This window comes from Heyndrickxia sp. FSL K6-6286 (assembly GCF_038630395.1).
GTDB classification, from domain to species: Bacteria; Bacillota; Bacilli; order Bacillales; family Bacillaceae_C; genus Heyndrickxia; species Heyndrickxia oleronia.
The window spans coordinates 3,404,603-3,461,699 of sequence record NZ_CP152029.1 but is presented as its reverse complement, the minus strand read 5'-3'; the positions used below and the strand labels follow the sequence as shown (position 1 = coordinate 3,461,699).

Annotated in this window: 62 protein-coding genes, 1 tRNA gene, 1 pseudogene and 1 riboswitch (1 of these 65 only partly in view); of the genes and pseudogenes, 39 read left to right on the top strand and 25 right to left on the bottom strand. The window is 33.1% G+C overall.

What is annotated here, in order from left to right; translation table 11 throughout:
- Positions 1–48: 48 nt before the first annotated feature.
- Both MHI39_RS17415 and csaA read left to right on the top strand, forming a co-directional pair.
- A complete protein-coding gene (locus MHI39_RS17415) occupies positions 49–282 on the top strand; it encodes a hypothetical protein (protein ID WP_251345004.1) in 234 nt (77 codons plus the stop codon).
- A 31-nt stretch (positions 283–313) separates the two neighbouring features.
- Positions 314–646, top strand: coding sequence for a chaperone CsaA (gene csaA / locus MHI39_RS17410; RefSeq protein WP_251345005.1), 333 nt, complete (start codon positions 314–316; stop codon positions 644–646).
- Between the two features lie 59 nt (positions 647–705).
- Here csaA and MHI39_RS17405 read toward each other — a convergent pair whose 3' ends face one another.
- The 3 genes from MHI39_RS17405 to MHI39_RS17395 form a co-directional block, all read right to left on the bottom strand.
- Positions 706–1,128 carry a GNAT family N-acetyltransferase gene (locus MHI39_RS17405; RefSeq protein ID WP_251345006.1) on the bottom strand — a complete coding sequence of 141 codons (423 nt, stop codon included), beginning with the start codon at positions 1,126–1,128 and terminating at the stop codon, positions 706–708.
- Positions 1,129–1,135: 7 nt separating this feature from the next.
- The gene (locus MHI39_RS17400; protein WP_251345007.1) at positions 1,136–1,648 is read right to left on the bottom strand and encodes a YjcG family protein; all 513 of its coding nucleotides are present in this window, start codon (positions 1,646–1,648) and stop codon (positions 1,136–1,138) included.
- Positions 1,649–1,736: 88 nt separating this feature from the next.
- Positions 1,737–2,459 (bottom strand): esterase family protein, encoded by a 723-nt coding sequence (locus MHI39_RS17395; RefSeq protein ID WP_259545972.1) that lies wholly within the window; start codon positions 2,457–2,459, stop codon positions 1,737–1,739.
- 137 nt (positions 2,460–2,596) lie between these two features.
- Between MHI39_RS17395 and MHI39_RS17390 the strand changes: the two genes are divergently transcribed.
- Positions 2,597–2,669: transfer RNA gene (locus MHI39_RS17390), tRNA-Val, on the top strand.
- Between the two features lie 128 nt (positions 2,670–2,797).
- On the opposite strand, the gene MHI39_RS17385 is transcribed toward MHI39_RS17390, so the two are convergent.
- From MHI39_RS17385 to MHI39_RS17335, 11 genes are all read right to left on the bottom strand, one after another.
- Positions 2,798–3,301 carry a GNAT family N-acetyltransferase gene (locus tag MHI39_RS17385; RefSeq protein WP_078110055.1) on the bottom strand — a complete coding sequence of 168 codons (504 nt, stop codon included), beginning with the start codon at positions 3,299–3,301 and terminating at the stop codon, positions 2,798–2,800.
- Positions 3,302–4,090: 789 nt separating this feature from the next.
- Positions 4,091–4,555 carry a hypothetical protein gene (locus tag MHI39_RS17380; protein WP_342539846.1) on the bottom strand — a complete coding sequence of 155 codons (465 nt, stop codon included), beginning with the start codon at positions 4,553–4,555 and terminating at the stop codon, positions 4,091–4,093.
- A gap of 5 nt (positions 4,556–4,560) precedes the next feature.
- Positions 4,561–5,349 carry a hypothetical protein gene (locus tag MHI39_RS17375; protein WP_342539845.1) on the bottom strand — a complete coding sequence of 263 codons (789 nt, stop codon included), beginning with the start codon at positions 5,347–5,349 and terminating at the stop codon, positions 4,561–4,563.
- Between the two features lie 392 nt (positions 5,350–5,741).
- A complete protein-coding gene (locus MHI39_RS17370) occupies positions 5,742–6,368 on the bottom strand; it encodes a DUF1796 family putative cysteine peptidase (protein ID WP_342539844.1) in 627 nt (208 codons plus the stop codon).
- 61 nt (positions 6,369–6,429) lie between these two features.
- Entirely contained in the window at positions 6,430–7,401 is a 972-nt protein-coding gene (locus MHI39_RS17365) for a Gfo/Idh/MocA family oxidoreductase (RefSeq protein ID WP_280616392.1), read from the bottom strand.
- Positions 7,402–7,508: 107 nt separating this feature from the next.
- Positions 7,509–8,495 carry a glycosyltransferase gene (locus MHI39_RS17360; protein ID WP_342539843.1) on the bottom strand — a complete coding sequence of 329 codons (987 nt, stop codon included), beginning with the start codon at positions 8,493–8,495 and terminating at the stop codon, positions 7,509–7,511.
- Between the two features lie 69 nt (positions 8,496–8,564).
- The gene (locus MHI39_RS17355) at positions 8,565–9,551 is read right to left on the bottom strand and encodes a glycosyltransferase (protein WP_169846897.1); all 987 of its coding nucleotides are present in this window, start codon (positions 9,549–9,551) and stop codon (positions 8,565–8,567) included.
- 1,398 nt (positions 9,552–10,949) lie between these two features.
- Positions 10,950–11,120: a hypothetical protein gene (locus MHI39_RS17350; protein ID WP_169793004.1), complete on the bottom strand. Its 171-nt coding sequence runs from the start codon at positions 11,118–11,120 to the stop codon at positions 10,950–10,952.
- A gap of 106 nt (positions 11,121–11,226) precedes the next feature.
- Entirely contained in the window at positions 11,227–11,379 is a 153-nt protein-coding gene (locus tag MHI39_RS17345) for a hypothetical protein (RefSeq protein WP_158022218.1), read from the bottom strand.
- 82 nt (positions 11,380–11,461) lie between these two features.
- Complete coding sequence (locus tag MHI39_RS17340) at positions 11,462–12,436, bottom strand: Gfo/Idh/MocA family oxidoreductase (RefSeq protein ID WP_251345009.1); 975 nt, start codon at positions 12,434–12,436, stop codon at positions 11,462–11,464.
- 140 nt (positions 12,437–12,576) lie between these two features.
- Positions 12,577–12,732: a hypothetical protein gene (locus MHI39_RS17335; protein WP_169846899.1), complete on the bottom strand. Its 156-nt coding sequence runs from the start codon at positions 12,730–12,732 to the stop codon at positions 12,577–12,579.
- Positions 12,733–12,940: 208 nt separating this feature from the next.
- On the opposite strand from MHI39_RS17335, the gene MHI39_RS17330 reads away from it, so the two are divergent.
- On the top strand, positions 12,941–13,984 hold the full coding sequence (locus tag MHI39_RS17330) for an ATP-binding protein (RefSeq protein ID WP_342539842.1): 1,044 nt from the start codon (positions 12,941–12,943) through the stop codon (positions 13,982–13,984).
- A 58-nt stretch (positions 13,985–14,042) separates the two neighbouring features.
- On the opposite strand, the gene MHI39_RS17325 is transcribed toward MHI39_RS17330, so the two are convergent.
- Positions 14,043–14,492 (bottom strand): OsmC family protein, encoded by a 450-nt coding sequence (locus tag MHI39_RS17325; protein WP_071976552.1) that lies wholly within the window; start codon positions 14,490–14,492, stop codon positions 14,043–14,045.
- Positions 14,493–14,620: 128 nt separating this feature from the next.
- On the opposite strand from MHI39_RS17325, the gene MHI39_RS17320 reads away from it, so the two are divergent.
- The 6 genes from MHI39_RS17320 (at position 14,621) to MHI39_RS17295 (ending at position 20,504) form a co-directional block, all read left to right on the top strand.
- Complete coding sequence (locus tag MHI39_RS17320; RefSeq protein ID WP_342539841.1) at positions 14,621–15,676, top strand: M42 family metallopeptidase; 1,056 nt, start codon at positions 14,621–14,623, stop codon at positions 15,674–15,676.
- Between the two features lie 156 nt (positions 15,677–15,832).
- Positions 15,833–16,354, top strand: a complete 522-nt coding sequence (locus MHI39_RS17315) for a type I restriction-modification system subunit M N-terminal domain-containing protein (RefSeq protein WP_071976554.1) — start codon at positions 15,833–15,835, stop codon at positions 16,352–16,354.
- A 329-nt stretch (positions 16,355–16,683) separates the two neighbouring features.
- Entirely contained in the window at positions 16,684–17,187 is a 504-nt protein-coding gene (locus MHI39_RS17310) for a S4 domain-containing protein (RefSeq protein ID WP_342539840.1), read from the top strand.
- A 13-nt stretch (positions 17,188–17,200) separates the two neighbouring features.
- Positions 17,201–18,229, top strand: a complete 1,029-nt coding sequence (locus MHI39_RS17305; protein ID WP_342539839.1) for a P1 family peptidase — start codon at positions 17,201–17,203, stop codon at positions 18,227–18,229.
- A 360-nt stretch (positions 18,230–18,589) separates the two neighbouring features.
- Positions 18,590–18,829 (top strand): YueH family protein, encoded by a 240-nt coding sequence (locus MHI39_RS17300; protein ID WP_058006498.1) that lies wholly within the window; start codon positions 18,590–18,592, stop codon positions 18,827–18,829.
- Between the two features lie 91 nt (positions 18,830–18,920).
- Positions 18,921–20,504 carry a peptide chain release factor 3 gene (locus MHI39_RS17295; protein ID WP_342539838.1) on the top strand — a complete coding sequence of 528 codons (1,584 nt, stop codon included), beginning with the start codon at positions 18,921–18,923 and terminating at the stop codon, positions 20,502–20,504.
- 807 nt (positions 20,505–21,311) lie between these two features.
- Here MHI39_RS17295 and MHI39_RS17290 read toward each other — a convergent pair.
- A pseudogene (locus tag MHI39_RS17290) lies at positions 21,312–21,482 on the bottom strand (twin-arginine translocase TatA/TatE family subunit); the annotation flags it as partial.
- Positions 21,483–21,645: 163 nt separating this feature from the next.
- Between MHI39_RS17290 and MHI39_RS17285 the strand changes: the two are divergent.
- From MHI39_RS17285 to MHI39_RS17255, 7 genes are all read left to right on the top strand, one after another.
- Complete coding sequence (locus tag MHI39_RS17285) at positions 21,646–21,879, top strand: hypothetical protein (RefSeq protein ID WP_251345011.1); 234 nt, start codon at positions 21,646–21,648, stop codon at positions 21,877–21,879.
- 427 nt (positions 21,880–22,306) lie between these two features.
- Positions 22,307–23,692: a Na+/H+ antiporter NhaC gene (gene nhaC, locus MHI39_RS17280; protein WP_342539837.1), complete on the top strand. Its 1,386-nt coding sequence runs from the start codon at positions 22,307–22,309 to the stop codon at positions 23,690–23,692.
- Positions 23,693–23,785: 93 nt separating this feature from the next.
- On the top strand, positions 23,786–23,941 hold the full coding sequence (locus MHI39_RS17275; protein ID WP_280616410.1) for a hypothetical protein: 156 nt from the start codon (positions 23,786–23,788) through the stop codon (positions 23,939–23,941).
- 7 nt (positions 23,942–23,948) lie between these two features.
- Positions 23,949–24,419, top strand: a complete 471-nt coding sequence (locus MHI39_RS17270; RefSeq protein WP_342539836.1) for a hypothetical protein — start codon at positions 23,949–23,951, stop codon at positions 24,417–24,419.
- A gap of 57 nt (positions 24,420–24,476) precedes the next feature.
- Positions 24,477–24,577, top strand: a riboswitch (yybP-ykoY riboswitch).
- Between the two features lie 90 nt (positions 24,578–24,667).
- Positions 24,668–25,438 (top strand): TerC family protein, encoded by a 771-nt coding sequence (locus tag MHI39_RS17265; protein WP_058006493.1) that lies wholly within the window; start codon positions 24,668–24,670, stop codon positions 25,436–25,438.
- Positions 25,439–25,572: 134 nt separating this feature from the next.
- Positions 25,573–26,301 carry an RNA polymerase sigma factor SigI gene (sigI, locus tag MHI39_RS17260; RefSeq protein WP_342539835.1) on the top strand — a complete coding sequence of 243 codons (729 nt, stop codon included), beginning with the start codon at positions 25,573–25,575 and terminating at the stop codon, positions 26,299–26,301.
- On the top strand, positions 26,301–27,425 hold the full coding sequence (locus MHI39_RS17255; RefSeq protein ID WP_342539834.1) for an anti-sigma factor domain-containing protein: 1,125 nt from the start codon (positions 26,301–26,303) through the stop codon (positions 27,423–27,425). The genes sigI and MHI39_RS17255 overlap by 1 nt, the downstream gene beginning before the upstream one ends.
- Positions 27,426–27,815: 390 nt before the next feature.
- Here MHI39_RS17255 and MHI39_RS17250 read toward each other — a convergent pair whose 3' ends face one another.
- Positions 27,816–28,016 carry an alpha/beta-type small acid-soluble spore protein gene (locus MHI39_RS17250; RefSeq protein WP_058002432.1) on the bottom strand — a complete coding sequence of 67 codons (201 nt, stop codon included), beginning with the start codon at positions 28,014–28,016 and terminating at the stop codon, positions 27,816–27,818.
- Positions 28,017–28,210: 194 nt separating this feature from the next.
- Between MHI39_RS17250 and MHI39_RS17245 the strand changes: the two genes are divergently transcribed.
- From MHI39_RS17245 to MHI39_RS17235, 3 genes are all read left to right on the top strand, one after another.
- Entirely contained in the window at positions 28,211–29,566 is a 1,356-nt protein-coding gene (locus tag MHI39_RS17245; RefSeq protein ID WP_259545897.1) for a TrkH family potassium uptake protein, read from the top strand.
- A gap of 120 nt (positions 29,567–29,686) precedes the next feature.
- On the top strand, positions 29,687–29,848 hold the full coding sequence (locus tag MHI39_RS17240; protein ID WP_058002733.1) for a hypothetical protein: 162 nt from the start codon (positions 29,687–29,689) through the stop codon (positions 29,846–29,848).
- Positions 29,848–29,997, top strand: coding sequence for a hypothetical protein (locus MHI39_RS17235; RefSeq protein WP_212942182.1), 150 nt, complete (start codon positions 29,848–29,850; stop codon positions 29,995–29,997). Before MHI39_RS17240 ends, MHI39_RS17235 begins: the two co-directional genes overlap by 1 nt.
- Before the next feature lie 24 nt (positions 29,998–30,021).
- Here MHI39_RS17235 and MHI39_RS17230 read toward each other — a convergent pair whose 3' ends face one another.
- Entirely contained in the window at positions 30,022–31,773 is a 1,752-nt protein-coding gene (locus tag MHI39_RS17230; protein ID WP_342539833.1) for a B12-binding domain-containing radical SAM protein, read from the bottom strand.
- Positions 31,774–32,118: 345 nt separating this feature from the next.
- Here MHI39_RS17230 and MHI39_RS17225 point away from each other — a divergent pair, with 345 nt between their 5' ends.
- Together MHI39_RS17225 and MHI39_RS17220 are read left to right on the top strand one after the other, a co-directional pair.
- Entirely contained in the window at positions 32,119–33,582 is a 1,464-nt protein-coding gene (locus MHI39_RS17225; protein WP_342539832.1) for an ATP-binding protein, read from the top strand.
- Between the two features lie 251 nt (positions 33,583–33,833).
- Positions 33,834–34,112, top strand: coding sequence for an aspartyl-phosphate phosphatase Spo0E family protein (locus tag MHI39_RS17220; protein WP_212942178.1), 279 nt, complete (start codon positions 33,834–33,836; stop codon positions 34,110–34,112).
- A 97-nt stretch (positions 34,113–34,209) separates the two neighbouring features.
- On the opposite strand, the gene MHI39_RS17215 is transcribed toward MHI39_RS17220, so the two are convergent.
- Both MHI39_RS17215 and MHI39_RS17210 read right to left on the bottom strand, forming a co-directional pair.
- Entirely contained in the window at positions 34,210–34,890 is a 681-nt protein-coding gene (locus MHI39_RS17215; RefSeq protein ID WP_259545892.1) for an ATP-binding protein, read from the bottom strand.
- Positions 34,891–35,063: 173 nt separating this feature from the next.
- A complete protein-coding gene (locus MHI39_RS17210) occupies positions 35,064–35,708 on the bottom strand; it encodes a PDC sensor domain-containing protein (protein ID WP_259545889.1) in 645 nt (214 codons plus the stop codon).
- Between the two features lie 201 nt (positions 35,709–35,909).
- Here MHI39_RS17210 and MHI39_RS17205 point away from each other — a divergent pair, with 201 nt between their 5' ends.
- Together MHI39_RS17205 and MHI39_RS17200 are read left to right on the top strand one after the other, a co-directional pair.
- Positions 35,910–36,341 carry a MarR family transcriptional regulator gene (locus tag MHI39_RS17205; protein ID WP_058002438.1) on the top strand — a complete coding sequence of 144 codons (432 nt, stop codon included), beginning with the start codon at positions 35,910–35,912 and terminating at the stop codon, positions 36,339–36,341.
- A gap of 86 nt (positions 36,342–36,427) precedes the next feature.
- Positions 36,428–38,128 carry a M3 family oligoendopeptidase gene (locus MHI39_RS17200; RefSeq protein WP_342539831.1) on the top strand — a complete coding sequence of 567 codons (1,701 nt, stop codon included), beginning with the start codon at positions 36,428–36,430 and terminating at the stop codon, positions 38,126–38,128.
- A 321-nt stretch (positions 38,129–38,449) separates the two neighbouring features.
- Here the strand turns inward: MHI39_RS17200 and MHI39_RS17195 are convergent, their stop codons facing one another.
- Complete coding sequence (locus tag MHI39_RS17195) at positions 38,450–40,591, bottom strand: ATP-dependent Clp protease ATP-binding subunit (RefSeq protein WP_342539830.1); 2,142 nt, start codon at positions 40,589–40,591, stop codon at positions 38,450–38,452.
- A 293-nt stretch (positions 40,592–40,884) separates the two neighbouring features.
- On the opposite strand from MHI39_RS17195, the gene MHI39_RS17190 reads away from it, so the two are divergent.
- Entirely contained in the window at positions 40,885–41,931 is a 1,047-nt protein-coding gene (locus MHI39_RS17190; RefSeq protein WP_259545881.1) for a hypothetical protein, read from the top strand.
- 102 nt (positions 41,932–42,033) lie between these two features.
- Here the strand turns inward: MHI39_RS17190 and MHI39_RS17185 are convergent, their stop codons facing one another.
- Both MHI39_RS17185 and MHI39_RS17180 read right to left on the bottom strand, forming a co-directional pair.
- Complete coding sequence (locus MHI39_RS17185) at positions 42,034–42,645, bottom strand: CPBP family intramembrane metalloprotease (protein ID WP_280616419.1); 612 nt, start codon at positions 42,643–42,645, stop codon at positions 42,034–42,036.
- Between the two features lie 308 nt (positions 42,646–42,953).
- Positions 42,954–43,145 carry a DUF2187 family protein gene (locus tag MHI39_RS17180; protein ID WP_058002443.1) on the bottom strand — a complete coding sequence of 64 codons (192 nt, stop codon included), beginning with the start codon at positions 43,143–43,145 and terminating at the stop codon, positions 42,954–42,956.
- Positions 43,146–43,413: 268 nt separating this feature from the next.
- Between MHI39_RS17180 and MHI39_RS17175 the strand changes: the two genes are divergently transcribed.
- The 10 genes from MHI39_RS17175 to MHI39_RS17130 all read left to right on the top strand — a co-directional run bounded on the left by MHI39_RS17175 (position 43,414) and on the right by MHI39_RS17130 (position 52,062).
- Positions 43,414–43,971 (top strand): hypothetical protein, encoded by a 558-nt coding sequence (locus MHI39_RS17175; RefSeq protein ID WP_078111414.1) that lies wholly within the window; start codon positions 43,414–43,416, stop codon positions 43,969–43,971.
- Between the two features lie 47 nt (positions 43,972–44,018).
- Positions 44,019–44,213 (top strand): hypothetical protein, encoded by a 195-nt coding sequence (locus MHI39_RS17170; protein ID WP_058002445.1) that lies wholly within the window; start codon positions 44,019–44,021, stop codon positions 44,211–44,213.
- A 146-nt stretch (positions 44,214–44,359) separates the two neighbouring features.
- Positions 44,360–45,256, top strand: a complete 897-nt coding sequence (locus tag MHI39_RS17165; protein ID WP_342541457.1) for a MoxR family ATPase — start codon at positions 44,360–44,362, stop codon at positions 45,254–45,256.
- Positions 45,256–46,449: a DUF58 domain-containing protein gene (locus MHI39_RS17160; protein ID WP_078111413.1), complete on the top strand. Its 1,194-nt coding sequence runs from the start codon at positions 45,256–45,258 to the stop codon at positions 46,447–46,449. Before MHI39_RS17165 ends, MHI39_RS17160 begins: the two co-directional genes overlap by 1 nt.
- A complete protein-coding gene (locus MHI39_RS17155; RefSeq protein WP_078111412.1) occupies positions 46,416–47,717 on the top strand; it encodes a hypothetical protein in 1,302 nt (433 codons plus the stop codon). Before MHI39_RS17160 ends, MHI39_RS17155 begins: the two co-directional genes overlap by 34 nt.
- A 170-nt stretch (positions 47,718–47,887) precedes the next feature.
- Entirely contained in the window at positions 47,888–48,154 is a 267-nt protein-coding gene (locus MHI39_RS17150) for a phosphocarrier protein HPr (RefSeq protein ID WP_058002448.1), read from the top strand.
- Positions 48,154–49,872 carry a phosphoenolpyruvate--protein phosphotransferase gene (gene ptsP / locus MHI39_RS17145; protein ID WP_071976569.1) on the top strand — a complete coding sequence of 573 codons (1,719 nt, stop codon included), beginning with the start codon at positions 48,154–48,156 and terminating at the stop codon, positions 49,870–49,872. Before MHI39_RS17150 ends, ptsP begins: the two co-directional genes overlap by 1 nt.
- 262 nt (positions 49,873–50,134) lie before the next feature.
- Positions 50,135–50,920, top strand: coding sequence for an SDR family oxidoreductase (locus MHI39_RS17140; protein ID WP_259545869.1), 786 nt, complete (start codon positions 50,135–50,137; stop codon positions 50,918–50,920).
- Positions 50,921–50,956: 36 nt separating this feature from the next.
- Positions 50,957–51,820: an NAD(P)-dependent oxidoreductase gene (locus MHI39_RS17135; protein WP_259549558.1), complete on the top strand. Its 864-nt coding sequence runs from the start codon at positions 50,957–50,959 to the stop codon at positions 51,818–51,820.
- Between the two features lie 62 nt (positions 51,821–51,882).
- Positions 51,883–52,062, top strand: a complete 180-nt coding sequence (locus tag MHI39_RS17130) for a hypothetical protein (RefSeq protein ID WP_058002451.1) — start codon at positions 51,883–51,885, stop codon at positions 52,060–52,062.
- A 54-nt stretch (positions 52,063–52,116) separates the two neighbouring features.
- Here the strand turns inward: MHI39_RS17130 and MHI39_RS17125 are convergent, their stop codons facing one another.
- The gene (locus MHI39_RS17125) at positions 52,117–53,271 is read right to left on the bottom strand and encodes an aminotransferase A (protein WP_259545868.1); all 1,155 of its coding nucleotides are present in this window, start codon (positions 53,269–53,271) and stop codon (positions 52,117–52,119) included.
- 281 nt (positions 53,272–53,552) lie between these two features.
- Here MHI39_RS17125 and MHI39_RS17120 point away from each other — a divergent pair, with 281 nt between their 5' ends.
- Together MHI39_RS17120 and MHI39_RS17115 are read left to right on the top strand one after the other, a co-directional pair.
- Complete coding sequence (locus MHI39_RS17120) at positions 53,553–54,056, top strand: RDD family protein (protein WP_259545867.1); 504 nt, start codon at positions 53,553–53,555, stop codon at positions 54,054–54,056.
- A 379-nt stretch (positions 54,057–54,435) separates the two neighbouring features.
- A complete protein-coding gene (locus MHI39_RS17115) occupies positions 54,436–55,341 on the top strand; it encodes a chemotaxis protein (protein ID WP_259545866.1) in 906 nt (301 codons plus the stop codon).
- 285 nt (positions 55,342–55,626) lie between these two features.
- Here MHI39_RS17115 and MHI39_RS17110 read toward each other — a convergent pair whose 3' ends face one another.
- On the bottom strand, positions 55,627–56,091 hold the full coding sequence (locus MHI39_RS17110; RefSeq protein WP_251338029.1) for a YkyB family protein: 465 nt from the start codon (positions 56,089–56,091) through the stop codon (positions 55,627–55,629).
- Between the two features lie 274 nt (positions 56,092–56,365).
- Between MHI39_RS17110 and MHI39_RS17105 the strand changes: the two genes are divergently transcribed.
- Together MHI39_RS17105 and MHI39_RS17100 are read left to right on the top strand one after the other, a co-directional pair.
- Positions 56,366–56,824, top strand: a complete 459-nt coding sequence (locus tag MHI39_RS17105; RefSeq protein ID WP_259545865.1) for a MarR family transcriptional regulator — start codon at positions 56,366–56,368, stop codon at positions 56,822–56,824.
- On the top strand, positions 56,821–57,097 hold the start of the coding sequence (locus MHI39_RS17100; RefSeq protein WP_342539829.1) for an MMPL family transporter. It continues 2,852 nt past the right edge of the window; the window shows 277 of its 3,129 coding nt (coding positions 1–277); its start codon is at positions 56,821–56,823; the stop codon falls past the right edge of the window. The genes MHI39_RS17105 and MHI39_RS17100 overlap by 4 nt, the downstream gene beginning before the upstream one ends.

Here is a 57,097-nt window from a genome sequence, read left to right as displayed (position 1 = left end):
TTAAATGGGTATGATTAAAGGAAAAAGTGGAAAAAAGGAGGGAACGATATGGGTTATCGTTTAAATGTTGAAAATCCGCAATATTACCAATACCATCTGCGAATGATTAAACAAAATGAGCCATACAAGCTGATGAAAACCTCTAAGATTATGAATCCACCTTACTATAATGATGAAATAATATTGAATAAAAAAAAATATGTGTATGAAATTCCAACCATTAAGAAAAAATCGTATCCAGAACTAACAGGAAAAGGACGATTTATTAACGTATATATATAGATGAAGGATGATTGAATATAGGAGTGAACATATGGCAACAATTGATGACTTTCTGAAGTTGGATTTACGAATTGGTACAGTAATCAAAGCAGAACATTTCCCAGAAGCAAAAATTCCTGCTATTAAAATGGAAATTGATTTCGGAGAAGAAATTGGAATTAAACGATCGAGTGCTCAGATTACCAAACGTTATACACCAGAAGCATTGATCGGAAATCAGGTGGTGGCAGTTGTAAATTTTCCACCCCGTAAAATCGCGGGTTATAAATCTGAAGTCCTTGTTCTTGGAGGTGTTCCTGAAAAAGGAGATGTAATTTTACTTCAGCCCACTTTAGATGTGCCCAATGGAACGCCAATCGCATAAAATAGGAGACGAGAATATACATAGATAATGTACAAACTAGTCTCCAATTATAAGAATACTTATACTTCTTTTTCCATAGTTTTATGTGGAATTCCAGCATCTAAGAATTCAGAAGAAACCACCTGGTAACCTAATTTTTCATAGAAAGGGATGGCATGGGTTTGAGCATTCAGCTTTAGCACCTTGATATCCATGCCAGATGCATAACTATGTATGGCATCCATGATCATTTTCCCTGCACCTTTTCCACGGTAGGAAGAGAGAACACAAATGCGTTCTACTTTCCCTTTTCCTTCGATAACTCGGAAGCGACCTGCAGCAACCGCCTTTTGATCATCATATAGCACAAAATGTATTGAGTCATTCTCGTACTCATCAATTTCTTCTGCAACATCAACATGTTGTTCGTCCACAAAAACTTTTTTACGAATTTTAAAAGCATCATTTAATTGTTCTTCAGTAGTTGCTTGAATAGCTTTCACGATATAGTTATTCCTCTCCTAAGCGATATGTTTCATAAACGGTCCAGGATCCGTTCTCGAGCTGATATAATAAGTGGATTCGATCAATAATTTCTTCATGATTGATCCCAAGCATCCGAAGCTGACCATATACATCTGAGTGTTCATCATTGGATAGCTTTTGACCAATTGTAATATGAGGAACAAAAGCATACTCAGGTTCTCCACCAGGTAGTTCAGAATATAATGTCTTGTGTAATTGCTCTAATTCTTCAGTAGGTTCAACTTTGAAATAAATCGTATTATTAACAGGTTGGAATGAGCTTACCTTTGTAATATTCACTTTCATTGGTTCGAACTGTTTAGTAAGCTTAGTAAGTTTTTCCGTAATATCTTTTATTTCATCATTAGAAGATTCAAAGATATGTTTAAGAGTAAGGTGTGGAGGAATCAACGCATAATGGGGATCGTATCTTTTCCTGTAGGAATTTGCAAGATCTTGTAGCTGTTTAGATGGAAACATGACAATACCGTATTTCATATTTTATTACCTCCTTAAAATTTGTTGGATAGAATACTACCATTATAACAATTTTTCGGAAAATTTAACATAATAAACACTTTTCGTGCTAAAAAGTCATTTTTAATGCTCTTTTTAAATCTGGTTGCCAAAACTTCCATGTATGGTTTCCATCGAATTCCTCATAAAAATTAGGATACCCTTTTTCTCCAAAAAGCCGATGTAGCTCGCGATTTGGTGTCAGAAAATCCTCTATATTTCCATTTGTGGTTTTAACCTCTGTTTCTCCTAAACCTATAATATGATACACATCCAGTAATTGCGGATTAGGATGGTTTCGAACTGCTTCTAATACTTTTTCATCAACAAGTGGTGATTGTAAGATGGCTTTCCCAAATATATTTGGGTATTTCAAAGCAGTCATTAATGATACTGTTGCTCCTAAAGAATCTCCGATTAGAACTCGTCCATTCCCAACATGTAATGTAGGATAGTGCTGATCTAAAAATGGAACAAGCTCATGTGCTAAAAATCGAATGTAAGCAGCATTATGTTCACCATCCGGATGATATTTTTTTCTGCGATCATGAACATTTCGATAAGGAATGCCAACAATAATAACGTTTTCAATTTCTCCGTTTTCCAATAATTCATCTGCAACGCGTGCAATTCTCCCAAGCTGGAAGTAATCTTTCCCATCTTGTGCAATTAATAAATTATATTTATATAATGGTGAAAAATTAGCTGGCAAATAGACCAAGATATTTAATGATTCCCCTAATTCCTTACTATCAAACATAAAATCTTTAATGGTGCTTTTTGATGTAGTCAATATTCATCCTCCTATCTCATATAACTAATATTACTTCGAAAAAATAAAAAAGGAAATACTTTCTATGTTTATTCAAAAAAATATTGACATATAAATCGAATTCACTTATATTTATTATTGTCCTAGCATATTATTATGATTCTGTAGCTCAGCTGGGAGAGCACCACCTTGACAGGGTGGGGGTCGCTGGTTCGAGCCCAGTCAGAATCATAAACCAAACCCTAGAGCCTAACGGTTCTAGGGTTTTTGCGTTTTTCCTTCAATTGGAAATTCAACTCTTAATGAGTTAGATTCAATATTTTCCTTGATTTATCAAATCAATCACTAATTTTATAAAGCTAAGAAATCTTTTTTCCCATAATAATTAAATCCCTCTTAAGCCCATCTAATATAGCAACTTCCGGTAGATGAGCCCATTTCTCAAAACCGAAACTTGAAAATAGGCCAATACTGGGCTCGTTGTGTCCAAAGATGAATCCAAGTAAGGTATCAATACTAAGGTTAGGACATTCCTCTATAACTTTTTTTAGAATCTTCTTCCCAAGTCCTTTACCTCTAAAACTTTCATGAAGATAAATACTTACTTCGGCAGTAGCATTATAAGCTGGTCTTCCGTAAAAAGAGTGAAGACTTACCCAACCACAAATTTGGCCATCATATTCTACAACCCACAAAGGTCTTTTGTTAGGATTATGTTCATTAAACCAATCTAATCTATCGTTTATTGATACAGGTTCAGTATCAGCAGTTACCATTCGACTTGGAACGGTTGAGTTATAAATATCAACAATAATCGGTAAATCTTCAATACTTGCATTTTTAAATGCTATGTTTTCTGACATAATAGGCTCCCTTGGAGATATTCGTTTATACTCTAATTTTATGTTATATTACGTAACAAGATTATTGCAATAAAAAGTAGAATTTCTTATTCCAATTAAATTAGTTTCTTTTTTTAAAAAGTATATTTAAAGAAAATTGGTAATGACTCCTACATGATCTAATAGGGAGTGTTTAACTATTTAGTGATGTAACCAAAAAAATATCAGCTGTAAATGATAAAATGCTTAAGTATTAAATTTACGGTTATTACTTTGATGTAAAATGATTAATTTTGACCGTCAGCGTATAGGTTACCCCAGCCTTTTTAAGGCCTTGACTATAAAGTTATTGGTTAATCCTTTTAACGAATTTCATATTGAGAACAAGTGATGAAAATATGAGTGGATATAATAAACCTGAATACCAGATTTTCCATTCAGTATAGTAAAAAAATCCAGTTTTTAAAGTAAACCATTCAAAAATAATAGAGAATATAGACCATCCTAGAACATAATATATTTTGCGTAACAACCGCTTTTTAAAAGGAAAAAAATTAAGAAATAAGTAGCTTATTGAAGGAAAGTATAAAAAAGTACTTAGTAATCCTCCCCAGTCAAACCCTTTATGGATATATCCATAAAGATGATAGTGTAAATCCAATATTATATCGGTTATTAAACCATAGGAAAAAGCAAAAAAGCATGTTGCATATATTTCTATTTTGTTAATATTTTTAGGAATAACAAAGGCTATTATGTTAAAAATGATAAATATAATAATGATTAATTTCCACAAATCAAATGTCCTTTCTACGTATGCATTATTTTAGCTACTCCTAAAGCAAAATGACCCCAAAGTATGTTTTCGATAAACTCTGCCTGATTTTCTTCACAATTGATAATTAGAATGACTTCAGAATGCTTTCCCTTTAAAATTCTTTTTCTCTTTTTAATTACACATTCAATAAAAAGTCTAATAATAAATCCCAAAACAAATCCAATACATGCACTAATTAACCCCCAATAAATAGGGCCCCAAGAGAGTTTAAAACCAATACTAGCACCAATCACAGAAAATCCCGTCGCAAGTGCCATTCCGATATCAACAAGTGATGTTCCATCTGAACGATGAATAGAATCAAACATTTTTCTTTCTTCTGTCCGATTGTCCAAGGGAACAGCAAAAATATTCTCCTTATTTATCCCTTTTTTTTCTAAAGTAGCAATGGCCATTTCTAAAAAAATACTATTTTCAAATGTTGAATATAATTGCATACTGATCACTTCGCTTTTTGCCCTTTTATAATTCGAAAGCTTGAAGCTTGATAATGTTCTTGTAAATATTTTCTTTGTTCCTTTTCATAAAGCTTATTATTTTCAACTGTATTCATATAAGAATCGAAAATGGAAAACCCATAGATTGATGGAATAAATAAAAGCCATTGTGGATCCAGAACTGATATACTCTTCTGAACTTTTCCTAAAAATAATAAGGAGATTGCTTCTAACGCATGTGAAAAATAAAAAAATATAACTAACCAAATGATGACGAAAAAGGCGGTTAATATCCTGTGTATATAAAGTTGTCCCAGTCCTGGAATATAAAGCGACCAAATTACTGATAGAAAGGGACTCCTTTTGTCTAGATAATTGATTTCTATCGCACCTAAACTAAAAGAATTAATTCGATGCTTTTCGTGTTCTGCTAATAAAAAAACCTTATTCAGATCAACCGTAGTACGATAACTATCCCAGATAGCAAAGAGATAAACAGGAATATACATAAGAAGCCATCTTGTATCCAAAACATCCTTTGCTAAGTCAATTTTACCTTGAAAGGAATAAATCATAGCAAGATTAAGATGCGATTTTAAATTTACAATAACTTCCCACATAAATAGCATATAGCCTCTAATATATTTTGATAAAAGAAGGTGACCAAAACCTGGGAAGGCAGCGGACCACCAACCGATTATATAAGGGTTTCTTAAATGTACTTGAGTAGTTCCAACAACACTTACATTTGCTACATAGCGTCTTGCGGTATTGTCATTCGAGTAATTGTTCATTTAATGTCACCTTTAGTCAATTTTAATTAAAACTAGTTTTCCACAAATTAGATTCTTTATCCGATTTCTTTATGACTCAATTTTAGTGGAGGATCTTATTTCTTGCAGGGAAAATATAAAGAGAGAATGACAATTTTTAAAGCAGTAGGTGGGGATTATTGAGCATATCAAGAGAGTATTATGCTTAAATATTACTTTCTTGAAGAGAGATATTAAAAGAGAGGGGGGATAGGATAACTACATAGATGATAATGAAACTTTTTATTGCTCAGTGCTACAAAAGATTATAATCATTACTCTCTTATAAATAATGAAAATGCCCTTTAGCTTTAAACAATATAAGTTTATTGTCTAAACTAAAGGGCAAGCCTTAGAAATCATTATTTCCTAAATCAATTTCCAGTCAAAGTGATTCCATTAAACAACGCACTCCATGCACCATCATTCCCTTCCCAGCGATTTGGGTCATTAGGAATGAGGACAGAGCAAATATTCTCGTCGATCAAGTTAAGATCCAGCACTTCATTATTGTCATGATAATTAATGAGAAGAATAGAAAAGTTTCCATTTACAATTCCTGATAAGACAGATTTTAATCGTACAGCTTCTTCAGAGGTACCCATTAATCGAACGAGTAGAATCGATTGACAGTTTTCTATTTGATGCAAAAAGCGTTGGGCTCTTCTATCAAATTTAGCTTTTGCTTCCGTATACGATGCTGTCCAATCATTGGTTATAGGAAAATCATGCATTGAGTAGAGGTTATATAATGTTTCTCTGACATTATAGTAGTGACTACCAGGATCTTGGCCATCGATGACAAGGTAATTATTATCCATAAAATTTGCAAATCTATTACTTATAAGTAAACTAATAACATCTAATGAACGTGTTGCAATCCAATCAAATGGTCCGGAAGACTTTCGCAATTGTAATCGGTCTAATTGATGGGCAGGCTGGCAGTTATCACCAATGCTTGCGATGTAATCATATGAACCCTTAATATCTTCTATTTTCATAAAATCATTCCTCTAGAATAATATGTTTACTTTTTTGGTACCATGTCATATCATTTGATTCTTAATCGAAGTAGATGGTTTTGCCATTTTTAATTGACTCTTTTATTTTCATAGCAACAGATAGTGCCTTTGTTGCCTCACTAGTACTAACAATAGGTGTTTGTTGGTTTTGAATCGATTGTATGAAATGCTGGATTTCTGCCTGCAAAGGTTCAATAGGAGGTACTTTGATTTTTTCAATTGAGTTATCAATCGTTGTTGAAAGGTATTGATTGAAAATCGGTCTATTATAAACAAGAAGCTCCTTCGTCAAGTAATCCGCTGTGAGCACACGTTCTTGTTCAGTAACCGAAATTGTTCTTAGTGATTTTTGGGAAGTACGATTGGCAATAAGACTTGCAATAATTCCATTTTCAAACCTTAATAATGCATTAACGATATTTGGCTGTGCATCCTTTTGTGATGAATAGGCAGCTATGGCTGTTACACTTACTAAGGGACTGTTCGCAAGGTTTAAGATAATATCAATATCATGGATCATTAGGTCGAGAACGACATCTACATCAAGATTTCGTTCCGTTGCACATAACCGACTTGCTTCCAAACTAATAATTTTTGAGGAATCCATTATGTCATTCAACCTTTGAATGACTGGATTAAATCTTTCAATATGTCCTACTTGAATGACACAGTTTTGAATGGTATTGCTGAATTCAATTAATTTTTCAGCATCCTTTAATGAACTAACAAACGGTTTTTCTACAAATACATGTTTTCCATTTTGAATAGCTTCGTAGGTATAACTATAATGGAATGTTGTTGGTACAGAAATTATGACTGCATCCACTTCAGAAAGCATATCTTCAAAAGAAGAAAAAGCCGTCACATGATAAGTATTAGCCATGTCTTCACAAACACTTTGATTTTTATCATAAATACCTATAAAATCTACATTTTTTAAAATACTCAAAATTCTGCAATGGTTTTTACCCATTACTCCAACTCCAGCAATACCGAATTTTATTGCTTTCAAATATATTCACCACTCATTCATATACACTTATTAACAAAAGTCTAATTTCCTTATTGGAGTTTGGAAGAAATATCTTTTTTCCTTGGCCAAAAGATATTCATTGTATTTTATATTGCTGGTAAGATACCCTCTGCTTTTAATACATTTAAAATATATTCAGCTCTAGCTTTATAAGTGTGGGGCTGGACTGCAACTGTTCCTAGGCTACTAATCTGTTTTCTTTCCCATTCATTTTGTAAGTAATAATGTACTAAATTTAATGTTTCATAGGGACTTGAGGAAACCACTAAGTCACGACCTGGTAAGAAAAGCTGTCTTACTGCAGGGGTGTCAGATGTTAAAAGGAATCCGCCTGCCGCAAGTATTTCATAAGTCCGTTGGGTGACTTGAGTAGTGAAATTTTGTAATCCAATGACTATTTTCGCAGAACTATATATTTTTTTACAATCGAGATAGGGCACAGTCCCATGAATCCAATCTGGATTGATTTCCATATCGATATAAGGATTTATTTTTTCCCACCCTTTTCCGAAAATATCTATACGTACATTGTTTTCTATTAAAGGGCAAATCAATTGTTTCATTGATTCAATGCGGTAATCAATATTCCAAGTATCAAAGACCCATTCATATGAATTGGCTACTAAGGCAATATTAAAATTATACTCAGGTATAGGTGGTACAGGGTGATGAATCGATGGCTGATAGCCCCAATCTAAATGTGCTGCTTTAATTCCTAGAGATCGGTAATAATCAACTATAGGTGCAGTAAGTGTAAAAACATAATCTGGTTCAGTACGTTGGATTAAGGGTAGTACAAAGGTTGATGTAAATGAAGGATCCTCAATTGACCAATAAACATGCGGAATATTCCTAGGTTTTACGTAGTTTTTTATCCAAATTTGATTTTCAACCGTTTGTTCTAATCCCCAACCATTTGTAATCACAAGCTCTGGCTTAAAAAGTTCCAGAGAATTTACGACGGCATCTAAATTGTCTGCCCCTATTACTAATACTTCATGACCTGCATCACGAAAACCATTTGAGAGCAAATGCATCATTGCATCATTGCTATCAAAACAAAATACTCTCATTGAATACATCCTTTCAATATAAAAATTGTTTGTTTAACAGATATTTAATGGGCTATTACATTTAAAAGTTTAAAGTGACAAAATACCCTCGTTTCTAAGAATTTGAAGCATATATTCAACTCGATTGCGATAGGTGTGTTGAAGGGCTGCTGTATATCCTTGATTTGCAATGGTTTGTCTTTCTCCTTCAGCTTGTAAATAGTAGATAACATTATTTAGCGTTTCCTGAGGAGAAGAGGATACTACAAGGTGTTTGCCTGGCTCAAACAGTTGCCGAACAGCAGGTGTATCTTGAGATAATAAAAAGCCTCCTGCTCCAAGAACTTCATAAGTTCGTTGAGTTACCTGTGTTGTGTAATTCTGAAAGCCGATATTAATTTTTGCAGAATTATACACCTTGTTGCATTCATGGAAGGGAAGAGGACCATGCAACCAAGTTGGATCAATAGTAAGTCCCAAATATGCAAACATTTCCTGCCAGCCTTTGCCCCAAATATCAACTCTGATATTGTTTGCTACAAGAGGAATGACTAAATTTCGTATCGATTCCATGCGTTGATCGACTGAATATTGATTCAATATCCAATCATAGGAATTAGCAATAACTGCAATATCAACGGCATACTGAGGGTCAGGTGTTGTTGGGTAATGAATGGTTGGCTGAACGCCCCAATCCATGTAACCAGCACGAAATCCTAAAGATTGAAAATAACTAATTTTGGAAGGACAAATAGTGAAAATATAATCAGGTTGACTTACCATAATTAATGGAACGACAAAGTTATCTGTATAAAGTGGATCTTCAACTGACCAATAGACATGCGGAATTTGTCTAGCTTGAACACAGGTTTTTATCATATATTGTTTTTCATGAGTTTGTTCCTGTCCCCAACCATATGTTACGACTAAATCTGGAGAAAATTGGTCCATCATCGTGGAAAGATGTGTAAAGTCTGCAATAGAACCAGAGATCATAATCTCATGTCCAGCACTTGAAAAACCATTTGGAAGTAGGTTCATTAAAACTTCGTTGCTATCGATAAAAAGTACCTTCATGAAGATAGTCCCTTCTATAATTGTATTGGCCTTTCTGCAACTAATTATCATGCTATACTCATTATCACATTGGAAAAAATGAAAGTGTTTTTTGCATAAAAATTATGTGAAAGTAGCCTTTTAATGTATCCTATTCCGTTTTATTGTCTTGGAAACGACGGATGTCCAATACTGTGATAAATGTGTTCAGAACATTTTATTAGTAATTTGGTTAAAAATCATAGAAAAAAGATTGTTTAACAAGAAGCTAGACTTCAAAAGAAATACTATATCTGAAAAAAGACTAGTTAATGCTAGATATAGTATAGGTGTGATGTCTGTACTAATCGTTAAACAATCTTGACATTTGGTTGCTTTTTTTGGAATTCCCGGAGGATTGTAATAAGGAGTGAATTTTAAACTCTTTTTCACATGGCATCTTTTAGTGATGTACCAACCCATTTTTTCTAACATGCAAGTGTAAATAAAGGTCTAATATCACTTTGAATCGATTGACTAGCTGCATTTATACACCATGTGTGATTAGTAGCAATCGCTTTAAGACTGGGTGGTTAACTAGTGTTGGCCATGTCTTTTAAGCTACTGATCGAAATCATTTTGGTTGGGGAGCTCATCGTTTGATTCAATATAAAAAACAGAATAATGTACAATATCTTTCTAATTGCAGACCCTAGAGCTAATCCAAAATGAGAAGTGAAATGGTTGAAGCTTGTTGGAAAGAGATAAGCTGAATATAATTGAAAATTTAAGAGTAGGTAAACTCGGCAGAACCAAGTCAACCCACTCCAAAAGGGGGAAAGTATCTTTTTTTTGGATACAATGTAAGTGTATAGAAGAATTACTAAGATTTTGTTAATTCATAATTAAGCTTTCGTAAATATCAACCTTTTTTGACTTTTTTTATTAAACTAGCACTAAAAGCAATGATAAAAACAATAGTAGTAAAACCAAACCCTACAAATGGTAAGTATTCCATAGCTAGCTTTAGCACAATCCGACGATCCTTTCGCTATAATGTTCTATTCAATATCATTGCCATATAAATGAAAAAATACATAAAAAAAACCTGCAAAGAATTCAGGTTTTTTATGTATATCTATTTAGGAAAAGGGATAGATCTCCATTACAATAATAAATATGAGCATTAGAAAGACAATTGCGGAAAATGCAACAAGAGCAATCTTTTTCATAGGAATACCCCCAAATGAATCTCTAAATTTATACCTTTCATAAAATTTATGAAGTAACTAGAAAATTTATGAAAAGGCGATGTAATAATCACATGTTACCAAATTCCTATAAAATAAGCTATATTTATTATAGTTTTGGATGTATTTTTGGAGGAAAAATTATTTGAGAAAGTAATGGAGAAACATCACTAGGATTGATTATAGAGAATTATACGATTGCACGAAAAGAAAGCTCATGATCTGGGTTGATCACATTACTTAATAGCATAATATCATCGAGAATTTCTTTTTTGATCTCTTCATCTTTACAATGATTAAAATCTTGAAAAAGGCGTCCCATTTCTTTGATAAAAAGTAGATATTCATCCTCTCTTATCACGATACTGTTCCCCCTAAGTATATAGTCATATTCATTATATAGTAACTATGTACCATAAGTGAAGGGGGAATTTGTAGAATTTTAGTGAATTTCTACGAAAAAAAAACTAAATCCTCCCTACCCCTGAGCAATGTTCGCAAATATTAGAGTATATATCATAACCATAACCGTCACAAAAATGACAAATTGAATATTTCTTATCTAAATAAATATTAGAAAAATCCTCAAACTGATCAAATCGTTCTTCTTCATACATCATGGACAACCTCCCAGTTCATGATAGTAGGTTGTCCCAAAATAAAAATTGTATGTATAGCTTTATCGCTTTAAAGCGGTGGGGGTCAGACCCCGAAGGTGATATTATTATCTTTTCGAGCCTTTTCTGTTATTGAAAGGACTGTCGTACTTAATTGCTTTAATTCATTGTATGTGTTGTTATCTTTTGTATGGATGATTTGAATGAAGGTGTTAATTTCATAGATCATATCATGTTCATCTTGTTGTACTTCAAATGATGTTCTTTTATTTGTTTTATGGTCAATCCATTCTAAAGTTGTTGGTGTGACGCTGTTTAATACAATGGTTCCAGATTCCCCATGGATTTCTGAGGGCATAAAGGACTGAGAAATTTTTGAGCACATAATCGTACAGGTAAAATCATTATATTTTAGTATAAGTGTACCATTTCCATCCACACCACTATTTAAAATAACAGGATGATAGGATATGTTTTCAGGTTCTCCAAAAAGTTTGATTGCAAGTGAAAGTGGATATACTCCTAAATCAACCAATGCCCCGCCTGAATATTTTGGTGAGAAGACATTAGGCATGTTTCCGTCTAAAAATGCATCATACCTCGAAGAGTATTGAATATAGTGGAGATTTGCACTCCGAACTTTCCCAATGCAAGATAAATGATTAATTAGTTGTTCCATATTTGGGGTATGAATGTTTCGTATTGCTTCAAATAAGTAAACCCCATGCTGCTCAGCTATTTTATATGCTTCTTCCAATTCCTTTGTAGTTGAAAAAATAGGTTTTTCACAAATGACATGAATGTTATGCGTAAGAAAAAGTATTGCTTGTTCAAAGTGCAGGGAATTCGGCGAAGCAATATAAACAATGTCGATTTCAGGATTTTCTGCAAGTTCTTGAAGATTATCCGTATAATTTTTTGCTCCATGCAGTGCTGCAAATTCTTTTGCTTTTTCCAATGAACGAGAATAGACAGCTTGTAAGGTTAATTGATTTGTTTTTTTGGCAGATTCGATAAAAGTTGAAGTAATCCAGTTAGTACCTATTGTTGCAAGTCTCATTTATTAACACTCCTAACATACATCTAGATAATGTTATTCTACATGTTTCCTGACTTTGCGTCATTCCAAATGCGAGTAGTAAAAAAATTCCGTTTAAAGAAGCAAAAAAGACAGCTTTTGTAGCTGTCAAAAATAAATCGTTAAGTTTCACTTGGATCCACTTCATCCCAGGATAATGTTGTCACACTTGTATAATCCCCAGTTTCAATATCCTGTTCGGTTGCTTCTTCATTTAATTCTTCCGCATCGTTCATCCCTGGTGCAATGGTTGGTTTTAGTTCTTTCCTTTTTAACATCAAAAACACCTCCTTTGCATAGGATTAGTGTCTCCAACGAAATAGTAATAACACTTGCAAGATTTAATCATTTTAATATATGGTTCAAAAGTCATGAGTTTAGTAATATAGTTATAAAGGGATTGGTTTGATTTACCATATTATGTCCTCTAGTATTGTCAAAGTAATCTAACTGGAAAATTAGCAGTTGGAAGGAGGCAAAGGATTGATGCCTAATGCAAATAATTGTGAGCAAAAAGTAAACAAAAGGCAGATATGTGAAAATAACATTATCGCTCGTTTAAAATTAAATGGTGTTTATACTTTTGTTTCTTCCATGTCAGAATCTATTATAGGTTTTACTCCTAGTGAGATGATTGGAAAATCATGTTTCGAATTTATTATTGATCCAGATCGAATAGATATAAGAGAAAAGTTCACTCAGCTTAAACATGACATCGACACCGTTAAATATCGAATGATGCATAAGGATGGTCATTTGATTTGGGTAGAAACAACATTATCCATTGTGAGAGATAGAAATTATCAGCCTGTAGAAATTCTCTCCATATCAAAAGATATTACCAGTGAGAAAAAGATGTTGGACTATATTGAGCACACAGAAAAATTATCATTAACTGGAGAGTTGGTAGCCGGAATTGCTCATGAAATAAAAAATTCATTAACATCTGTTAAGGGTTTTTTACAATTAATGAAGTCGGGAATTATACATAATAATCATTATTTTAATATGATAAAAAATGAAATTAACCGGATAGAAATTATTTCTAAAGAATTAATGATCCTTGGTAAACCAATGAAGCGAAAGAATCAATTGCATCATTTACATGAATTAATAAATAGTAGCATCATTCTCTTAGAACCAGAAACAAATAGCCATAATATTGAAATACATACTTTTTACCCTAAAAAGCCCATTCAAATTAGCTGTAATGAAGCAAAAATTAAACAGTTATTTATAAACATAATAAAAAACGCGATAGAATCTATGAAAAATGGTGGGAAATTGATTGTTCGCATTGAGGAAAGAAAGAAACAGTATGTAAACATTTCTATCAGTGATGAAGGATGTGGGATATCTAAGGAAATGTTACATAAAATAGGTACACCATTTTTTACAACAAAGAAATCTGGGAATGGACTTGGACTTATGATTTGTAAAAATATTATTGAAGAACACAATGGAAGCTTAACTGTCGAAAGTGTCTTAAATAAAGGTACCACCTTTATCATTCGCTTACCAATAGGGTAGATCATTTTAGGGATGTCTCATAAATAGCTAGCGCTCACTTCGAGACATCCCATTTTCACTAATTTGCCAGCTCCACAATTGCCTCCAAGCCAATTTCTACATTTCCTTGGATAGCCCTAGAAATCATGCAGCTTTTTTCTGCACGTTCTGTTAGCTGTTTTACTGTTTCAATCTGATCTGCTGTACAATTTCTTTCCAAGATCACTTTTGGACGGTGAATAATTTTTTTATATGTAATTACACCTTTATCAACCTCAACGATGCCTTCTGATTCTTGTGTTAAGCTTTCAACAGGAATTTTTCGTCTTTCAATCATTGCTGCAAGTGTAATGATATAACATGTAGCCGCAGCCCCAAGTAACATTTCATCAGGATTTGTACCAATTCCGGGGCCATCCATTTCTGTTGGAATTGATATTTTTGTTTTTAAATTACTTGTTTCTATAAACCCAACATCATTTCTACCACCGGGCCAATCTGCTTTTAAAAGAAATCGGTGTTGTTCCATTACGCATTCCTCCTCTTACATAATTATACAATACTATTAGAAAAATCGAAAAAATAATGCGAATGACTATTTTGTTTCGAAATATTTCAATATAATAAAAGTTGAAATAAAAAATAGGAGAGATACACATGAATACATATGGCAAATCCAAAGAAACAATGGAATTAATTCAAAAGTTAGTTTTAATACCTAGTCCCTCAGGAAATACGAAGCAAGTCATTGATTTTTGTGAGCAGTATTTAAAAGAGACCAATGTAAGTATGTATCGAAATCGTAAGGGTGGACTAATCGTTACAATTCCAGGTAAAAACAATGAGCAGCATCGAATGCTTACTGCTCATGTTGATACTTTAGGAGCAATGGTTAAAGAAGTAAAAGCAAATGGTCGACTAAAACTAACGATGATTGGTGGTTTTCGTTGGAACTCAGTAGAAGGGGAATATTGCAAAATTGAAACCTCTACTGGAAAAACATATACAGGAACCATTTTAATGCATCAACAATCTGTCCATGTATATAAAGATGCAGGCAAGGCGGAACGAAATGAAGATAATATTGAAGTTCGAATTGATGAAAAGGTATTTAACGAACAAGATGTACGGGCTTTAGGAATTGAAGAGGGTGATTTTGTTTCTTTCGATCCTCGTGTAGAAATTACCGACTCAGGATACATCAAATCACGGCATTTAGATGATAAGGCAAGTACGGCTATTTTATTAAAGCTTATCAAACATATTAAAGAAAATAATATTGAATTACCTTATACAACACATTTTCTTATCTCAAATAATGAGGAAATAGGTTATGGAGGAAATTCAAATATTACACCAGAAACAGTTGAATATTTGGCGGTTGATATGGGCGCATTAGGTGACGGTCAGGCATCAGATGAATATACTGTTTCTATCTGTGCGAAAGACTCAAGTGGACCATATCATTATGGTTTACGCAAACATTTGGTCAATTTGGCGAAGGAAAACCAAATAGAATATAAAGTTGATATTTACCCTTTTTATGGATCTGATGCATCGGCTGCCATTCGTGCGGGATTTGATATTGTACATGGGCTGGTTGGTCCAGGAATAGAATCATCACACGCATTTGAGCGTACACATGAAACATCTATTTTAAATACAGAGCGTTTATTATATGCATATATACAGTCACCAATGGTAGAGCAATAAGCACCCTTTTTATACATCCTTAGCTATCCAGTATCATCATTTTAATCAAATAGTGCCTTAATTTACATCGATAAATTAGGGCTCTTTTTATCCTCAGCTCTTTTCTCAAACAATGTTGCTATTTATGTAAAGTTATAAGATAGGAGGGAAATTGATATGGACGTTGATCAATTTCAGAACGTTCTTTCCAAATGTGAAAGAATAGTGGATGGTCAAAATTTAGAATGTATACAAGATATACTTGTTTTAAAAATACTCAATGACATTTTTGAAAATGAGAGACAAGACATTCGGCAGGATTTTTTACTTAGAGGGATTTGCAGTACAGAGGTAGATAATTTAATTGATGATCCAGCGTATTATCAATTTATATATATCCCTAATTTAGTACGCTGGCAGCAACTAAAAAATATCCAACACAATGATTGGACATTTATTGCTCATGCTCTTCAGACCATTATAGATAATAATCCAATTAATATTCCCCCTCTTCCACATAGAGCACAAAATATTAACTCCTATCAGATGAAACAGTTAGTGGAATTAATAGATGTATGCAATTTTTTTCAAATGTCTAAGGAAAAAACAGAAGCAATTTTTAAAGTTATAGAAAGCTGGAAGAAAATGAAGCGTTTAAAGGAAGGCTCATGGATGTTAATTAATTGCTATTACGCTTAATGATTTCAGAAAGTTATGGCTAATCTTTAAATTCTGTGTTAAAATACATCTAAACTATTTGGATAGAAAGGACTCGTTACTGTTTATGCCAACAACTACTTTGTAATGGATCAAAAAAATTGGATAGGACTCTCCGGAAAACTTATGTTTTTCACCTAGGGAGGAGTCTGTCTATTATTCCCATTACAAAGGAACGGAACGAATCTGTAGTATTATAAGCTAACAGGGGTTCTCTTTTTTTAGGGAAGCTCTTTTTGTTTTTCAATATAACTTAATACTAATCCATCCAAATAGATGTTACGTTCCTTTATCTATAGAGGTGAAGGAAAATGAATGTGCTGGATTTATCTTGGAATTTAGTTGAGCAATCAATGGAAAAAGTAATTACTCGCTATTGTAAAAATTGTGGTAAAACAGTTGAGTTTAAGGATTCTCTTATTAGACGTCATAATTCAAACGGCAAAAATATTTATCGATATGCTATTTTTAAATGTCCAAAGGACCATACATGGAATCAAAAGCTTAGTATTTATAAAGCATACACTGAGCATGCGAAAGTAAGAGAAGAGTTAATAGCTATTGAAAATGATAATAAATATAGTTTACAAATTGAATCTTTAAGAGAACAGGGATACACCCAAATACGTATTAAAATTAATCAGGCCTATGGAGCTGTACGCCTGGATAAAATGTTAGCTGAAAGCCTGAAAGGGTGGAGTCGAACAGAAATTGTCAAGAAGATCAAAAATACTGAGATCCAAGTAAATGACAAAGTCTGTAAACCAAGTCAAAAATTAATTAAAAGTGATAATATTACAGTAATCATCACGTAGGGGGCTATTATACATGAAAGCAAGGGAACTAGGGATTGAAGTAGGGAATCTTCCAACAGGTAGTAAAAATTGTATAACAGATGTAAAGGGAGTGAAGGTTGGGCATATAACATTAAATCAGGATATTAATGATGGGTGTATACGTACAGGTGTGACAGCTATTTTACCACATGAAGGGAATTTATTTTTAGAAAAGGTTCGAGCTGCTTGTTATGTGGCAAATGGTTTTGGAAAAACAACTGGCCTTGTTCAAGTGGAAGAATTAGGTTGTATAGAGTCACCTATTATGTTGACAAATACATTTAGTGTTGGCCCCGTTTTACAGGGAACACTTCAATATATGTTGGCTGAAAATCCTGCTATTGGTGACTCTACAAGTTCAATCAATATAATTGTCGGTGAATGTAATGATAGTTATTTAAATTCTATACGACTTTTGGCTGTGAAACCAGAACATGCAATACAAGCAATCCAATGTGCAACAAATCAACAGGCTGAAGAAGGAGCAGTTGGTGCAGGTACTGGTACAATGTGCTTTGGATATAAAGGGGGAATAGGAAGTTCCTCACGTTTGATCTCTGAAGGGGATTCTTTCTATACTGTAGGAATACTTGTACAGAGTAATTTTGGGAGTAAGGATGAATTTCGTTATGCAAATTCGGTAGGAGACGACGATAAAGAACGTCCTGATGGCTCTATTATGATGGTTTTAGCAACAGATGCTCCGGTTTCAGATCGGCAGTTAAAAAGACTGGCAAAAAGATGTGTGGTCGGTTTGAGTAGAATAGGAAGTCATATCCACAACGGAAGTGGGGATGTTGTTATTGCTTTTTCTAATGCAGAAACCATCCAACATTCCTCATCTAAAGCAGCAGAACAAGTCACTGTTTTACATGACGATCATCCAATCATGAATCTTCTTTTTCAAGCAGTGGCAGAAGCAACGGAGGAGGCTATCCTAAATTCCCTTTCACAAGCAGAGACGACAAGTGGGAGAAAAGGAAGAGTAGGAGAGAAAGCACCTTTTCATAGGAAAAGCTAAAAAGTTTTATTCCTTAGGTTCTTTTCTCAAACATTGTTGCTATTTAATAACAGTTTTTAACCAATAACTATCGGCAAAAGACTGCTACACCTTTCATTTCAATGAGAAAAGAGCTGCAACCTCCATAAGAATCGATGAAACCTTTATTGGTGTAAAAGGCGGCAGTTGGGCTTTTACAAAATTAACAAACTAAACAAAAACAGATTTTCTTTATTATTGTATTAGAAATTAAATGAAATAAAGACTTTCGAAAAAGGATTGCAGCTTTTTACGGAAGTCTTTTTTTTATTGGCTCACGGAATTTGTTTTTTTCTTCCCCCTTTTTCCTTTATAATATAATTTGTGACTGGAGGATTGAAAATGAAAATTCGTAAAACTATACTTAGTGATGCTGAGTTAAACATATTTATATATGAAAATAAAAAAGACGAATACTTTGTGGTGGCTGTTCCTACCTTAGAATGGTCAACAAAATTTACATATGATGATTTTGGTGAAGAATTATTAAATCAAATCATTCATTCACTTAGTTCCAAATTAGATGAACAAGAAGCCATCACACTTGGACATCGAATTAATCAGTGGACACGAGAAATGTAAAATATATAGTTGTTAAGGTGAATCCAATGTGAAAATGAAAAATGCTTAAATTAAATGAGTAAGAATTTACAACAGAAAGGGATTTTACTACATGACTTCATTAAAAGATGAGGTTCTTTCAAGAAGAACCTTTGCAATTATTTCCCACCCAGATGCCGGAAAAACAACTTTAACTGAGCAATTACTATTGTTTGGAGGAGCCATTCGTGCAGCAGGGACGGTAAAAGGAAAAAAATCAGGTAAATTTGCAACGTCAGATTGGATGGAGATTGAAAAACAAAGAGGGATCTCTGTAACATCTTCTGTAATGCAATTTGAGTATGATGGAAAAAGGGTGAATATCCTCGATACACCTGGGCACCAGGATTTCAGTGAAGACACATATCGTACCCTAATGGCGGTTGATAGTGCGGTGATGATCGTAGATGCAGCTAAAGGGATTGAGGAACAAACATTAAAGTTATTTAAAGTGTGTCGGATGAGAGGGATTCCGATTTTTACATTTATTAACAAACTTGATCGACAAGGAAAAACTCCACTTGAGTTACTAGCTGAACTAGAGGAAGTACTTGGTATTGAATCGTATCCGATGAACTGGCCGATTGGAATGGGGAAAGAATTTCTAGGAATTTATGATCGTTATCATAAACGTATCGAACAATTTCGTGTAGAAGAACAAGAAAGATTTTTACCGTTAAATGAGGATGGAGAGCTTGAAGGAGATTCACCAATCAAGCAATCTTCTCTTTATGAACAGGCATTAGAGGAGATACTTCTTTTGGATGAAGCGGGAAATGAATTTTCGAATGAACGAATTGCCAATGGGACATTAACTCCAGTATTTTTCGGGAGTGCATTGACAAATTTTGGGGTTCAAACATTTCTTGAAACTTATTTACAATTTGCACCGCCTCCACAGCCACGTACGTCTGATGTCGGTACGGTTGATCCGGCAGATGATCATTTCTCGGGGTTTGTGTTTAAAATCCAAGCCAATATGAACCCTGCACACCGAGATCGAATTGCTTTTGTTCGGATTTGTTCAGGTCAGTTTGATCGTGGTATGAATGTAACCCTTTCTAGAACGGGAAAATCAATGAAGTTATCACAATCTACGCAATTCCTTGCTGATGATCGAAGCACAGTGAATACAGCAGTTAGTGGTGATATCATTGGTTTATATGATACTGGCACCTATCAAATTGGCGATACCATTACATCCGGAAAACAATTAATTAATTATGAAAAGCTACCACAATTCTCTCCGGAACTTTTTGTTAAAGTATCTGCTAAAAATGTAATGAAACAAAAGCATTTTCATAAGGGAGTTCATCAGCTTGTTCAAGAAGGTGCGATTCAGTTATATAAAACATACCGTATGGAAGATTATATTTTAGGTGCAGTGGGACAATTGCAGTTTGAAGTATTTGTTCATCGGATGAAAAATGAATATAACTCTGATGTTATTATGGAGCCGATCGGATCGAAAATTCCTCGTTGGATTAATGAGGATCAAGTGAATGAATCTTTATCTAGTTCACGAAGCTTATTAGTGAAAGATCGTTTTGATAAACCATTATTTTTATTTGAAAATGATTTTGCCCTTAGATGGTTTCAAGATAAACATCCAGAGATCAAATTATATGATGCATTAGAAGGCTTTCAAGAGAACTAATACTTTTTGACCTGGATTTTTCATACATCCATTTTCTCGGTCATGTGGATATATTCATTGTAGCTTGAATATCTGCATGGCTGGTTCTTTTTAAATATCAAAAAAATGGCGCAGTCATTCAATAAATTGCAACGTGAGATAAAGTTAATTCTTAGTGTAAACAGATGAGAGCATAAATAAGGGAAATATATTTGCATGTGTTCTAGAGATAATGACAAGTTTGGTGTGAACATTTTTGAAACGTTCTTATTCGAACGTTTTTTCTTTTAATTACTGGTCTTTTTATTTTGTTAACTTTTTCATCAAAGTATAAGAATAATAGGAGAGTAGACTGAAAGAAGAGGGCCAGCGCATAGTAAAATGTAATAAAAAATTTCAAAGTCACTCCCTTTTAAATGATTTCACTCTGTTTAAAAAATATGTTTAATTAACCAGTTCGAGTGATATATTTGTTAAAAATTAAATATTAACATCTTGTGATAGAAATAACGATTTTTGGTAGGAAAAACAGTAAGTGGTTGGGACTCAAAAAAACCTTCTCTTAAGAAGGCGATTATTTATCTTCCAAATAAATAGTAACTGAGAGCAGTACCACCAAAAAGAATAAGGGCTGTTAATAACATTAAAAGCCATAAAACAACATTTGAATTTGATTCTTTCATTTTACCCTCCAAAATTACTAAGTTATTAAACTGAATTGTTTAAGTTTTTTTCAGCACCTTCACTACTGGGTGATGAATTTTCTGTTAAATCATTAGCCGTTGATACTGAAATATTATTTGTTTGATCCTTTTGAGATTGGAAATTTTGATTTTTATGATTTTCTTTTGTGTTTGAATCCTCTAGTAACCCACTAGTTGCATTTTTAAATTCTCTTATGGTCTTTCCTGCTGCTCTACCTATTTCTGGTAATTTTTTTGGCCCAAAAAGAATTAATGCAACTGCTCCAATGACTATTAGTCCCTCTGCATTAATCACATGAAACCCTCCTTAATATTTAATACTCAATTCATTTTACATTAGTTTGACTACTTACTCTAATGATTTCATTTTCAACTATAACATAAGAATATTAATTATTTTAACGAAACTAAAATTTTCGCAGAATTGTCTAATTTTTCATGAGAGGGGGAAGGAACATTTGACTGTTGATGAGAAAATGCATTGTTTACTTGAAATTGGAGTAAATGATGTAACATCAGAAAAAGCAGGAGTTCCTGGTAAATGGGTTCAGACTTCGTATAAGGTATCATTAGTTGACGGAGGTCAAAAATATATTATCCGTATTGAAGGTGTTTTAACTTCGCTTGGAGCGTCGTTTGAAAAAGTATTTACCATCGAGTTTAATTGTAATGAATATGGAAAAATATATTAAGGATAACTGATTCTCGATTATTTAAATAATTATTGTTTCTTAAGCACCCTAAGAGGTTCTTTTCCGTATCATTTTAGTAAGGTGTCTTTTAATTTTTTCTTGATTTATTTTTAAAACATGATATATTATATTAAAATACTTTATCGCATAAAAGCTTAAAAGCGTTTAAGTGCAAAAGGTTATATAGTTTTCCTATATCGGACACTAGTAATTCTATTGGATGCAGCATGAAGAGACTGAATGGGCGCTGAGAATTCAGGCGGCAATAGAAATGAAATACACCGAATGTAAAAATAGGAATTTTAGAGTGAATGACTTTGGTCATTAACTAGGGTGGTACCGCGGAGAGTATCTTCGTCCCTAATTGGGATGGGGATGCTCTCCTTTTTGTATGAACTGAATTAAATCTTCATAGGGGGAAAATGTCGTGTTTAGTATTAAAAAAGTTTACACACCAACAATAATTGAAGCTATTATCCTTGCTATTTGTATTGTAGGATTAATTAGCGGTGGAATTATAAAATTTTCTGCAGCGCCTCATATTCCAATCTTGTTAACAATTTTTCTATTGATTCTATACGGGTTAATAAGGAAGGTTCCATTTAAAAAACTTGAAGAGGGGATGACTAATGGTGCAAAATCAGGTATCACTGCTATCTTTATCTTTTTTCTGATTGGACTGTTAATTTCTGCGTGGATGATTAGTGGGACAATTCCCACTTTGGTTTATCTTGGATTTAAAATAGTTTCTGTTCACTTCTTTTATGCGATTGCTTTTATTACGACAGCGATTGTGGGAATAGCCATCGGTAGTTCATTAACAACCTCTGCAACATTAGGAGTAGCATTTATAGGGGTTGCTTCTGCTATTGATGCATCATTAGCTATAACGGCTGGTGCTATTGTTTCAGGTGCTTTTTTTGGTGATAAAATGTCACCTTTGTCTGATACAACAAGTATTGCGTCAATGATGATGAAGGTTGATTTGTTTGAGCATATCAGAAATATGGCATGGACAACAATCCCTGGGTTTATTATTAGTTTAATCGTATACGCAATCATATCACCGAATGCATCTTCTGCTAATTTACATCGCTTAATCAGCTATCAAGAAAGTTTGATGCAGACAAATTTAGTCCATTGGTATAGTTTGCTTCCGATACTTGTATTAGTTATATTTGCCATAAAAAAAATTTCTTCTTTCATTACTTTAGCATTTAATTCAATTTTTGCAGTTATACTTTCCTATTTTCATCATTTTACTTCCGGGCAAGAGTTATTCGGTATTCTTTTCAATGGATATGTATCTGAAACGGGCAATACAGCCATTGATAGTCTACTAACTAGGGGCGGAATAAATAGTATGATGTTTACGGTATCATTAATAATTTTAGCATTAAGTATGGGTGGTTTAACATTTGCGTTAGGTATAATACCAGTGTTACTCCAATCATTAGGAAAGATATTAAATAAAGTTGGATCTGTGATTATGGCAGCAGCTCTAACAGCTGTAGGAATTAATATTTTTATTGGTGAACAATATTTATCTATTATTTTAACAGGCGAATCTTTTCAACAAGCATTTCAAAAGGTTGGCTTAGCAAATAAAAATCTTTCACGAGTTTTAGAAGATGCCGGAACCGTAGTAAATCCATTAGTTCCATGGAGTGTTTGTGGAGTATTTCTAACAAATGTACTAGGTGTTTCAACATTAGAATATTTTCCATTTGCCTTTTTCTGTCTGTTATCTCCACTGCTAACGATTCTTTTTGGATTTACTGGTAAGACATTAACAATGATTGATAAAAATTAATGATATAAGGTTGAATGTATTTTTCTTCTCTGTTTATAGGAATATTAATTTCGAATATGGAAATTATATGGATATGAATAGGAGGAAAAAATGATGGAGAATAATGATAGAGAGACATTGAATTTTTCAAGCTTATGGATTGATTTTTTGAATGATAGTATTCCTAGTGGGAAATTACTCCAAGCTTCGTATGAAAGACTTCTTCAACGACCGGAACCAGATGAAGCTGAAACTACGAGATTTTCATAAGGAACAAATGAAAAAGGTTGAACCATTAGAAGCCATTTTGTGGAGTATTGCACTACCAGGATTTTCACAATTATTATCGGGTTCCATTATTAAAGGACTATTTTTCGTCAGTCTTGAATTTATAATTAATGTAAACAGTCATTTTAATAAGGGAATTATGTTGAGCTTTTTAGGAAAAACAGCTGAAGCCGCTAATGTAATTGATTATCAATGGCTAATGTTTTACCCGTGTCTATATATGTTTGCTATGTGGGATGCATTTAAAATGGCTCAGGATAAAGAGAAACGCTATCAGTTTATTCCTTTTGCCTTTGGAGCTTATTTTGTTACAATTGGATTAATGTATTCACCTTTAGTGTATGTCAATGGTATTTTTATCGGACCTGTCTTTTTACCGATGATCTTCTTAATACCCGGTTTAGGAATTGGTTTCATTATTCAATATATAATAATAAAGTTCAAAAAGTTAGAAAATTAGTTGTTGAAATTTAATATATTCTCCACTATACTTTTATTATAAACGAATATCTTTTGACGAATTGTCAAAGGGGAGTAGCGTTAGATGTGTTATACATCTAAAACAAAGTCGTCATTCCATGGATGAATTCCATCGGCTTTGTTGGCATAATCTATGTCTAGCAAGACCTTTGCCTATAATAGGCAGGGGTCTTTTTTGTCTGTATAGGTGATTTTCGTTCAGAAGAAACAGAGGAGGAGAATTCTTGTATGGACATTTCAATGGTACTTGAGTATGGTTGGGTCTTATTGATTTTAGTTGGTTTAGAAGGAATATTGGCTGCAGATAATGCAGTTGTTATGGCAGTGATGGTGAAGCATTTACCTGAAGAAAAACAGAAGAAAGCTTTATTCTATGGATTAGTCGGAGCATTTGTATTTAGATTTGGCGCTCTATTTCTCATTTCCTTTTTAGTTAATGTATGGCAAATTCAGGCTATTGGTGCTGCCTATCTACTTTATATTTCGGTACATCATTTATTGAAACAGTCAAAACACAAATTTAAAAAAGGAGATAAGGTAAAGGATAACAAAGGATCTTCCTTTTGGATGACTGTTTTAAAAGTGGAAATGGCAGATATTGCGTTTGCAGTTGATTCCATGTTAGCAGCCGTTGCCCTTGCTGTTACGTTGAAACCTACAGGTTGGTTTAAAATGGGTGGGATTGATGGTGGCCAATTTTTAGTGATGCTTTTTGGGGGGATCATAGGATTAGTCATTATTCGATTTGCGGCAAAATGGTTTGTCAATTTATTAAAGAAATATCCTAGCCTCGAAACATCTGCATTTCTCATTGTCGGATGGGTAGGGGTAAAATTAGTTGTTTTTACACTTGCACATCCAAGTATTCATGTTATCGAAGAGCATTTTCCTGAATCATTTGTATGGAAGGTAATTTTCTGGGGTGTACTTCTATCTATTGCTATAAGCGGCTATTTAGTATCGCGAAAAAAAGCAAATAAATTACGGAGAAGCGCTTAAAAAAATTACAGATACCCTCAAAAATTTGCTCATCCCCACCGAAATTATATATGATGAAATAATTTTGTAATTAGATAGAAAACTAAAGATGCCCCTTGTCCATGCTATAATATGTTGCAGGATGAGGTGAGTTGATGCGTGGCTTTTTAGTGAAAGATAAGAAAAAGACATTGGAGGAAATGGCTTTTTCGATCCAAAATGGGGATGAAGAGTTGTTAAACCAACTTCTTCAAGATTATCAACCATTTATAAAAAAGACAGTTTCCTCTGTATGTAAACATTATATAAGTAATAGTGACGATGAATTTAGCATTGGCCTAATCGCATTCCACGATGCCATTCTTAAATTTGATACTTCTAAAGGCTCTTCGTTATTAGCCTTTGCAGAAGTGATTATAAAAAGAAGAGTCATTGATTATTTAAGAAGCACAAATAAGTATAAAGATTTAAGGTTAGATTGCAACCCGGATGAGGATTCCTCATCTTCTGCATATGAGGACACTCTTTCAATTGAAGAGTATAATCGTTCACTGGACAATGAAAAACGTAAAGAAGAGATCTTACGACTTGAAATAGTGTTACAATCCTACGGGTTGAATTTTCACGATTTAGTCACTCATTCTCCAAAACATGAGGATGCAAGAGAAAGCGCAATTTCTGTTGCAAAAACCTTAGTTGAAGATGAAAAGCTTTTTGCTTATTTAAAAGAAAAAAAACGTCTACCAATAAAATTATTAGAGAAAAAAGTGAAGGTTAGTCGTAAAACTCTGGAACGCAATCGAAAGTATATAATTGCCATAGTCTTAATCATGTCTTCTGATTTTGTTTATTTAAAGGAGTATTTAAAAGGACGGTTAACGTAATGAAAAAAGGAGTCGTATTAGAAATAAAACGTCAGTATTTAGTCATGCTGACCCCTGAAGGTGAATTTGTAAAGGGAAAGAATAATGGAACTCCTTTGGAAGTTGGGGAAGAAATCTTTTTTTATCCATATGAGGAATCTAAAGCAAATCGTAAAAAATTCACGTTATGGTCCTTATCATCTAGTGTTGCTGCTATCCTTTTTATATGCTTTTTAATTATAAATCCTTTGAAAAAGGATCAAGCTTTTGCATATGTAACCATGGATATGGATTCAAGTATAGAATTTGTTTTAGATGAAAATTTACATATTATAGGTACCCATGCTTATAATTCAGCTGGTGAGAAATTATTATCAACTATTCAAATTGAGAAGAATCAATTATTTACTCCTGTTGCTACTAAGTTAATTAATCAATATGATTCACTAAACTCAGAAAAGAACATCGTTATTGCTTCTATTTCAAAAGACGAAAAAAATCAGCAGCGAATTGAAAAGGAAGTACAAAAGATCCAACATGATGTTCAAAAGAAAGAAGCTAATATCAAGGTGATTAAAGGATCAATGAAGGAAAGAGCTTCTGCACAAAAAAAAGGGATATCAGCGGGAAAATTTATTTCTGAAGAAAATAAGGGTAAAAAGGAAGTAAAGCAAGATCGTTCAGCTGATTCAAATCATAAAACAAGTATATCCAATATAAAAATCGAAAAACAAAGCGCCCCATTTGATCAAAATGATATGAGGATAAAACCAGTCCAACGAATGAGGAAAGATGAAGAGAAGAAGTGGAAGCAAGAGCGTATTGAAAAAGAGATAAAAAAAGAAACACAGAAAGAAACGGATACAAAAGTACATATACATAATGAGAATAGAAATGAACAAAATTGGTCGCATATAAAGGATCGAGATAGGAAAGTTGTGCCTTCTACACCAAAGCGATTCAATAAACATGAAAATCCTTCACCTAATGTCAAAAATGTAGCCCCTAATTCTAATAATAATAATAATAATGGAATAAACTCTAAACGGAATCAAAACGCTAATAAGTGGGGGAACGATAAACATAATGGTTGGGAGAACAACAATAGAGGAAACAACCATAAACAAAACCATAAAGAGCCCTAATGAACTGCACCCAAAATTTTAGAGATTCTAGAATTTGGAGGTGCTTTTTTCTTTGGTGTAATTTTATCATTCAGAAAAATTAAAGGTAGTACAGGTTGTTCAACTCTTACAAATGACATGGGAGTTCATAAAAGTAAGTTCAATAATGGGTAAGAAAATTTGAGTATGATGGTTAAAAAGCATTACAAAGGGCTTTACAAAAGATTCATTACTTTTTCACAAACGGATTAAGGTAGTATTAAAGGCATGAGTCCAATTCAAAACCAAACTCATGCCTTAGTTGCCTAATGAAATAAAGTATCCAATTTCATGGAGTGGAGGACTCACTTTTTTAGAAAAACTCAGTATTAGGTTGTATGCTCTGTCTAATGCTTAGCAACAAGCAAGTTCTTATTGATTTTGATTTCCAGATAGTTGGCTCTGAGCTTGTTTTACTAATCTTTTAGTAATTTCTCCTCCTACAGAACCATTTGCACGTGAAACTGTATCTGAACCAAGATTTACTCCAAATTCTTGTGCTATTTCATATTTCACTTGATCTAAATATTGTTCTACTCCTGGTACTAATAGTTTATTACTACTTCTTGCCATTGATAAATACCCCTTTCATATGTTGTAAATAGCTGTAATTGTAGTATGGTTGAAATCCTTAAAATTCATGAATGGTAAATTGGTTCAATTATATTTCTTTTTGGAAACGACTTTAATTATTGAGGGTAATTCTATATATTAGAGGGAGAAGATAATGAATAGTTTTTTTGATATAAGCTTGAAAGGATTTTTCTATGAAAAATTATTTAAAAACAAAAATTAAAAAATTAACACCGTTTCAATTAATCGTATATTATTACTTTTTAACGGTATCTGTTTCAACTCTTTTTCTTAGTCTACCATTAGCTCTTAAGCCAGGTGTGCGTATTCCTTTGATTGATACTATATTTGTTGCCGCAAGTGCGGTGAGTGTCACTGGATTATCAACGATAAATATTTCAGAAACCTTTAGTACTAGTGGGATTGTTATTTTGATGCTAATTCTTCAAGTAGGTGGAATTGGCATTATGTCGATCACTACATTTTTTTGGCTTCTTTTAGGTAAGAAAATTGGTTTAAAGCAAAGAAAGCTAATTATGACTGATCAAAATCAGATGAATTTAGCTGGTTTGGTAAAAATGCTAAAAATGATATTACTTTTAATCATTTTGATTGAATTATGTGGAGCATTAATTTTGGGCACATACTTTTTACGTTATTATCCTAATTGGCAAGAGGCCTATCTCCATGGATTATTTTCGTCCATTAGTGCGACAACGAATGCAGGATTTGATTTGACAGGACAATCCCTAATCCCATTTGCCCAGGATTACTTTGTACAGTTTATCAATATGATTCTGATCACTTTAGGAGCCATCGGTTTTCCTGTATTAATGGAATTAAAAGAATTTTTGTTTCGAAAGAAAACTGCGGTGAAATTTCATTTTTCTTTATTTACAAAAATTACAACATCTACCTATGCGTTATTATTAGTGTTTGGTACCATTGCGATATTTTTAATTGAAAAGGATCTTTTCCTAAAAGGGAAAGAATGGTATGATGCTTTTTTTTACACAACTTTCCAATCAAACACAACAAGAAGTGCAGGGCTAGTAACGGTGGATATAAATGAATTTTCTTCGCCAACACTTCTTATTATGGCTGGATTAATGTTCATAGGTGCTTCACCTAGTTCAGTAGGTGGTGGAATACGAACAACAACCTTTGCGATTATTGTCTTATTCTTTATCCACTTTGCTAAAGGAAATAGAAATATTAAAATTTTTAAAAGGGAAATTCATGAAATGGATGTTCTTAAAGCATTAGCTGTTTTCGTTATTGCTTCATTTATTTGTGTAGTCTCTGTAATTTTGCTGTCAATTTCTGAAGATCAAAGCTTACTTTCTTTAATATTCGAGGTATGCTCAGCTTTCGGTACAACAGGAGCATCACTAGGCATTACGCCAGATTTGACTATTTTTGGTAAGTGCTTATTAATTGTCCTGATGTTTATTGGTCGAGTAGGACTTGTTTCCCTTATGTACTTAATGGGAGGAAGAGATCAATCCAATAATTATCATTACCCAAAGGAAAGACTAATTATTGGTTAAAGGCTGAAAAGTTTCGTTTTATTACGTACCCAAGTATAGGAGAAAAGAGCTTTGTTTAATATCGTTCCTTTTGGTAAAACTAAAATCGAAGTCATTCTAAATACAAAAAGGGGTAATAAAATGGCTAAACGAAAAGCAGAGGTAAATGCAGCTGGTAAGCATAATCAGACACCGAAACGAAACCTAGCTGAGTCAGAGTTTTCGGCTGAATTCGCAAGCGGTGAAGAAGCAATGAAACATGCCAATCGTAACTCTAAAAAGGGACGAAAAGGGAAAAATTAATGGCTAAAAATAAAAGAGTTCAAGCAAATGAAGAGTTTGGTGTTGAATTCGGAGATTTAAATGCGATTAAGTTCTATGATTTAACATATAAACAAGAACAAAAAGAAAAGCATCAAGAAAAAAATAAAGAAAAGAAAGCCAACACTTAGCTTGGCTTTCTTTTTAAATTATACTTAAATGCATAATGAATAAATGGAGGATTGTCCTGATTTCGGTTCATAATAGACAACCATATAACTATCTGTTGCTTGGGTGATCTGACCGGAATTTAGATAAATATCTAGTGAAAAAGGAACTTTCTCAACAATTGTATGTTTCAGCAAATCCTTTTCAGACAAGTTCATTGATCTAAGTTTTTTATCTAATACATCAGGTTTTTCGACGATAGCCTTATATACTTTATTACGTTCAGCTTTATCCACCTCGTAGCTCCACCAAGGTTTTCTCGGCTTATAACGCTGATTATGTAAATAATCATATTTCATTAATCCCTCAATGGTATTAATCTGTTGGCTTGCTTGTGGAATGGTTCTTAAAAATGATTGAAGTCTTTTAAATAAATCCTCTAATTGGTGACCAATTCTACTCCAGCCTTTTTCTTCCCAGTAGGCACCAAATTCTTGGAAAAAGTCAAATGGTGTTTCGAAAATATTTGATACGAGATACTCAATTGTTTGATCCATTCGATGATCATTCCAATATTTTTCAAGTACATCTTCTACCTGTTTAATGCGAACAATATCATCAAATGAAAGAATGTTATTTCCTAATATTTCATATGGTGCATGATCCATGAAAATATATTGATGTTCTTTCGCACGAAGCCTTAACCCTGTACCACGTAGCATTTTTAAAAATCCAAGTTGTAGTTCTTCTGGACGTAAGGCAAAAACATCATTGAAGGTTTTTCTAAAGGACTGATAATCTTCTTCTGGTAATCCGGCTATAAGATCTAAATGCTGATCAATTTTTCCTCCGTCTTTAACCATTGTTACTGTTCTTGTAAGTTTTTCGAAATTCTGCCTGCGTTTAACCAATTCATTGGTTAAATCATTGGTTGATTGAACACCAATTTCAAAACGGAAAAGTCCTTTAGGAGCATTATCATTTAAAAATTGAATGACTTCTGGACGCATAATATCCCCAGTAATTTCAAATTGAAAGACAGTTCCAGGTTTATGCTCATCAATTAAAAACTGGAACATTTCCATTGCATAGCTTCGACTAATATTAAAGGTACGATCTACAAATTTAATCGTTCTTGCCCCATTATCCATTAAAAAACGAATATCATCCTTGATTTTTTCTCGATTAAAATATCGGACACCAACTTCAATAGAGGAGAGGCAGAATTGACAATTAAACGGACAACCTCTACTAGTTTCAATATAAATGACTCTTTTTGAAAGATGAGGAAGATCCTCTTCAAAGCGATATGGTGAAGGAAGTTCACGTAAATCAATTTTATTCCTTTGTGGATTAATTTTCACTTTTCCATTTTCCATATAGCCGATTCCAGGAACACTTGAAAAATCTTTGTCACCTTGAATCTCTGAAAGTAGATGTTTAAAGGTCTCTTCTCCTTCCCCCATTACAATGATATCAATCTCGGGTAACCGTTGTAGCCAGTAAACTGTATCGTATGTAACCTCTGGTCCCCCAAGAATAATCGTTAATTCTGGCATGATTTTTTTTAGCATTTGAATCACTCGAATCGTTTCCTCGATATTCCAAATATAACAGCTAAATCCTATAACATCTGGTTTTTTTGTGAATAAATCAGAAACAATATTCATTACAGGATCTTTAATCGTATATTCTGCGAGTACGACATTATATTCAGGCGCCGCAGCTGCCTTTAAATAACGAATCGCTAAATTTGTATGAATATATTTTGCATTCAGTGTACTTGCGATAATTTTCATATAATTTGATAACCTCAGCTTTCAGATAGCAGTTATGAATTGCTTCTTGAATACTTACATATTGTATCGAAGGATGAGCAAAACCTCAATATTTGTATTGATCCCTTTTCTTAAACATTTGCTGCTATTTAGGAGGGAATTTTTTTAAGCAATTATATTATTTTATAAAACAAATGAAACAATAAATTACATATGCAGGATTTTTCAGTCTATTAGCGAAATTACTTTGTATAGAATGATTCTAAATAGTGGTAATCTTATTTAGTGCTTTTGATATGTATTACTTTAATAAAAACTTATTATACAATAAAACAGCAATACCTTGAAGTTTAGGGGGGGAATGTGGTGACAAATGAGCAAGTTGAATTAAAAAGCAAATATCGAATTGCTCGTCAAAAGGGATTTAAATTAAAGAAAAATGCCGAGCTTTTTAAAAGTTTATTTGAAGAAGCCATCGACGGTATTGTGTTCTGGGGTCAAGATGGCAGTATTTTAATGGCTAACCAATCCGCTTTAAATATTTTTGAATGTACTTCGGAAGAGTTTTTAAAACGAAAGCTATGGGAATTTATTTATAACAATGATCAACAAGAAAGTATCCTTAAGAGATTCAATGAAAATGAATCAATAAGGGATGAAATGTTGTTTCTTATGCCAAATGGACAATTCAAATATCTAGAATTCACATCGAAAATGAGTTTCGTTGATGGGTATAATATGACTATTTTCCGAAATAGTAGCTACCGATATCAAATGGAACAAAATTTACGAGACAGTGAGGAAAGATTTCGGAATATTTTTGAAGGCTCACTAGATGGGATGTTACTATGGAATAAGAATTTTCATGTAGTTGATATGAATCCAATTGCAGCAGAAATACTCGGTATAGAGAAAAATAAGATTATAGGTAAGGATTTTAGAGAAATTTATCGTCATTACCCTACCATTTATCAAGAAATGAAAAAGCACCTAGAAGAATTGCCGATTAATGGAACATCAGATTCTATCCTACCTATCAAACATTTAGGAATAAATAAATACTTAGAGATTAGTTCTAAAGGCAATTTAGCATCCAATTTAAATTTGACAGTAATCAGAGATGTAACTGAGAGAAGGGCCTTGCAGGAACAATTACAAAAATCTGATACATTAATGGTTGTAGGGGAATTAGCAGCAGGGATTGCCCATGAAATACGGAATCCAATGACTGCACTAAAGGGGTTTATCCAATTACTTGAATCTAGTATAAAAGAAGATCATTCATTATATTTCAAAGTGATTACTTCGGAATTAAAACGAATAGAATCTACTATCACGGAATTTCTTGTTCTAGCTAAACCACAAGCTATTCAATTTCAATTCCATGATCTTCAAAAAATAATGATGGATACATTAGATTTATTACATGGACAAGCTCTTATGCATAATATTCAATTTGAATTTGTCCACGAATCCGCATTGCCCCAAATTTTCTGTGAACCAAACCAAATGAAACAAGTATTTATAAATATTATTAAAAATGCAATAGAAGTAATGCAAGATGGGGGAAATATTCGTATCCAAATTAAAAGAGAAAATGAGGAAGAAATGCATGTAATTATTCAGGATGAAGGTGAAGGGATCCCGAAGGATAAAATAAATAAATTAGGTGAACCATTTTATACAACAAAGGAAAGGGGAACAGGCCTAGGATTAATGGTAAGCTTTAAAATTATTAAAGATCATAAAGGTAGAATTCATGTCGAAAGTGAAGTCGGTGTCGGCTCAACCTTTCATATATATTTACCCATTTCAAAAGGGAATGTCTAACAAGCGGACAGACCCTTTCTTTTTAGACAATCCCTTTGTTTTTCTTATAGAAGAATATGAATGTTGAATGATTAGGAAAATAATATGTTTATGTCGAAAAGTACTAACAATTTTTGTTGAATGATTATTGATTATTAAAAAGAATGTCTAATTTTGCGAATCTATTTACATTTATGGAAATACCTGCGATAATTCACAAGGGAATCAAGTTGATATAGATACCTAGGAAAATAATCGAAGGAGAATGTAAAGTGTATAGTGATACCAAAAATAGAAAAAGATTTTTAAAAGAAATACAACAAAAAAGGGATCAAATGATCTATCTCGGAAAACGTTATGGTTTAACAAATGAAAAAACCATCACTTGTAGTCAGGAATTGGACGAGCTCCTAAATGAATATCATTATTTATTCCAACATCAAGCTGAAAAACCAAACGTTATCAGGGAAGTGTCATTTCACATATATAGAAGCCAGTTGAAAAAGAGCAATTGGAAGATCAAAAAATATCAGATATTAAAGGCTATATAAAAACTATCACTATATCTATCATCACTGTCCAACTTTCTTAGATAAATATATATTTTTTGTTTCTATTTTCATCATAAAAAGGGTTGTCTGATGGCTATCAGACAACCCCTTTTTGTAGAGGAAGTGTAATGATTACTTCCGTTCCTTTATTTATTTTACTTTTAATTTCGATGGTTCCATTAAATGATTCTATTATTCTTTTACATACTACTAATCCCAATCCTGTCCCATTTTCTTTTGAAGTAAAAAAAGGAGTGAAGATTTTTTTTAAATCCTCTTCTGAAATTCCATTCCCATTGTCGCGGATTGAAAGGATAACATTCTCTTCGTTTTTATCCAGATTGATCATTAACTGCCCCCCGACCGACATAGATTCCAGCGCATTTTTAGTAATATTTAAGATTACTTGTTTAAGTTGATCCATTGTTGCTAATACAATCATTTTCTCTGAATTGATTCTGTAGGAGTAATGAACATTAAATAAGTTGGATTCTGAGTAGATTAGTGGATTTAAATCATTTATTACCTGATCCAAATGGATTTCCTCCATTTTTTGGATAGTAGGTTTTCCAAGGATGAGAAATTCGTTTACAATCTCATTGATCCGATCAATTTCTTTATTCACAATAGAAAAATAAAATTGATCCTTTGGATCCTTATATTTTTCGGATAATAATTGAAAAAGTCCTTTAATCCCAGTAAGAGGATTTCTTATTTCATGAGCAGTACTTGCAGCAAGCGTCCCAACTAGCTCTAATTTTTGTGTTTCATTTTGCATCCGTTCCCGTGCAGCCTGTCGTTTAATTGTAATAGAATGTAAAAACAGATATAAACCATGGATAATCGTGGTGATAATTAGAAAGAAAATAAAAGTATGATTAAAAACTGGATTTATCTTTGGAGTGTTTGGAACTATGGCAATTCTCCAAGGTACTTTCTCAAGCGAAGTCCTTACAATCCCTTTTTTTGGTCCAATACTAAATTACTATTTGTAGAAAATATCGGAATACCAGTTGTGCTCTCAAATTGGACGAATGTATTTGGTGAAAGCATTTGTATTATATTAGCGATATAATCAATACGTATATGTGCAACGATGATAGCTTGAATGTCATTATTTTTTACAACAGGAGTGACAATAGCAACGACTTTTTGATTATTTGACAGTGTTTCTACTTGATCGGAGACAACTGTTTGATGAGTTAATTCCATCGTTTTCAAATAGTTTTTATTTTGTAAACTGTATTGTTTTAAATAATCATTAGTTCCAGTAATCACATTTCCTTTTTTATCCAAGAAGTAAATTCCGCCATATCGTGGATCTTTTTCACTGACCTTTTTTAATGCTGTTTTTACATCATTGGTATTGGTAAAATTAGATTCAAAGGTTATAGCCAATACTTCGATACTCTTAATTGTTTCTCCAATTACTTGATCCATCTGCCTCTGATAGATGGATGCATCGCGCTCAGCATGTCTATATGATTTTTTATCATTCATTTTATAGCTATATATCCCGTAAAGAGTGGTGAACAATATCGCTGGAGCAAGTACAATACTAAGATAGATAGCGAATTTTTTGCGTTTATTTTTCATTGAAAGACCCTCTATTAAAAATGTGATTTATTAATCATATAATAAAACTCTGCAAAAGAATATTAATCATTTGACTCATTGATATCATTATACTTTATTCTTATATGATAGGTAAAACCCTGATAGGTTCTATAAGATAGTATTGACAAGAATCCATCTCTTGCCTATAATGACTATAATTTTGTAGAAGGAAATGATCTTATGGATAATATTCAACAGTCTTTGAAATTATTTATTGTATTATCAAGGGCGTATCGGGCAGTAAATGAATTCACAAATGCCTTTATTCAACAAAATGGCTTGAATCCGACAGAATTCGCGGTTCTTGAATTACTCTATCATAAAGGGGACCAACCCTTACAACAAATAGGTGATAAAATTCTTCTTGCTAGTGGCAGTATCACTTATGTTGTCGATAAGTTAGAAAAAAAAGAGTATATTGAACGAGTAGCAAGTCCAGATGATAGAAGGGTAACATTCGCGCATATAACAGAAAAAGGAAAGCAATTTATGGAATCGATATTTCCAGAACACCAAGAGCGGATTCATCAAATCATGTCAGTATTAAATGATACAGAAAAAGAAATGGTCATAGATACTTTAAAAAAACTCGGAAAAAGTATTTCAAATTAGAAATACTTTTTTTATTTTTTTAGAGGAATTTATATGAGTTATGGCGAATAAATAAAGGCTTGAATATTGAATGTGGGGTGTGTGTTATGACAGTAAAGTTTGAAGATTATGCATATACAAGACCAGAAATAGAGAAAGTGGAGGTTGCGTTCCGAGCAGATCTTGAAAAATTCAAACTGGCCGAAAATGTGGAAGAACAAAGCTTAGCGATGAAGAACATCAATAATATTATTAATGAGTTAGGTACTATGTTTAATCTATGTTATATTCGCCATACGATTGATACCGAAGATGAGTTTTATAAAAACGAAAACGATTATATGGATGAAATCATGCCGCATATCGAGGGTTTGAGATCTGAATATTATCAGGCATTAACATCGTCTCATTTTCGTGATGAACTAGAAAAAAAATGGGGGAAGCAGCTCTTTGATTTAGCGGAAGGACAATTAAAAACCTTCTTTCCTGAAATTATACCGTTGGCTCAAAAGGAAAATAAGCTGTCATCTGAATATACGAAGCTTATAGCCTCTGCAAAAATTATGTTTGAAGGGGAAGAGAGGACACTTGCTCAAATTGATCCTTTTACAGAATCTAAGGACCGAGACATGAGGAAAAGAGCCATTGAAGCGAAATTTGGTTTTTTTGTTGAAAACGCGGAAGAATTCGATCGTATTTATGATGAATTAGTAAAGGTACGTACTGAAATCGCCAAGAAATTAGGATTTAAGAATTTCGTTGAGTTAGGCTATTACAGAATGTCACGTATTGATTATAATGCTGAAATGGTAGCGAAGTTTCGTGAACAAGTGAAGGAATATATTGTCCCGCTTGCAACTGAACTAAGAAAACGACAAAAAGAGAGAATTGGTGTAGATTCTTTAAAATTTTATGATGAAGGTTATCAATTTTTATCTGGAAATGCTGTACCTAAAGGTTCGCCTGAATGGATTATTGATAATGGGAAGAAAATGTATTCTGAGCTATCAAAAGAAACAGATGAATTCTTCACATTTATGAATGATAATCATCTTATGGATCTAGTAGCAAAGAAAGGGAAAGCAAGTGGCGGATATTGTACTTATATTGAAAACTATAAAGCACCATACATTTTTTCAAACTTTAATGGTACATCTGGGGATATTGACGTGTTAACTCATGAAGCCGGGCATGCCTTCCAAGTTTATTCTAGCCGTCATTTTGAAATACCTGAATACAATTGGCCGACACATGAAGCATGTGAAATTCATTCAATGAGTATGGAATTTTTCACTTATCCATGGATGGAATTATTCTTCAAAGAGGATACAGATAAGTATAAATTTGCCCATTTGAGTAGTGCATTAATCTTCTTACCATATGGTGTAGCCGTTGATGAATTCCAGCACTTTGTGTATGAAAATCCTGAAGCTACCCCTGCTGAAAGAAAGCAAGCTTGGAAACAAATCGAAGAGAAGTACCTACCACATCGTGATTATGATGGTTTCGATTATTTAGAGAATGGTGGACTTTGGCAAAGACAAGGTCATATTTATGAATCACCATTTTATTATATTGACTATACACTAGCGCAAATTTGTGCGTTTCAATTCTGGAAAAAATCACAAGAAAATCATGAAGAGGCATGGAAAGACTATATTCATTTATGTAAACAAGGTGGAAGTAAATCTTTTACAGAGCTAGTAAAAGAAGCGAACCTTATTTCCCCATTTGAAGAGGGTTGTGTTCAGTCCGTGATAGGAACAATCCAAACATGGCTTGATCAAGTAGACGATAAAAAGTTATAAGTGAAAAATTTTGTTATGCTTGTTTAATGTTTCAACAAGTAGGGACTTGGAGTATTTGTATAAAGTAGCAAAATTTATTATAAAGGCTGTTTTCGTATCGTTTGTTGCTTTTGTAAAGCCCACCTGTCGGCTGTTACTCCCAATAAAGGATTCTAGCGGTTTTTATGGAGATTACAGCTCTTTCTCAGTAAATTGATACGTGAAGCGATCCTCAGTCGATATTTAATAGTTATAACTTTACTTTAAAAGCAACAATGTTAGAGAAAAGAGCCATTATAAAAAAAGGAGAAAAGCATAGACGCTTTTCTCCTTTTTGTAAGATTATCTTGATTCAACATGAATATGATCATCGACGATCGTTGCAATTAATTCTTTTTGATCTACATGGTCTAATATAAAGTCAGCAATACGATCCTCTAATTGTTCTTGAATTACTCGGCGTAAAGGTCTTGCACCGAATGCTGGATGATAACCTAACTCTGCAAGTTTTTCTTTTACTTCATTTGTTACCTCAAGTGTAAGTTGTTGCTCAGATAATGTTTCATTCAATTCTTTGAGCATTAAATCAACGATTTTCAATAGATGTACTTTATCTAATGATTGAAATTCAATAATATTATCAAATCGATTGAGAAATTCTGGCTTGAAAAAGCTGCCGAGTGAATCAAGTATACTTGTTTCCTTAATAGCATTGCTTTGGTCAAAGCCAACATGAATTTCTTTAAAACCGATTCCTGCATTACTAGTCATAATAATAACTGTATCCTTGAAGCTGACCGTACGTCCTTGACTATCTGTAAGACGACCGTCCTCCAATATTTGTAAGAACATATGCTGCACATCTGGATGTGCTTTTTCAATCTCATCTAATAATATGATACTATATGGATTTCTGCGAACTTTTTCAGTTAATTGTCCTGCTTCTTCATGGCCAACATATCCTGGTGGAGAGCCGATTAATTTAGACACACTATGCTTCTCCATATACTCACTCATGTCGAGTCGAATCAATGCATCCTTTGTACCAAATAATTCTTCTGCCAATGTTTTTGTAAGTTCGGTTTTACCGACCCCAGTTGGACCTACGAAGAGGAAGGAACCGATTGGACGAGTTTTTGATTTTAATCCTGCACGTCCGCGACGGATCGCTTTAGCTACTTTATTAACCGCTTCATCTTGACCGATTACTTTTTTGGCTAAGTTTTCTTCGATATTTTTCATTTTTTGTTGCTCATTGTCTTGCAATTTACCAACAGGTATACCAGTTTTCTTCTCGATAATTGCTTGAATATGAGTAATGTCCACTATAGGCTGACTATGTTTATTTTCAGTTTGCAGCATTTGCTCTAATTTTTCTTCTTCATCACGCAATGTTGCAGCCGTTTCATAATCTTCTTTGGCTAATGCAGTTTGTTTTTCTTGCTCAATTTCTGTAAGACGTTGCTTAAGTTCCTCTTCATTGCCAGTCACTAATGTTAAGTTTAATTTTGAGCCAGCTTCATCCATTAGATCGATTGCTTTGTCTGGTAGGTAGCGATCTTGAATATATCGATTAGATAAAATGACACATGCTTTGATTGCTTCATCTGAGTAACTTACTTGGTGATATTTCTCATACTTTTCTTTCAATCCATTTAAAATATTAATCGATTGTTCAATTGTAGGTTCATTTACTTGCACTGGTTGGAAGCGTCTTTCTAGTGCTGCATCTTTTTCGATTTGGCGATATTCTTTTAATGTCGTTGCCCCAATTACTTGAAGTTCACCTCTTGCTAATGCTGGTTTTAAAATATTTCCTGCATCCATGGAGCCTTCAGCAGAACCTGCACCAACAAGTAAATGAATTTCATCAATGAATAAAAGAACATTTTTACGATTTTGTAATTCAGTGATGAGTTGCTTCATTCTTTCTTCAAATTGTCCCCGAATTCCTGTATTTGCTACCAATGAGGCAACGTCAAGCAGGTAGACTTCTTTATTTCTTAGTTTAGCTGGTACATCCTTTTCAACTATTTTCAATGCAAGACCCTCTGCTATTGCAGTTTTACCTACACCTGGTTCACCAATTAAAACTGGATTGTTTTTATTCCGGCGGTTTAATATTTCAATCACTCGATTGATTTCTTCTTCACGCCCAATTACCGGATCAATTAATCCTGTTTTAGCTATGCTTGTTAAGTTGCGTCCAAATTGATCTAAAAATCCATTATGACCATTGCCGCCCTGACTTTGAGTTTGTTGTTTAAACCCCTGATTATTCGCTGACAATGATCCACCTTGACTATACCCTTTAAATAAATGTTCAAAATCATTCATTGAAGGAAAACCACCAAATGGTGAATGATTCATCGCAAATTCTTTTTTATAGCATTCGGAACATAATTGTAGATCCTGAGTTTGCCCATTTATATTTACTCTTAGTTGAACATTAGCATTTCGATTATTACAATTTTGACATTTCATAAAAGCATTCCTCCTTGAAATAGCAATGCAATTGTTATAAAAGTTGATTTTGACTATCTTTGACTAATTAGATAAAAAGAAAATAAGGTTGTTTGATTTTGACTATCTTTGACCTTATGAATTTATCATACACCCATTTTTTAAATTTGTAAATATTTTTTTGACCTTTTTTGACTAAATAAAAAAGTTATAAGAGTTTAAAGGGTTTATTGCAAAAAATATTTTTCTTGTCGTAATTGAATATGCTTGTACATATGGATTAGTAGTGCGACTTTATTGCGAGGGGATTATTAATGAAGAAATATATTGGTGGTTTACAAGTGGCTGCTGTTTATGTTGGAACAGTGATAGGAGCTGGATTTGCTACAGGAAAAGAAATCGTCGAGTTTTTTTCACGCTATGGGTTTATTGGAATTATATCAATATTATTAGCAGGCTATCTATTTATCGCATTAGGTACAAAAATGATGTTGATAGCCATTGATTTGAGAGCCAAATCATATGAAGAATTTAATGAATATTTATTTGGTAGAACCATTTCAAAGTTTATGAATGTATTTATGATGATGATGTTACTTGGAGTATGCGGGGTGATGTTTTCTGGAGCAGGCGCGGTGTTTCAAGAACATTTAGGTATTAGTAAAAATATTGGTATCTATTTTACTATTTTTTTAACGATTTTTATCATGTTAATTGGTACAAAAGGCGTATTTGCTGTTAATACTTTTGTTGTGCCGATGATGATAATTTTTAATTTTATCGTCATGTCAAAGTCAATCTTAACTCCAAATTTTTTTGAATCAGTTTTAATGATTCCTAAAGTAGAAGATGGTTGGAGATTATTTCTATCTCCTTTTTCGTATGCTGCTTTAAATTTAATCCTCGCACAAGCAGTATTAGTACCAATTGCTAGTGAGGTAAATGATAAAAAGGTAGTTCGGATAGGTGGTATTATAGGCGGAGTTTTATTAACACTAATCCTATTATCTAGTCATTTTACACTCATTACTTTACCTAATGTGGCTGAATTTGAAATTCCAATGGCTATTATTGTTCAAAATACTTTTGGAAGTATTTATTATATCTATGTTGCTATTATTTATGGAGAAATATTTACCTCTATCATTGGAAATGTTTATGGCCTTGGACAGCAGATCCAGCAATATTTATCTATTAAATCGTTATGGATCTACATGATCATTATTGCAGTTGTTACATTAATCAGTAAAGTGCATTATGGAACACTTTTAGCATTATTGTACCCGTTATTTGGATATATTAGCTTAATTTTTATCTTTTTACTTTGGATACGAAGAGAAAATAAGTTTACGAAAGCATGAAATGAGGCTGTCAGATAAAAAGTTGGTGCCATTACTTCACAATCATTGTAGAATACATGTGAAATGATAAGCATATGACAATCTTTTTATCTTCAGCCTATATTAGTGGAGTGGAAGGACAATGATTAATAATAAATCAAATATGACATGAGATACGACCAAAAGTGGAATGTTTTTTCTCCACAAATAAAGTGAACCCCAAAAAATACCACCGACCAATGCCGCTATGATTAAAATAATGTTTTCTGAATAGATGAAAATAGAGGCATTTAACATTGCTGTTATAAGGACAGGTAACCATCCTTGAATATGGTACATTAGTCTTTTTTGGACAAAGCCTCTCCAGAATATTTCTTCTCCAGGAGCCAAAACGAATACGAGCACAAAATAATGCCATATATATTTGGGTGAAAGTAGTTTATAAGTCTTTCCTATTTGTTTGTCTAGATAAGAGGATAAGAGTGAAAATAACCAATCACCAATCCAAAACACAAGATACAATACGACTCCGGATAATATACCGAGAAATAAATATTTCCCATTTGATTGTTCATCATGTGATTTATCACTGACAATTGAATAGCTAATTAATAGTAAAGAGGTGGCTGTGTATATGTACCAAAAAATTGAACGGTCATTAAAAGTAAGAAATAATAAGATATGCGCTAACAATATACCTATTATAAGCCTTATATCTGTTGCGCTTTGCTTCATATGTTAGAAACTCCCCTCGACATAACAATACATGACTACCATGGGATTTGGATAAATCTCCATTCAATAGTTCTTTTCTATATAAGAATACTTCAATGTACACATTTTATCAAAAACAAGCTATAAATGTAATGTCCATTGTTTGAATGAATAAAATGTCATTTAAAAGTAAGGCTCTTTCCATGTAGTTACTTTTTTGCAAACATGGTTGTTGCTTATGTAAAGTTTTAACTAGTAAAATGGGGGAATTCCGTCAGTTTCCTTCATTCCACAAAAAAATTGGCTAAATCTAGCCAATTTTTTTGTTTTTATGCATTTATAGATTCTTTGATGACGGTGTAGTTTTTATGGTTAACGACCGTTTTTTCCTCTAATTCAAGTTCGCGATAATTATCCATATATGTTAAATCAACAATTACTGAATTCTCATTTACTTTTTCAACAACGCCACGTAAACCGTCTTTAAATTCAATTACATTCCCTACATCGGCTATTTTCACTCTGACGTCCCCCGTTCATATTAAATTATGAATTATAAATTTTCAATCATCTCATTTACAGTTTGCACCATTTTATGAAAAGTTTCAAGTATAATGAATAAATAGATAAAGTGATACGGTTCCGTTGTTCTTTAGATACTTTGAAAATTTAAACAAGGGGTTATTATGTTAATTTTTCATAATAGTAAAGTGAATTTAAGGAACCATGTTAGATCAAAAAATGAAGAATCGATTGTTAAATGGTCCTTAGGAGGGGGATATATGATATATGATCAATAATGATAAAATTCGTTACTTTTTTATTTGTATTGCTATTTTATTTTTTATCTCTGCATTCTTTTTACCTGGAGTTATCATTATGCCGTTGAAAATTATTTTATTTTCATCTGGAGATGTCTTGTATTTTGGAATGGGAACAGAATTTTATATGTTTGGAATGATTGCATTTCTCTTTTTAGGATTAGCTTCTATACTATTTATTTTCAAAAAATGGATTTTAAGAATAATGGCAATTTTTTTGTGTTTAATTAGTATCACGTTTTTGATTTTATCAGTTGATGAATATTTCTATATACAAAAGGATGGTTTTACAATGAATGAATTCTCCTCTTTAGGAAAGCATTCTTTTATTCCCTGGGATAAAATAGAGGAGATTCAATACGTGTATAAAGCAAATGAAAACTCACCATTGAGAATTCAATTGAATTTGATTGATGGAAGTACATATAATATTCCTTTTAATGGATTTTCTGCAAACATGAAAAACATGCTCAGGGATTATGTCGCTCCCCATGGTGGGAAATTGGTTGATATAGATGAGGAATGATATAATCTTCTTAGATATTTTGTTAAACTTGTATTGAGGTGAGATAGTTGACGGAAGAAGAAATCAATGCTTCAATTGATCAATTACGTAAAGGTGAATTAACAGAGTTATATATTGATAATAAAGATTTCTATGATTTTCGGAAGATTTTAGTAGAACAAGAAGACTTTAAACACTTTCGTGGGATTGCCCAAAGAAACGGTCATGTAATCTATAAATATTTGGAAGATGCTAGGAGTTAAGAAGATACTTTGTGAAGTATCTTCTTTTTTGTGGCTGCTTTTTTACTTATTTTGAAAAATTTAGTATATTTATATTATACAGATAAAAAGGGGGATTAAAATTGAAGGATAAACTTTTCTTATTAAAACAAGAAGTATCCAAAGTTATGGTCGGAAGAGAAAAAGATATCGAATTATTAACTATTGCTCTCTTGCAAGGCGGGCATATATTACTAGAAAGTGTACCAGGTACTGGAAAAACACTCCTTGCTAAAACTTTTGCTAAATCTTTGGATGGAGAGTTCAAACGAATTCAATTTACACCAGATGTATTACCTACAGATGTAACGGGCATTCAGTTTTTTAATCCTAAAAGTCAAGAATTTGAATTACGTATTGGTCCAGTTAAGACGAACATTCTTTTAGCTGATGAAATTAACCGGGCAACTCCAAGAACCCAGTCCAGTCTGTTAGAGGTAATGGAAGAGCGTCAAGTCACTATCGATGGTGAAACAATTATTATAGATGAGCCATTTATGGTCATTGCTACACAGAACCCTGTAGAATCTCAACAGGGAACCTTTCCGCTCCCAGCTGCACAGTTAGATCGTTTTTTGATGAAAATTTCGATGAACTATCCTACATATGAAGAAGAAAGGGATATTTTAAGAAGATTTCAAAGTAATGAGCCTTTAACACAAGTAAAGACAATTTTAACAAGAGAAGAGTTTGTAGAACTTAGAAAGAATGTAAAAAACATTCTTGTAAATGAAGATGTCGAAAAATTCATGCTGTTAATTATTAGACAAACTAGACAGCATCCTGCAATTGAACATGGGGCTAGCCCGAGGGCAGCACTTGCCTTGCTAAAAGCGAGTCAAGGACATGCATTTATTCATGGTCGTGAGTATGTTACACCAGACGATGTGAAAGTTGTAGCACCATACGTGTTAAAGCATCGTTTGTATTTATCCATTGAAGCATCTTTAACAAATACAATTGAAGATATCTTCGAAGAGATTATGAAGGAAGTTCCAACTCCAGTTGAGTCAGGAGTGGTGTAATGGAATGGAGAAAAGAAGTAATTATTAACCGAAATTTAAATTTTGCCCGTTCAACATTAATCATTCTCATTATATTAACCTTTTTATTTGGGGATAAATGGCTACTTTTTATTCTATTAACCGCAGTGATTCTCTTATTTATTCATCATGCCTATATTTCTGTGCTCGGACGAGATTTACATTTAGAAAATGATAAAGAAATAACAAGAATGAACATAGACGATGAAGGTGCATGGCTATTTACATTTAAAAATAAAGGGGTTCCTATTGTAAAAGGAAGCTTAAATATTGCTTTTGATGATTGTATTGAACCGACCACTTATCCATATGTTAAAAATCGGTCTTTTTTAGAAATTTCTATTCCCTTCAAGGCATGGACGAATGAACAGGTCGAGGTGAGAGTTCCTTTTTCAGCGGTAAAAAGAGGCATTTCACATATCTATAAATTTGAAATAAAGGTTAACCACTTATTTGGAAGTGGGGCCATCATTTTGAATTACAACGGTATTATTAAAAAGAAAAAATTAGTTTATCCAAATAGAAAGATAGTCCAATCACTCAAAGAACCTTCTGTCTTATTTCATGGTTATCAGGATGTCCGGAATTCGCTATTTTTTGATCCACTCCAACCGGTTGGAACCCGGGAGTATATTAAAGGAGATTCCTTTCAGCATATTCACTGGAAAGCAACAGCAAGAATGCAGCAGCTACAAACAAAGGTATTCCCACATTCAGGAGCTAGGCATTGGCTATTAATTTTGAATATTTCAGAAGGACATTCCATTAATCGTGATTTGGAAGAATTAATTAGTTATACAGCTTTTTTAATTGAACATGCAGTAAAGGAAAACATACCTTTTGCAGTTGCTATAAATATACGCACCCATAGTGACATTCCTTATTTTTATCTTTCCGAAGGTGAAGGAAGAATTCAGAGACAAAAAGCATTTGAAATACTTTCTATGCTTTCTATCCACTCCTTTCCTTTTCCACCACATTTAATGTTAAAGGATATTGAAAAAAGAGGTTCTTCTGTCCCAATTATCATCTATATTGGCAATCAAAATACTGCCAGTAACAATGTTCTATTGTCTTTAAAAATGAAAAAATCAACCATTTTTGAATTGGAAAATGCCAATGGACAAGGAGTAATGAAAGAATGGAGTCAGGTGCCATGCAAAAGAAGCGGATAAATTGGATTTGGATTTGGGGAGTTTTAAAAACTTTCATTAGTGAGGCAATTTTATTAGCGATCTTGTTATTTCCTGTTCGTTTAAATAATCATGTCTTTACAATCAGTTGGGCATTTTTAATTATTATGATTGGAGCACTAATAATTACCTTCATCCTAACAGCCGGTAATAAACAAAGAGTTCAAAAACTTTACTATATCATTTCTATACCAATTATGATTATTGCTTCACTAATTACCGGAATCCCAATATGGGCAATGATCATTATGGTTATCTTTAGTCAATGGCGACTTTATAAATTATTGCCAGAGGATTTTGATGATGAATATTTTGATAATCGAAATGGATTACTATTAACAACGATCCTTGTCGGTGTAACCATGTATGGAATTGGAATGTATTTAGAGTTTGTACAAAATGATTCACTATTATTATTTATATTATTACAACTTTTTTTATTAACTTATGGAACTTTTATTAAGAATTATTTCCAAGTTAACTTTAAAAGAGTTTCACCGATGTTTCTTATGGCAGTCATTATATTTATTATACCTCTTGGAGTCGCCGTTGTTTTAACCTTATTAAGTGGACCGATAAGATTAGGTTTTCTTTCAATAATTTCTCTTATTTTTAGCGGAGTAGCTATTACGGTTGGCCCTATTTTATCTAAATTCTTTGATCTAGTTAAAGATAATGCAGACACGGGATATGAGAAAATGAAAGTGGAAAACATGAATGGAGAACCAACGGTTGAACAAGGGAAAAGTGTCATTGAAAGAATAGAACCAGATAGCAGTATTTTTTATTTAATCATCTTCATAGCTTTTGTCCTCTTCGCGATTTGGGCATTTATTAAGTTCCGTCGTTTTCAAGTATCTAATGAAGAGAGGAATGATGGAAAGGAGTTAACCATTAGGAAATTATTTAAGAAAGCCACTAATCCTTCATCAGAGGTATTAATTAATCCTAATTATTCAAAATCATCACATCAAATTAGAAAAAGTGTAAATGATTTGGAGAGACTTGCTTTGAAGAAAAAGTTAGGACGATACACCTCAGAATCTGCACGAGAATGGTTTATTCGAATAGAAATAAATTGTACAAATAAGTGGATTGAAATATATGAAAAGGTTCGATACGGGAAGGAAGAAATTTCTGCAACGGATGTAGATTTATTTTTAACTGAATACAAAAGTATTAAGGCACAGCTTAAAGAAATAAAGCCAAGTAAAAATCAAGATGATGGAATTCATAACCTTTCAGAATAATGTAATACTACTATTGAGCAATTGATTTGTCATCATGAAAAAGGAGTGTTATTCTTTTAACTTGGAAAATCTAGTTTGTTCATATAAAATATTATTGACGAAATAAATTAGGTCATTTATTTTAATATGGAGAAACATTAATCATTTAATAGGATAAAGGAGTTTTTATAATGGCACAAAAACAATTCAAAGTTATTGCAGATACTGGTATCCATGCACGTCCAGCAACATTACTTGTACAAACAGCAAGTAAATTTGATTCTGAAATCCAATTAGAGTATAACGGAAAACAAGTGAACTTAAAATCAATCATGGGTGTCATGTCTCTTGGAATTGGTAAAGATGCACAAATTACTATTAGTGCAGAAGGTAGTGACGAAGCAGATGCATTAAACAGCTTAGAAGAATTATTGAAAAAAGAAGGTCTAGCTGAGTAATGTCTACGATCCTAAAAGGAATAGCAGCTTCTAACGGAATTGCTATTGCAAAAGCGTATCGATTAGTCGAACCGGATCTTACATTTGCTAAATCAACGATAGATGATCTTGATAAAGAGATCTCTCGTTTTAAAGATGCGATTGCTGCATCAACTTCTGAACTAGAAACCATTCGAGACCATGCTAATAAAAAATTGGGTGCAGATAAGGCAGCAATTTTTGATGCCCATCTTCTTGTACTTAATGATCCAGAGCTATTAACTTCTGTAGAAGATAAAATTAAAAATGAAAAAGTCAATGCAGAAAGTGCATTAAAAGATACAACTGATATGTTCATTATGATGTTTGAACAAATGGAAAATGAATATATGAGAGAACGTGCTGCAGATATTCGTGATGTTAGAAAACGAGTATTAGCACATTTACTAAATGTGAAAATTCCTAATCCTAGCTTAATCAATGAAGAGGTAGTTGTTGTCGCTGAAGATTTAACTCCTTCAGACACGGCTCAATTAAATCGTGATTTTGTTAAAGGATTTACAACAAATATTGGTGGTCGTACTTCGCACTCTGCTATTATGGCTCGTTCTCTTGAAATTCCTGCGGTAGTTGGAACGAAGGAAGTCACAGCTAAAATCAATAATGGAGATATTGTAATTATTGATGGTTTAAACGGTGAAGTACATATTAATCCAACACCAGAAATTGTGGAGCAATATAAGAAAGAAAAGGAAAAGTTTGAAATTCAAAAAGCCGAGTGGGCGAAGTTAGTGAATGAAAAAACCGTTTCAAAAGATGGTCATCATGTTGAACTAGGCGCCAACATTGGTACGCCAAATGATCTGCAGGGTGTTGTGGAAAATGGCGGGGAAGCTGTCGGCTTATATCGTACAGAATTTTTGTATATGGGAAAAGACCAGTTTCCAACTGAAGAGGAACAATTTGAATCTTATAAGAAAGTCTTAGAAGGTATGAAAGGTAAGTCTGTCGTAGTTCGTACATTGGATATCGGTGGCGATAAAAAACTTCCTTATCTTAAATTACCAGAGGAAATGAATCCATTCCTAGGTTTCAGAGCTATACGACTATGCTTAGAAGAACAAGATATGTTCCGTACACAGTTACGCGCGTTATTACGTGCCAGTGTTTATGGAAACTTAAAGATTATGTTCCCAATGATTGCAACTTTAAATGAATTCCGCCAAGCAAAAACAATTTTATTAGAGGAAAAAGAGAAGCTTGTTTCCGAAAATATACCTGTTTCAGACCAAATTGAAGTTGGAATAATGGTTGAAATTCCTTCTACAGCTGTCCTAGCTGATCAATTTGCTAAGGAAGTTGATTTCTTTAGTATTGGTACAAATGATTTAATTCAGTATACAATGGCTGCAGATCGTATGAATGAACAAGTTTCTTATCTATATCAACCATATAACCCAGCTATTTTACGTCTAGTTAAAATGGTCATTGATGCTTCCCATAAGGAAGGTAAATGGACAGGTATGTGTGGTGAAATGGCCGGAGATGAAATTGCAATTCCGATTCTTCTAGGTCTTGGTTTAGATGAATTCTCTATGAGTGCATCTTCAATCTTAAAAGCTCGTTCACAAATTCGTGGACTGAATAAATCGGATATGGAGAAGTTAGCTGAGCAAGTTTTACAATTTCAAACTAATGATGAGGTAATTGAAGCTGTAAAAAAAGTTACATCCATGTAATTGATTTGTAAAAGAAAAAAGGTTTAATACGATTAAAAGGGTGGTAAAAATAAATATCTCGAGGAACTTAATATACTGGTAACTTGAGGTACCATTTCTTTCTCATTTTTTCCCCCTTTTTTTATACTTGCAGATGATTATTCAATCATCTGTCTTTTTTTGTTTAAATTCTTATCTAATCATTACTGTTTACTGTATTAATTCAAATAGATGAAATTTTCCGTATGCTTGGTTTATACTGAGAATAAAGGAGGAATGTTGGATGGAACTAGGATTAAAAGGAAAAACAGCATTAGTTATGGCTTCAAGTCAAGGCCTGGGAAAGGCAATAGCAGAAGGCTTTGTAAAAGAAGGAGTAAATGTTCTAATTGCAAGTCGTAATGTGGATCAATTAAAAATAGTTAAAGAAGAGCTTTCTTCTCTAGGGGATGCGAAAGTTGACTATATTGGTTGTGACATTACAAAACCAAATCAAATTGAAGCGATGATTCAAAAATTAACAACAGAATATGGAGCATTGGATATTTTAATCAATAATGCTGGTGGTCCTCCAGCAGGAAGTTTTGAAGATCTGACAGATGATGAGTGGCAACAATCATTTGAACTTAATTTACTATCTTACATACGCATTATTCGAGGAGCATTACCACTCTTGAAGCTTAATGGTGGAAAAATTATTAATATAGCTTCGTCGTCTATTAAGGAACCAATATCTGGGCTAATTCTATCCAACACATTCAGAACAGGTATTGTAGGTCTATCTAAAACATTAGCAATGGAATTAGCTAAATATAATATTCTTGTTAATACGGTTGGGCCTGGAAGAATTGCCACTGACCGTGTGAAACATTTAGATGAATTAAATGCAAAGAAAAATGGGTTAACTATTGAAGAAATTGAAGAAAGTGAAAAAGAAACCATTCCATTAGGACGTTATGGTAAACCTGAGGAGTTTGCGAATATGGTTGTATTTTTAGCATCAGAAGCGAACTCTTATGTAACAGGAAGTAGTTTCCTTGTAGATGGTGGAAAGATTAAATCTATTTAACGATTTTTGAAAATGGGGGAATGACTTTTGAACAAAATGAAGCCAATAATCGGTTTTATAGGAACTGGTATTATGGGAAAAAGCATGATTTCACATTTATTACATGCTGGTTATGATGTATGGATTTACAACCGCACAAAAGAAAAAGCAATGGAACTCATCGAGCAAGGGGCACATTGGTGTAATGCTCCAAAAGAAGTGGCAAATCACTCAAATGTTATTATCACAATGGTCGGCTACCCTTATGATGTTGAAGAAGTGTATTTCGGCTCAGAGGGTATATTGGAAAATGCCCAGAAGAATTCAATTTTTATGGATATGACCACTTCAACACCGACGCTTGCGAAAAGGATTGACCAAGCTGCAACAGAAAAGGGCTTATATTCTTTAGATGCTCCAGTTTCCGGAGGAGATATAGGAGCAAAAAATGGAACACTTACAATTATGGTTGGGGGAAGCCAAGAGGTGTACGACAAAGTACTACCTATTCTATCATGCTTTGGGAAGAATATTGTGTATCAAGGAGAAGCGGGTGCTGGACAGCATACGAAAATGTGTAATCAAATTGCCATAGCTACAAATATGATCGGTGTTTCAGAGGCGCTCATCTACGCAAAAAGAGCAGGATTAGATCCTGAAAAAGTTTTAAAATCGATTAGTGCTGGTGCAGCAGGCAGTTTTTCCTTAACAACATATGCTCCGAGGATGTTGGCAAATGATTATTCACCTGGCTTTTTTATAAAGCACTTTATTAAAGATATGGGAATTGCATTAGAAGAGGCTGAAAAGATGGATCTTGAGTTGCCTGGCCTTGCTCTAGCTAAAAAGATGTATGATCAATTAGTGGAATTAGGAGAAGAAAATAGCGGCACACAAGCATTGATAAAATATTGGGAATAAAAATGAGTCTTCCTCAACAAACTATCAATGAAGAACTTTAAAACGGTTTGGAGGAAGAATGAATGGCAAAACGAACAAAGAAAAATGATGCTGATCAAAAAAATAAAAAAGGCTTTGATTCTGCAGTGTTGAATGAGGAATTCGCTCATGAGATGGGTAGTGCTGCTGCAAATAAAATTCATAAAGATAAGGCCAAGAAGGAAAAAGCAGGAAAGAATAACGGGAAATATAAAGGGCAATAGAAAGAAAAAGAGTTGTCTAATAGGGGGACTATCCCTACTAGACAACTCTTTCTTCTAGTTCTTTGCATTTAAAAAGTTCTCTATTCGATCTAATCCTATTTGAAGTACTTCCTTTGAACAAGCATAGGACAATCTGAAGTATCCTTCCCCATATGTTGAAAATGCACTACCAGGTACAATAGCAACCTTTCCCTTTTTTGCTAAATTTAATGCGAAATCAAAGGAAGTAGTTTGCAAATGATTAGGGACTTTCACAAAAAAGTAAAATGCACCGTCTGGCTTTACAAACTGTAGTCCCATCTTCATTAATCTCGCACTTACATATTCCCGTCTTTCAAAATACTCGTTTTTCATTGACTCTGCATCGTTGATTCCTACTGTTAACGCTTCATAAGCAGCTTTTTGAGAAATGGAAGAGATACATGATACATTGTATTGATGGACCTTTAATATATGCTTACATAAATATTCTGGCGCGAAGAGAAAGCCTACTCGCCAACCGGTCATAGAGTGAGACTTTGATAAACCATTAATAACAATTGTTTGGTCCCTCAATTCGTTTGCAATTGAATAGTGTTTATCTGTATAAACGAGCTCACTATATATTTCATCCGCAATAATAAATATATTTTTACCTTTTAAAAGTGTTGCAATATCCTTCAATTCTTCTTGATTCAAGCTAACTCCAGTAGGATTTGAAGGGTAGGGTAGAATAATGCATTTTGTTCGTTTATTTAAAAATGGTTTTATTTTTTCAGCAGTTAATTTAAAATCACTATCTCTTGTATCAATATGTACTGGTGTGCCTCCACAGATTCGAATGAGGGGCTCGTAGCCAGGGTAAATTGGTCCAGGTAATAACACCTCGTCCCCTTCAGATAAAATGGTTCTTAATGTAATGTCAATTGCCTCACTTGCACCTACAGTCGCAATCACTTCATTTTCAGGACGGTAATTAAGGCCATATTTTATTGATAGAAACTGACTCGCAGCTTTTCTTAATTCTAAATAGCCTGCATTATGTGTATAAGATGTAAAATCATTCGTTATAGCAGATATGCCAGCTTTTTTTACATGTTCAGGAGTAGGGAAATCAGGTTGACCGATTGTGAAGGATATTAAATCTTCTATATCATTAACCATATTGAAAAATTTTCTAATCCCAGAGATTTCAATATCTAAAACATTTTTATTAAGTAAGTGCTCCATGATCTTCACCCTTTATGAATTATTAACGCTTTTCATCATTAAAACTTACTCCAGATTAAGGAGGTTTAAAAATTTCGGATTAAGAATTCATCTAGTCATTACAAATGAGTTTTATATTGGATACGTCAATTGGATAAATACTAGATGTGTCTGTTACAATATTTTATCATGACTCTTTATAATGTTCATGATAGAATAAGAGAAAAATAATAGAAATGGTTATTTTATCTACGAATAATGCCATTTTAGATTTTCATCGTTGTTTTCATCATAGGAGGAGAATGGTAGTGGACGTAGGATTAGAAAAACAAGAAAAAGAGTATGCGGGTTTTTGGATAAGATTTGGTGCGTATTTAATAGATGGTATCATTTTAAGTATCCCTTTGGCCATTTTTATGATCATTTTTTCATTGATATTTTTAGGTGAAATTGTATTTTTAAATCCGACTTCATCTCAATTTGAAGCAGAACTATCAGGACCAAAAGTTGTATCGTTTTTAGCCACTTATTTTATTTTCTGCTTGGTTGCTCTATTCGGTTCAATGGCCTATTTTGCTGGTTTTCAATCATCCAAAATGCAAGCCACACCTGGGAAGCTTCTATTTGGATTAAAGGTTGTAGATATCCAAGGCAATCGTATTACCTTTTGGCGTGGATTGGGTCGATATTTTGCAATGATACTTTCTGGTATCTTTTATATCGGCTATATTATTGCTGCGTTTACAGAAAAAAAGCAAGCCTTGCATGATATGATTGCTGGAACTTATGTTATAAAAGCTAAATAATAGGATGAGATAAAATTATCATCTTCTAAATAGAGTGTTTTTAGTTAAGGGGTGACCTCAAATATGTACATTGTCTAGAGTAGAATTTTAAGCTAGATAGTGTAATATGGGGTTGCCCCTTTACTCTTTGAAATCGATATTTTTATAATTTATCCTGTGCTAGTAGTATTACAGGATAAATCAATTAGGTAAAAAGTCCTGTTTTATTTTAGTTGAAAATTTATCAATTGCTAAAAATACCCGTAAATTCAGTATTCCTTTTTATATTTTATACAGATGGGAACTTTGGTTTAGAAAACTTCCTAAAAAAATGGCAAAGACGTGTGCTGGTTTTCATGGTATATTAACTGTAGATTGATCAGTGAGAGGAAGTATGGAGATGGAAATTAGCAATGGAATATTATTAGATAGTGGGACTAATGAACTAGAAATTATTGAATTTGAAGTAGGACATAGTAGATTTGGCATTAATGTTATTAAGGTAAAGGAAATTATTCTACCAATTCCGGTAACATTTATTCCTCATTCACATCCATATATAGAAGGAATCATCCAATTACGTGGGGAAGTATTACCTGTGGTGGACTTGAAAAAGGTGTTGCAGCTTGGAAATTCAGCAACCACAGAAAATGAAAAGTATATCGTTACTGAATTCAATCAACAAAAGGTAGTATTTCATGTACATAATGTTTCACAAATACATAGGATATCTTGGGGACAGATTGAAAAACCTTCAGATATGTATTCAGGGGATACAACACAAATTATCGGTGTGATAAAACAAAATGATCATATGATTTTAATGTTAGACTTTGAACGAATAATTACAGAGATTAATCCTGAAACCGGAATTAATAAAAACACAATTAAAAAGCTTGGTACAAGAGAACGTTCCTCTAAAAAAGTGGTTGTTGCAGAGGATTCGGCACTTTTAAGAAAATTAATTTATGATACTTTATTTGAAGCAGGATATGAAAATGTCGAGTTTTTTGAAAATGGAAAGGATGCTTATAACTATTTAGAAGCGATTGTTTCAGATGGGAAGAGGATAGAAGAAGAAGTTCAATTGGTCATTACCGATATTGAAATGCCACAAATGGACGGACATCATTTAACGAAAAAAATTAAAGACGATAATCAACTATCCAAATTACCAGTCATTATTTTCTCCTCACTAATTACAGAAAGCTTGAGACATAAAGGAGAAATAGTTGGAGCGGATGATCAAGTAAGTAAACCAGAAATAATGGAATTAATTTTAAAAATGGATAAGTATATTCTTTAGATGAGTAAAGAGATGTTATAAGTGAAAGGGAAAAAGGACTTCATACGTGAACTGCACCCCAATTGTTAGACACAACTAACAATTGGGGTGCAGTTCAACGATGGAGTCCTTTTTTTATGCTTTTTACATATCGTTTGTTGTCTTTATATATGGCCGTCTGCCGGCTTTAAATGCAGCGCTTTTTTGGAAGTTTCCTGCTCTTTTTCAAGTGAAATGGAGTGACATTCAGTTGCTATTTAAACTTAAAACATTCAATAGCAACATTGTTTGAGAAAAGAGTCTTTTTTAATAACTGTCTCCTAATTTTTTAAAAACAGGTTTGGTTGGTTTTGGATATTTTCTTTGGGAATTGGATCGATGATTGATTTCTTGCAGTCCCGTGTATTTTTCCAATAGCTGTTTTGCTTGATTTAAGGGCATTCGACATTTTGGATTCTTAGATGAATGATCTAGCTTGCCAAGGTGTGGAAGTGCTTCAAAATCCTGTTTTGAAGGGGGAATATGGAAAGAGTATTCACCACATTGAACAAGGACATCAGACTGTTGTTGACTAAATTTAGGGTTTTCGGAAAAATGCAGTCCGATTTTTTTTGCTTTTCCTTGAAAAAGCATTTTTTCGATCGCTGTTTTCTTTAATTTATACAAATATTTTGGATTTGTCGCTGTTTTTGCATGGCGATTAACAGTGAATATCGCTTGTGAGAGGTTCACAATTGTAGGTTGTAAGGTTGTGGAAGAATACAAACTCAAACAAAGAACTCCTTTCATTAGGTAATTGTCCTTATTATACTACTTATTTATTTTATTGCAAAGTGTACGACAAACTGTCTTTATAGGAATCATTTGTAAACTGTATGGGTTCTATTCAAAAAAAGGGGATATACCGCAAACTGTCTTTTCTGGAACATATGCGGATAAAAGTAAGTTCAAATTTGATCAAACCATTTTGTTTTTCAATATATTGACAATTCAGATTCAATTAAATATAGTTAATATTGTTAATTGTTTAGGGAGTGAACTAAATTTGGATAAAAATAAAGTAAAATTGTTAATCAAGCGTTATGAAGATGTGTATTTATTTGCTACAAAGAGAATTTCCTCTATCATGTCGGATCAAGTGTTTAATGACTTGTCGCTTGAGCAATTTGCTATATTACGAATCTTGTATCATCGAGATTCAATGAGAGCATCAGAATTAGCAGAAATTTTAGGGGTAAATAAGAGTGCAATTACGGTGAAAGTTGAAAAACTTGAAAAAAAATGTCTAATTACTCGAGAAAGAGATCAAGAAGATCGACGCAATATACATCTCCATCTATCAGAAAAAGGCCAAAGGGTTTATAAAGACGGCGAAACGAAAATTGAAAACTTTGTTTCGTCATACTTAAATGAATTAGATCCAAGGGATTTTGAATTGTTTATTAATCTTTATGAAAAAATACTGACAATTATTCAGAAGGATAGGAAGGAGTCTATAGGATGAAATTAATCGTACGTTTCAGATGGATTGTATTGGCTCTGTGGATTGTTGCAGCTGCAGTCTTAGCTTTTACCGCACCTGGAATGGAACAACTTGTTCGTGAAAAAGGTCAAATAGCAGTACCTGATGGCTATCCGTCAACATTGGCAGACGACATTATGAAGAAGCATTCCAATGGAAATACTCATTCTGAGGATTTTATCATAGTTTTTCATAGTAAAAGCAAATTGAACACTGAGCAGACCATAAATATTGAGAAAACAATTAATCATTTAA

What these genes read in the sequence shown, in the direction of transcription:
- MHI39_RS17415 (WP_251345004.1), top strand. Translation starts at nt 49, where the DNA reads ATGGGTTATCGTTTAAATGTTGAAAATCCGCAATATTACCAATACCAT.
- csaA (WP_251345005.1), top strand. Translation starts at nt 314, where the DNA reads ATGGCAACAATTGATGACTTTCTGAAGTTGGATTTACGAATTGGTACA.
- MHI39_RS17400 (WP_251345007.1), bottom strand. Translation starts at nt 1,648, where the DNA reads ATGAAATACGGTATTGTCATGTTTCCATCTAAACAGCTACAAGATCTT.
- MHI39_RS17385 (WP_078110055.1), bottom strand. Translation starts at nt 3,301, where the DNA reads ATGTCAGAAAACATAGCATTTAAAAATGCAAGTATTGAAGATTTACCG.
- MHI39_RS17380 (WP_342539846.1), bottom strand. Translation starts at nt 4,555, where the DNA reads ATGCAATTATATTCAACATTTGAAAATAGTATTTTTTTAGAAATGGCC.
- MHI39_RS17375 (WP_342539845.1), bottom strand. Translation starts at nt 5,349, where the DNA reads ATGAACAATTACTCGAATGACAATACCGCAAGACGCTATGTAGCAAAT.
- MHI39_RS17370 (WP_342539844.1), bottom strand. Translation starts at nt 6,368, where the DNA reads ATGAAAATAGAAGATATTAAGGGTTCATATGATTACATCGCAAGCATT.
- MHI39_RS17360 (WP_342539843.1), bottom strand. Translation starts at nt 8,495, where the DNA reads ATGAGAGTATTTTGTTTTGATAGCAATGATGCAATGATGCATTTGCTC.
- MHI39_RS17355 (WP_169846897.1), bottom strand. Translation starts at nt 9,551, where the DNA reads ATGAAGGTACTTTTTATCGATAGCAACGAAGTTTTAATGAACCTACTT.
- MHI39_RS17345 (WP_158022218.1), bottom strand. Translation starts at nt 11,379, where the DNA reads ATGATGTATGAAGAAGAACGATTTGATCAGTTTGAGGATTTTTCTAAT.
- MHI39_RS17340 (WP_251345009.1), bottom strand. Translation starts at nt 12,436, where the DNA reads ATGAGACTTGCAACAATAGGTACTAACTGGATTACTTCAACTTTTATC.
- MHI39_RS17335 (WP_169846899.1), bottom strand. Translation starts at nt 12,732, where the DNA reads ATGTTAAAAAGGAAAGAACTAAAACCAACCATTGCACCAGGGATGAAC.
- MHI39_RS17330 (WP_342539842.1), top strand. Translation starts at nt 12,941, where the DNA reads ATGCCTAATGCAAATAATTGTGAGCAAAAAGTAAACAAAAGGCAGATA.
- MHI39_RS17325 (WP_071976552.1), bottom strand. Translation starts at nt 14,492, where the DNA reads ATGGAACAACACCGATTTCTTTTAAAAGCAGATTGGCCCGGTGGTAGA.
- MHI39_RS17320 (WP_342539841.1), top strand. Translation starts at nt 14,621, where the DNA reads ATGAATACATATGGCAAATCCAAAGAAACAATGGAATTAATTCAAAAG.
- MHI39_RS17315 (WP_071976554.1), top strand. Translation starts at nt 15,833, where the DNA reads ATGGACGTTGATCAATTTCAGAACGTTCTTTCCAAATGTGAAAGAATA.
- MHI39_RS17310 (WP_342539840.1), top strand. Translation starts at nt 16,684, where the DNA reads ATGAATGTGCTGGATTTATCTTGGAATTTAGTTGAGCAATCAATGGAA.
- MHI39_RS17305 (WP_342539839.1), top strand. Translation starts at nt 17,201, where the DNA reads ATGAAAGCAAGGGAACTAGGGATTGAAGTAGGGAATCTTCCAACAGGT.
- MHI39_RS17300 (WP_058006498.1), top strand. Translation starts at nt 18,590, where the DNA reads ATGAAAATTCGTAAAACTATACTTAGTGATGCTGAGTTAAACATATTT.
- MHI39_RS17295 (WP_342539838.1), top strand. Translation starts at nt 18,921, where the DNA reads ATGACTTCATTAAAAGATGAGGTTCTTTCAAGAAGAACCTTTGCAATT.
- MHI39_RS17275 (WP_280616410.1), top strand. Translation starts at nt 23,786, where the DNA reads ATGGAGAATAATGATAGAGAGACATTGAATTTTTCAAGCTTATGGATT.
- MHI39_RS17270 (WP_342539836.1), top strand. Translation starts at nt 23,949, where the DNA reads ATGAAAAAGGTTGAACCATTAGAAGCCATTTTGTGGAGTATTGCACTA.
- MHI39_RS17265 (WP_058006493.1), top strand. Translation starts at nt 24,668, where the DNA reads ATGGACATTTCAATGGTACTTGAGTATGGTTGGGTCTTATTGATTTTA.
- sigI (WP_342539835.1), top strand. Translation starts at nt 25,573, where the DNA reads ATGCGTGGCTTTTTAGTGAAAGATAAGAAAAAGACATTGGAGGAAATG.
- MHI39_RS17255 (WP_342539834.1), top strand. Translation starts at nt 26,301, where the DNA reads ATGAAAAAAGGAGTCGTATTAGAAATAAAACGTCAGTATTTAGTCATG.
- MHI39_RS17250 (WP_058002432.1), bottom strand. Translation starts at nt 28,016, where the DNA reads ATGGCAAGAAGTAGTAATAAACTATTAGTACCAGGAGTAGAACAATAT.
- MHI39_RS17245 (WP_259545897.1), top strand. Translation starts at nt 28,211, where the DNA reads ATGAAAAATTATTTAAAAACAAAAATTAAAAAATTAACACCGTTTCAA.
- MHI39_RS17240 (WP_058002733.1), top strand. Translation starts at nt 29,687, where the DNA reads ATGGCTAAACGAAAAGCAGAGGTAAATGCAGCTGGTAAGCATAATCAG.
- MHI39_RS17235 (WP_212942182.1), top strand. Translation starts at nt 29,848, where the DNA reads ATGGCTAAAAATAAAAGAGTTCAAGCAAATGAAGAGTTTGGTGTTGAA.
- MHI39_RS17230 (WP_342539833.1), bottom strand. Translation starts at nt 31,773, where the DNA reads ATGAAAATTATCGCAAGTACACTGAATGCAAAATATATTCATACAAAT.
- MHI39_RS17215 (WP_259545892.1), bottom strand. Translation starts at nt 34,890, where the DNA reads ATGCAAAATGAAACACAAAAATTAGAGCTAGTTGGGACGCTTGCTGCA.
- MHI39_RS17210 (WP_259545889.1), bottom strand. Translation starts at nt 35,708, where the DNA reads ATGAAAAATAAACGCAAAAAATTCGCTATCTATCTTAGTATTGTACTT.
- MHI39_RS17205 (WP_058002438.1), top strand. Translation starts at nt 35,910, where the DNA reads ATGGATAATATTCAACAGTCTTTGAAATTATTTATTGTATTATCAAGG.
- MHI39_RS17200 (WP_342539831.1), top strand. Translation starts at nt 36,428, where the DNA reads ATGACAGTAAAGTTTGAAGATTATGCATATACAAGACCAGAAATAGAG.
- MHI39_RS17195 (WP_342539830.1), bottom strand. Translation starts at nt 40,591, where the DNA reads ATGAAATGTCAAAATTGTAATAATCGAAATGCTAATGTTCAACTAAGA.
- MHI39_RS17190 (WP_259545881.1), top strand. Translation starts at nt 40,885, where the DNA reads ATGAAGAAATATATTGGTGGTTTACAAGTGGCTGCTGTTTATGTTGGA.
- MHI39_RS17185 (WP_280616419.1), bottom strand. Translation starts at nt 42,645, where the DNA reads ATGAAGCAAAGCGCAACAGATATAAGGCTTATAATAGGTATATTGTTA.
- MHI39_RS17175 (WP_078111414.1), top strand. Translation starts at nt 43,414, where the DNA reads ATGATCAATAATGATAAAATTCGTTACTTTTTTATTTGTATTGCTATT.
- MHI39_RS17165 (WP_342541457.1), top strand. Translation starts at nt 44,360, where the DNA reads ATGGTCGGAAGAGAAAAAGATATCGAATTATTAACTATTGCTCTCTTG.
- MHI39_RS17160 (WP_078111413.1), top strand. Translation starts at nt 45,256, where the DNA reads ATGGAATGGAGAAAAGAAGTAATTATTAACCGAAATTTAAATTTTGCC.
- MHI39_RS17155 (WP_078111412.1), top strand. Translation starts at nt 46,416, where the DNA reads ATGGAGTCAGGTGCCATGCAAAAGAAGCGGATAAATTGGATTTGGATT.
- MHI39_RS17150 (WP_058002448.1), top strand. Translation starts at nt 47,888, where the DNA reads ATGGCACAAAAACAATTCAAAGTTATTGCAGATACTGGTATCCATGCA.
- ptsP (WP_071976569.1), top strand. Translation starts at nt 48,154, where the DNA reads ATGTCTACGATCCTAAAAGGAATAGCAGCTTCTAACGGAATTGCTATT.
- MHI39_RS17140 (WP_259545869.1), top strand. Translation starts at nt 50,135, where the DNA reads ATGGAACTAGGATTAAAAGGAAAAACAGCATTAGTTATGGCTTCAAGT.
- MHI39_RS17135 (WP_259549558.1), top strand. Translation starts at nt 50,957, where the DNA reads ATGAAGCCAATAATCGGTTTTATAGGAACTGGTATTATGGGAAAAAGC.
- MHI39_RS17130 (WP_058002451.1), top strand. Translation starts at nt 51,883, where the DNA reads ATGGCAAAACGAACAAAGAAAAATGATGCTGATCAAAAAAATAAAAAA.
- MHI39_RS17125 (WP_259545868.1), bottom strand. Translation starts at nt 53,271, where the DNA reads ATGGAGCACTTACTTAATAAAAATGTTTTAGATATTGAAATCTCTGGG.
- MHI39_RS17120 (WP_259545867.1), top strand. Translation starts at nt 53,553, where the DNA reads ATGGTAGTGGACGTAGGATTAGAAAAACAAGAAAAAGAGTATGCGGGT.
- MHI39_RS17115 (WP_259545866.1), top strand. Translation starts at nt 54,436, where the DNA reads ATGGAAATTAGCAATGGAATATTATTAGATAGTGGGACTAATGAACTA.